At 74.1% G+C, this 57,280-nt stretch carries 47 protein-coding genes and 1 pseudogene (1 of these 48 only partly in view); 22 read left to right on the top strand and 26 right to left on the bottom strand.

All coding sequences use genetic code 11. The features are described from left to right. A protein-coding gene (locus NFX44_RS03240; protein ID WP_262281959.1) for a CdaR family transcriptional regulator crosses the window boundary here: on the bottom strand, positions 1-411 show its start. Its footprint begins 822 nt before the window's first position; the window shows 411 of its 1,233 coding nt (coding positions 1-411); it begins with the start codon at positions 409-411; its stop codon lies beyond the left edge, outside the window. Between the two features lie 229 nt (positions 412-640). Here NFX44_RS03240 and NFX44_RS03235 point away from each other — a divergent pair, with 229 nt between their 5' ends. The 4 genes from NFX44_RS03235 (at position 641) to NFX44_RS03220 (ending at position 4,855) form a co-directional block, all read left to right on the top strand. Then, positions 641-1,543 carry a dihydrodipicolinate synthase family protein gene (locus NFX44_RS03235; protein WP_262281958.1) on the top strand — a complete coding sequence of 301 codons (903 nt, stop codon included), beginning with the start codon at positions 641-643 and terminating at the stop codon, positions 1,541-1,543. A 161-nt stretch (positions 1,544-1,704) separates the two neighbouring features. Further along, the gene (locus NFX44_RS03230) at positions 1,705-3,762 is read left to right on the top strand and encodes a M6 family metalloprotease domain-containing protein (RefSeq protein ID WP_262281957.1); all 2,058 of its coding nucleotides are present in this window, start codon (positions 1,705-1,707) and stop codon (positions 3,760-3,762) included. Between the two features lie 71 nt (positions 3,763-3,833). Further along, positions 3,834-4,265 carry a hypothetical protein gene (locus tag NFX44_RS03225; RefSeq protein ID WP_262281956.1) on the top strand — a complete coding sequence of 144 codons (432 nt, stop codon included), beginning with the start codon at positions 3,834-3,836 and terminating at the stop codon, positions 4,263-4,265. Further along, on the top strand, positions 4,262-4,855 hold the full coding sequence (locus tag NFX44_RS03220; RefSeq protein WP_262281955.1) for a TlpA disulfide reductase family protein: 594 nt from the start codon (positions 4,262-4,264) through the stop codon (positions 4,853-4,855). The genes NFX44_RS03225 and NFX44_RS03220 overlap by 4 nt, the downstream gene beginning before the upstream one ends. Before the next feature lie 80 nt (positions 4,856-4,935). Here NFX44_RS03220 and NFX44_RS03215 read toward each other — a convergent pair whose 3' ends face one another. Further along, positions 4,936-6,345, bottom strand: a complete 1,410-nt coding sequence (locus NFX44_RS03215; protein WP_262281954.1) for a CoA transferase — start codon at positions 6,343-6,345, stop codon at positions 4,936-4,938. A gap of 36 nt (positions 6,346-6,381) precedes the next feature. Next, positions 6,382-8,697: a transglycosylase domain-containing protein gene (locus NFX44_RS03210; RefSeq protein ID WP_262281953.1), complete on the bottom strand. Its 2,316-nt coding sequence runs from the start codon at positions 8,695-8,697 to the stop codon at positions 6,382-6,384. A gap of 223 nt (positions 8,698-8,920) precedes the next feature. Between NFX44_RS03210 and NFX44_RS03205 the strand changes: the two genes are divergently transcribed. Continuing rightward, on the top strand, positions 8,921-10,180 hold the full coding sequence (locus NFX44_RS03205; protein ID WP_315974556.1) for a glycoside hydrolase family 6 protein: 1,260 nt from the start codon (positions 8,921-8,923) through the stop codon (positions 10,178-10,180). A gap of 45 nt (positions 10,181-10,225) precedes the next feature. Here NFX44_RS03205 and NFX44_RS03200 read toward each other — a convergent pair whose 3' ends face one another. Continuing rightward, complete coding sequence (locus NFX44_RS03200) at positions 10,226-10,903, bottom strand: hypothetical protein (RefSeq protein WP_262281952.1); 678 nt, start codon at positions 10,901-10,903, stop codon at positions 10,226-10,228. A 149-nt stretch (positions 10,904-11,052) separates the two neighbouring features. Further along, positions 11,053-12,327, bottom strand: coding sequence for a hypothetical protein (locus tag NFX44_RS03195; protein WP_262281951.1), 1,275 nt, complete (start codon positions 12,325-12,327; stop codon positions 11,053-11,055). Between the two features lie 157 nt (positions 12,328-12,484). Between NFX44_RS03195 and NFX44_RS03190 the strand changes: the two genes are divergently transcribed. The 3 genes from NFX44_RS03190 to NFX44_RS03180 are packed head-to-tail and all read left to right on the top strand — an operon-like array spanning position 12,485 to position 15,384. Next, positions 12,485-13,420 (top strand): diacylglycerol kinase family protein, encoded by a 936-nt coding sequence (locus tag NFX44_RS03190; protein ID WP_262281950.1) that lies wholly within the window; start codon positions 12,485-12,487, stop codon positions 13,418-13,420. 43 nt (positions 13,421-13,463) lie between these two features. Beyond that, complete coding sequence (locus NFX44_RS03185) at positions 13,464-14,237, top strand: nucleotidyltransferase domain-containing protein (protein ID WP_262281949.1); 774 nt, start codon at positions 13,464-13,466, stop codon at positions 14,235-14,237. A 55-nt stretch (positions 14,238-14,292) separates the two neighbouring features. After that, positions 14,293-15,384, top strand: coding sequence for a hypothetical protein (locus NFX44_RS03180; protein ID WP_262281948.1), 1,092 nt, complete (start codon positions 14,293-14,295; stop codon positions 15,382-15,384). 205 nt (positions 15,385-15,589) lie between these two features. Here the strand turns inward: NFX44_RS03180 and NFX44_RS03175 are convergent, their stop codons facing one another. After that, the gene (locus NFX44_RS03175; protein WP_262281947.1) at positions 15,590-16,444 is read right to left on the bottom strand and encodes a S1 family peptidase; all 855 of its coding nucleotides are present in this window, start codon (positions 16,442-16,444) and stop codon (positions 15,590-15,592) included. 187 nt (positions 16,445-16,631) lie between these two features. Here NFX44_RS03175 and NFX44_RS03170 point away from each other — a divergent pair, with 187 nt between their 5' ends. From NFX44_RS03170 to NFX44_RS03155, 4 genes are all read left to right on the top strand, one after another. Next, positions 16,632-19,424, top strand: coding sequence for an FAD-binding and (Fe-S)-binding domain-containing protein (locus NFX44_RS03170; protein ID WP_262281946.1), 2,793 nt, complete (start codon positions 16,632-16,634; stop codon positions 19,422-19,424). 24 nt (positions 19,425-19,448) lie between these two features. After that, positions 19,449-19,871, top strand: coding sequence for a glutaredoxin domain-containing protein (locus NFX44_RS03165; protein WP_262281945.1), 423 nt, complete (start codon positions 19,449-19,451; stop codon positions 19,869-19,871). Positions 19,872-19,956: 85 nt separating this feature from the next. Next, positions 19,957-20,979, top strand: a complete 1,023-nt coding sequence (locus tag NFX44_RS03160; RefSeq protein ID WP_262282004.1) for a nitronate monooxygenase — start codon at positions 19,957-19,959, stop codon at positions 20,977-20,979. Between the two features lie 205 nt (positions 20,980-21,184). After that, positions 21,185-22,063: an SDR family NAD(P)-dependent oxidoreductase gene (locus tag NFX44_RS03155; protein WP_262281944.1), complete on the top strand. Its 879-nt coding sequence runs from the start codon at positions 21,185-21,187 to the stop codon at positions 22,061-22,063. 52 nt (positions 22,064-22,115) lie between these two features. On the opposite strand, the gene NFX44_RS03150 is transcribed toward NFX44_RS03155, so the two are convergent. Genes NFX44_RS03150 through NFX44_RS03130 form a run of 5 tightly spaced genes read right to left on the bottom strand, consistent with a single transcriptional unit; the run spans position 22,116 to position 25,921 of the window. Continuing rightward, the gene (locus NFX44_RS03150) at positions 22,116-23,354 is read right to left on the bottom strand and encodes a styrene monooxygenase/indole monooxygenase family protein (RefSeq protein ID WP_262281943.1); all 1,239 of its coding nucleotides are present in this window, start codon (positions 23,352-23,354) and stop codon (positions 22,116-22,118) included. 19 nt (positions 23,355-23,373) lie between these two features. Further along, entirely contained in the window at positions 23,374-23,979 is a 606-nt protein-coding gene (locus NFX44_RS03145; protein ID WP_369015315.1) for an ATP/GTP-binding protein, read from the bottom strand. Next, positions 23,957-24,298, bottom strand: coding sequence for a DUF742 domain-containing protein (locus NFX44_RS03140; protein ID WP_262281941.1), 342 nt, complete (start codon positions 24,296-24,298; stop codon positions 23,957-23,959). The genes NFX44_RS03145 and NFX44_RS03140 overlap by 23 nt, the downstream gene beginning before the upstream one ends. Positions 24,299-24,317: 19 nt before the next feature. Continuing rightward, entirely contained in the window at positions 24,318-24,767 is a 450-nt protein-coding gene (locus tag NFX44_RS03135; protein ID WP_262281940.1) for a roadblock/LC7 domain-containing protein, read from the bottom strand. Beyond that, entirely contained in the window at positions 24,764-25,921 is a 1,158-nt protein-coding gene (locus NFX44_RS03130; RefSeq protein WP_262281939.1) for a sensor histidine kinase KdpD, read from the bottom strand. The genes NFX44_RS03135 and NFX44_RS03130 overlap by 4 nt, the downstream gene beginning before the upstream one ends. Before the next feature lie 265 nt (positions 25,922-26,186). On the opposite strand from NFX44_RS03130, the gene NFX44_RS03125 reads away from it, so the two are divergent. From NFX44_RS03125 to NFX44_RS03115, 3 genes are read left to right on the top strand one after another with little or no spacing between them, the layout of a single operon-like run. Beyond that, the gene (locus NFX44_RS03125) at positions 26,187-26,813 is read left to right on the top strand and encodes an SGNH/GDSL hydrolase family protein (protein ID WP_262281938.1); all 627 of its coding nucleotides are present in this window, start codon (positions 26,187-26,189) and stop codon (positions 26,811-26,813) included. 37 nt (positions 26,814-26,850) lie between these two features. Then, on the top strand, positions 26,851-27,231 hold the full coding sequence (locus NFX44_RS03120) for a VOC family protein (protein WP_262281937.1): 381 nt from the start codon (positions 26,851-26,853) through the stop codon (positions 27,229-27,231). A 50-nt stretch (positions 27,232-27,281) separates the two neighbouring features. Beyond that, positions 27,282-27,548 (top strand): YegP family protein, encoded by a 267-nt coding sequence (locus NFX44_RS03115; RefSeq protein ID WP_262281936.1) that lies wholly within the window; start codon positions 27,282-27,284, stop codon positions 27,546-27,548. 11 nt (positions 27,549-27,559) lie between these two features. Here NFX44_RS03115 and NFX44_RS03110 read toward each other — a convergent pair whose 3' ends face one another. Next, positions 27,560-28,669 (bottom strand): glutamate--cysteine ligase, encoded by a 1,110-nt coding sequence (locus NFX44_RS03110; RefSeq protein WP_262281935.1) that lies wholly within the window; start codon positions 28,667-28,669, stop codon positions 27,560-27,562. Between the two features lie 182 nt (positions 28,670-28,851). Continuing rightward, positions 28,852-29,172 (bottom strand): hypothetical protein, encoded by a 321-nt coding sequence (locus tag NFX44_RS03105; protein WP_262281934.1) that lies wholly within the window; start codon positions 29,170-29,172, stop codon positions 28,852-28,854. Positions 29,173-29,291: 119 nt separating this feature from the next. On the opposite strand from NFX44_RS03105, the gene NFX44_RS03100 reads away from it, so the two are divergent. Together NFX44_RS03100 and NFX44_RS03095 are read left to right on the top strand one after the other, a co-directional pair. After that, entirely contained in the window at positions 29,292-29,912 is a 621-nt protein-coding gene (locus NFX44_RS03100; RefSeq protein ID WP_262281933.1) for an L-threonylcarbamoyladenylate synthase, read from the top strand. Positions 29,913-29,988: 76 nt separating this feature from the next. Further along, positions 29,989-31,563, top strand: a complete 1,575-nt coding sequence (locus NFX44_RS03095) for a Na+/H+ antiporter (protein ID WP_262281932.1) — start codon at positions 29,989-29,991, stop codon at positions 31,561-31,563. Positions 31,564-31,624: 61 nt separating this feature from the next. On the opposite strand, the gene NFX44_RS03090 is transcribed toward NFX44_RS03095, so the two are convergent. Continuing rightward, the gene (locus NFX44_RS03090; protein WP_262281931.1) at positions 31,625-33,043 is read right to left on the bottom strand and encodes an endo-1,4-beta-xylanase; all 1,419 of its coding nucleotides are present in this window, start codon (positions 33,041-33,043) and stop codon (positions 31,625-31,627) included. 338 nt (positions 33,044-33,381) lie between these two features. Here NFX44_RS03090 and NFX44_RS03085 point away from each other — a divergent pair. Beyond that, positions 33,382-34,070: pseudogene (locus tag NFX44_RS03085) on the top strand (S1 family peptidase). Between the two features lie 47 nt (positions 34,071-34,117). Here NFX44_RS03085 and NFX44_RS03080 read toward each other — a convergent pair. From NFX44_RS03080 to NFX44_RS03060, 5 genes are all read right to left on the bottom strand, one after another. Beyond that, entirely contained in the window at positions 34,118-34,477 is a 360-nt protein-coding gene (locus tag NFX44_RS03080; RefSeq protein WP_262281930.1) for a hypothetical protein, read from the bottom strand. Positions 34,478-34,577: 100 nt separating this feature from the next. Then, positions 34,578-35,753, bottom strand: a complete 1,176-nt coding sequence (locus NFX44_RS03075) for a zinc-dependent alcohol dehydrogenase (protein ID WP_262281929.1) — start codon at positions 35,751-35,753, stop codon at positions 34,578-34,580. A gap of 10 nt (positions 35,754-35,763) precedes the next feature. After that, positions 35,764-36,744 (bottom strand): SRPBCC family protein, encoded by a 981-nt coding sequence (locus NFX44_RS03070; RefSeq protein WP_262281928.1) that lies wholly within the window; start codon positions 36,742-36,744, stop codon positions 35,764-35,766. Positions 36,745-36,858: 114 nt separating this feature from the next. Then, on the bottom strand, positions 36,859-37,191 hold the full coding sequence (locus tag NFX44_RS03065) for a putative quinol monooxygenase (protein WP_262281927.1): 333 nt from the start codon (positions 37,189-37,191) through the stop codon (positions 36,859-36,861). A gap of 46 nt (positions 37,192-37,237) precedes the next feature. Next, positions 37,238-38,191 (bottom strand): hypothetical protein, encoded by a 954-nt coding sequence (locus tag NFX44_RS03060; protein WP_262281926.1) that lies wholly within the window; start codon positions 38,189-38,191, stop codon positions 37,238-37,240. Between the two features lie 230 nt (positions 38,192-38,421). Here NFX44_RS03060 and NFX44_RS03055 point away from each other — a divergent pair, with 230 nt between their 5' ends. Next, positions 38,422-38,727 carry a DUF1330 domain-containing protein gene (locus NFX44_RS03055; RefSeq protein WP_262281925.1) on the top strand — a complete coding sequence of 102 codons (306 nt, stop codon included), beginning with the start codon at positions 38,422-38,424 and terminating at the stop codon, positions 38,725-38,727. 10 nt (positions 38,728-38,737) lie between these two features. Here the strand turns inward: NFX44_RS03055 and NFX44_RS03050 are convergent, their stop codons facing one another. The 3 genes from NFX44_RS03050 to NFX44_RS03040 form a co-directional block, all read right to left on the bottom strand. Further along, entirely contained in the window at positions 38,738-39,481 is a 744-nt protein-coding gene (locus NFX44_RS03050) for an N-acetyltransferase (protein ID WP_262281924.1), read from the bottom strand. 110 nt (positions 39,482-39,591) lie between these two features. Continuing rightward, positions 39,592-42,735 carry a GH92 family glycosyl hydrolase gene (locus NFX44_RS03045; RefSeq protein ID WP_262281923.1) on the bottom strand — a complete coding sequence of 1,048 codons (3,144 nt, stop codon included), beginning with the start codon at positions 42,733-42,735 and terminating at the stop codon, positions 39,592-39,594. Positions 42,736-42,839: 104 nt separating this feature from the next. After that, positions 42,840-43,877, bottom strand: coding sequence for a LacI family DNA-binding transcriptional regulator (locus tag NFX44_RS03040; RefSeq protein WP_262281922.1), 1,038 nt, complete (start codon positions 43,875-43,877; stop codon positions 42,840-42,842). A gap of 362 nt (positions 43,878-44,239) precedes the next feature. On the opposite strand from NFX44_RS03040, the gene mmsA reads away from it, so the two are divergent. The 3 genes from mmsA to NFX44_RS03025 are packed head-to-tail and all read left to right on the top strand — an operon-like array spanning position 44,240 to position 48,244. Further along, on the top strand, positions 44,240-45,787 hold the full coding sequence (gene mmsA, locus NFX44_RS03035) for a multiple monosaccharide ABC transporter ATP-binding protein (protein ID WP_262281921.1): 1,548 nt from the start codon (positions 44,240-44,242) through the stop codon (positions 45,785-45,787). Further along, positions 45,784-47,082, top strand: coding sequence for a multiple monosaccharide ABC transporter permease (gene mmsB / locus NFX44_RS03030; RefSeq protein WP_262281920.1), 1,299 nt, complete (start codon positions 45,784-45,786; stop codon positions 47,080-47,082). Before mmsA ends, mmsB begins: the two co-directional genes overlap by 4 nt. Before the next feature lie 55 nt (positions 47,083-47,137). After that, the gene (locus tag NFX44_RS03025; RefSeq protein WP_262281919.1) at positions 47,138-48,244 is read left to right on the top strand and encodes a sugar-binding protein; all 1,107 of its coding nucleotides are present in this window, start codon (positions 47,138-47,140) and stop codon (positions 48,242-48,244) included. Between the two features lie 94 nt (positions 48,245-48,338). Here NFX44_RS03025 and NFX44_RS03020 read toward each other — a convergent pair whose 3' ends face one another. The 4 genes from NFX44_RS03020 to NFX44_RS03005 all read right to left on the bottom strand — a co-directional run bounded on the left by NFX44_RS03020 (position 48,339) and on the right by NFX44_RS03005 (position 57,198). Beyond that, entirely contained in the window at positions 48,339-53,798 is a 5,460-nt protein-coding gene (locus tag NFX44_RS03020; protein WP_262281918.1) for a carboxyl transferase domain-containing protein, read from the bottom strand. Positions 53,799-53,954: 156 nt separating this feature from the next. Then, positions 53,955-54,755 carry an ABC transporter permease gene (locus NFX44_RS03015; RefSeq protein WP_262281917.1) on the bottom strand — a complete coding sequence of 267 codons (801 nt, stop codon included), beginning with the start codon at positions 54,753-54,755 and terminating at the stop codon, positions 53,955-53,957. Beyond that, on the bottom strand, positions 54,752-56,257 hold the full coding sequence (locus NFX44_RS03010) for a DUF1349 domain-containing protein (RefSeq protein ID WP_262281916.1): 1,506 nt from the start codon (positions 56,255-56,257) through the stop codon (positions 54,752-54,754). Before NFX44_RS03010 ends, NFX44_RS03015 begins: the two co-directional genes overlap by 4 nt. Further along, a complete protein-coding gene (locus NFX44_RS03005) occupies positions 56,254-57,198 on the bottom strand; it encodes an ATP-binding cassette domain-containing protein (RefSeq protein WP_262281915.1) in 945 nt (314 codons plus the stop codon). The genes NFX44_RS03010 and NFX44_RS03005 overlap by 4 nt, the downstream gene beginning before the upstream one ends. Positions 57,199-57,280: the final 82 nt, after the last annotated feature.

Genomic DNA, 57,280 nt, shown 5'->3' with positions numbered 1-57,280 from the left:
CAGCTCGCCGAGCAGGTTCTCCCGGTAGAGGGCGAGCGACAGGTCGGGCATCGCCTCGGTCACCACCGAGATGTCCTCGTCGCTCATCCCGTCGGCCGCGTCGATGAACCAGACGAAGCCCAGCAGCAGGTCCTGGTGCCGGATCGGCACGCAGACCCGGGGGAGCAGGTCCAGGTCGGGGCGGGCCGGGGTACGCACGGGCTGCCGGGCCTCCATGATGCCGATCTCCCGGGCCCAGGCGATCACCTCGGGCGTGGTGTGCCGGCGCAGGATCGAACTGCGGCGCACCCCGTCGATCACCCCGGTGTGTTCGCTGTAGACGACGACGCGCTGGCGCCGGTCCTCGATGAGGGCCGGACGCTTCACCCGCGCCGCGACCCGATCGACGATGCGTTGCAGCTCCATGCGCATGCGCTTCCCCCGGACCGGCCCGGGTCCCGGCGGGGTCCCCGCACGGCGCGGGCCGGACGTGTGCTGGTAGGACCCTCGGCCTACCTTCCGATGATGTTGGCGGGCGCGCAATACCCCGCGACAGCCGTACCTCCCGGGGCGGCGGGGTTCCGGCATCTGTCGGAAGACCGCCGGCCGACACGCCCCTAACGTGTGCGGGGCCGGGTCCCGCCGAGAAGGGAACACCGTCGTGGCCGCAACCAGGCCCTGGCAGGGTGTCGTCGTCGCCCTCCCCACGCCGTTCCGGAACGACCTCTCCGTCGACTACGACCGGCTCCAGGAGCACGTGCGCTGGCTCGGCGACGCCGGCTGCCGGGGCGTGACCCCGTGCGGCCCGCTGGGGGAGTACCCGGCACTGTCCGAGGGGGAGCGCGCCGACGCGGTCCGCGCCGCCGTGGAGGCCGCGCCGCCCGGCTGCGCGGTGCTGCCGGCCGTCGGGGGGTACGGCAGCCGGCAGGCGCGCCACTGGGCCGAGCAGGCGCGGGCCGCCGGGGCGCAGGCGGTGCTCGCCCCGCCGCCGGTCGGCTACCCGGGCGGCCCCGCCGAGGTGGTCGCCCACTACCGCGAGGTGGCCGCCGTCGGGCTGCCGGTGGTGGTGTGCCGCGATCCGGCCGAGACCACCCTGGACCTCACGCCGGACCTGCTGGCCCGGGTCGCCGAGACCGACGGCGTGGTGGCGGTACGGGAGGACGACGTCCGCCGGCTGCACCGGATCCGGGACCTCTGCCCGCACCTGGACGTGCTGGCCGGCGCCGACGACGTGCTGCTGGAGCTGACCGTGTGCGGCGCCACCGGGTGGCTCGCCCGCTGCCCCAACGCCCTGCCCCGGCTCTGCCTGCGCCTGCACCGGCTCTGCGCGGCCCGGGACCTGGCCGCCGCGCTGCCGCTCTACGCCCGGTTGCACCCCCTGCTCGGCTGGGGCGCCCGGACCGAGGCGGTGCAGGCGGTGAAGCTGGCCATGGGCCTGGCCGGCCGGTACGGCGGCCCGTGCCGGCCGCCGCGCGGCGCGCTGCCGCCCGAGCTGGAGGAGCGGCTGTGCCGCGACCTGCGGCGGGCCGAGCGGGCCGCCGCCGGTCCGGTGCCCGCGGCGTGACCGTCCTGCACGTGTCGGAAGTCGCCGGGCCACCTGCCGACATCTGCACGGTGACCGCCGCGCCGGCCGGCTCCTAGGGTCAGATCGGGCGTGATCAATGCGGACGGGTGAGCGCCCCCTGAGCACCCCGCCCCCTCCGCCCGGACCTGAGAGGTGACTCCATGCGCCTTCTGCTCACCAGGCGTGCGGCGTGGCGCTCGGTGCTGGCCGCCGCCGTCACGACCGTCCTGGTCGCGACCGGCTCCGCCGGCCCGGCCGCCGCCGCACCGGACGGCCCGCCGGGCGGGCCCGCCCCGTTCCAGCCGCTCGACCCCCAGCGCTGGCAGAACCCGGACACGATGACCTGGGACGACTACCGGCAGGTGCCGGGCCGCGACTGGTCCGACCCGACGGTGCGCGGGTCGGTCCGCAACTTCAAGATCGCGCTGGTCACGCTGGACTACGTGGACCAGCCGTTCGTCATCACCCAGCCGGCCGGCTCGACGGTCTTCGGCAACCCGCAGGCGACCGCCGCGAACGTGCCCCGCAACCAGGTCGCGTCGTTCTACACCGACTTCCTCAACAAGCCGGGCGACCTGAACCGGGGGCACACCCTGCACGAGTACTGGATGCAGGACTCCAACGGCCGGTACGGGGTGGACCTCAGCGGCTTCGGCCCGTACGAGATGCCGGCGAAGTCCTACCAGTACGGCATCGACAACGGCTTCAACCCCGGGGCCTGCCCGGCCGGGGAGACCTGCGCCAAGAACATCCGCACCGACGGGCTGGGCGCCTGGCGCGCGGCGGTCGGCGACGCCGTGGCCGACAGCTTCGAGCTGGTCTTCATCCTCTCGGCCGGCCAGGACGAGTCGTCCACCTGGCAGGAGTTCGGCCAGATGATGTTCCAGACCAAGGAGGACGTGCCGGACGCGTGGGGCCCGCCGGACCCCGCCCTGCCCAACTACGCGAAGACCCGGTACGTCGAGTGGACGTCCTGGAAGGCGGCCGCCACCATCTGGCCGAACGCCGGCGGCGGCTCGTCCACCCAGGCGGAGAGCTCCGGCCAGGGCGTGTACGCCCACGAGCTGAGCCACCTGCTGAGCATCGGCGACAACTACAACAACCCGTACGGCACACCGTTGCGCCGCGCGTACACCGGCATCTGGAGCATGATGTCGCGCGGGTCGTTCAACGGGCCGGGCGGGCCGCACACCCGCTGGCAGATCCCGCCGGTCAACGGCGGCTCGATGGGGTCGCTGCACATGCTGAGGGACAAGCTGAAGATCGGGCTGCTCGGTGAGGAGCACGTGCTGCGGCTGTCCCGGGAGGGCCTGGCCACGTCGGGGATGGTGGTCGCCGACGTGACCGCCCGCGCCGTGGACGCCGGCCCGGGCGGGCTGACCGGTCTCAACATCGCGATGAACGCCGACCGCGCGCCGGCGTGCAGCGTCACCACCGACCCGCTCTGCGACGGCGGCCGGTACAACAACTACACCGTCGAGGTCGTCGACCGGCTGGGCGCGGACTCGTTCACCCCGGACAACGGCGTGCTGATCAGCAAGACCAAGAACACCGACAGCGCGCCGTTCGTGTGGGTGGTCGACGCCAACCCGCAGGACATCGACATGGTCGACTTCTACCAGCCGAACGGCACCCCGCAGAAGATCACCATGGGTGACTACCGGCAGCTGTCCGACGCGCTGTTCCACGCCGGGGCCAACTCGGGCAGCGAGTACGAGTACGTGGACGAGGCCAACCGGCTGCACTTCTACGTGCTCAACCTGCGCCGGGACGACGACGGGGTGCTGTCGTACACGGTGGCCGTGCGGTCGCTGGACGGCGCCGGGCCGAGCGTGCACGGGGTGGCGCTGTCCAAGGGCCACCTGGTGACCCACGGCAAGCCCACCGGCAAGGGCGCCACCTGCACGTTCGACCTGACCAACACCGGGACGTACGTGGCCGGCGGGCAGCCGCACCCGGAGGACGCCGGGGCGTACCTGCGCTCCGACGTCTACCGGCTCTCGGCGACGGTCGCGGGCCAGGGCTGGCGGGTGGAGCTGCCGAACGAGCTGGCCACGGCCGAGTTCGGGGCCAGCACCCCGGTGGCCGTCTCGGTCGGCGCCGGCTCCGGCGCGGCCGCGACCACCCTGGTGACGCTCACCGCCACCTCGGAGAGCGACCCGAGCAGGACGGTGACCAGCCAGTGCCGGGTCGAGCGGCCCCGCGCGCAGCTCGGCTGACCCCGTCCGGGGCGGTGCGGCCCGCGTGCCGCACCGCCCCGGGCACCACCCCCGAACGCCCAGGAGGACAGATGCGGCGCCTGCTGGCAGCGCTCGTGCTGCCGTCGCTGCTCACCGGCGCGCTGGCCGCGTGCGGTGACGCCGAGGAGGCCCGGAAGGCGATGACCGTGCGGGTGCTCGTCCGGGACATCAACATCCGGCCGGCGGGCGTCGAGTGCGCCGGCACCGGCCCCTACACGCACTTCCACAACCGGGCCCCGTTCCAGGTGGTCGACATCGGCGGCCGGACGCTCGCCGAGGGGTCGCTGTCCCCGGGCCGGTCGGTGGCGACCTTCGCCGAGGACCTGGAGGTGACGCGCGTGCCGACGTACTGCGAGTTCGCCGTGCCGGTCGACCTGGCCGCGCGGGACGCCTACCGGCTGGTCGTGGACGGCCACCCGCCGGTCGACCTCACCCCGAACGACAGCGAGGGACCGGCGCTGGTCGCGGTGGTGCCGTCGTGACCCGGGGGTACGCCGTCCGGCTGGCCGCCGTCGCGCTGGCGGCGGCGCTCGCGGCGACCGGCTGCTCCGGCGGTGACGAGGCGCACGCCCCGCCCGCGCCGGTGGCCGGTGGGGCCGCGGCGCTGCCCGGCCCGGCGCCGGCGGACCTGGCGCTGCGGCCGGCGCCGTCCGGGGCGCCCGGCGCGCCGGCCGTCACCGGCGCGCTCACCGACGGCAGCCCGGTCGCCCTCGCCGAGCTGTGGGCCGACCGTCCGGTCGTGCTGGTCTTCTTCGCCTCCTGGTGCACGCTCTGCGCCGACCGGCAGGCCGCCCTGAGCGAGCTGGCCCGCCGCCACTCCGACGAGGTCGTCCTCGTCGGGGTGGCCGCCGAGGACAAGCCCGAGGACGTCCAGCGCTACCTGCGGGAGCACCGGGTCGGGTACCCGGTCGTGCTCGACGCCGACGGCACGATCTGGCGGTCGTACGCGGTCCGCGAACCTCCGGCCGTGGTGGTCGTCGCCAAGGGCGGCGCGCTGCTGCGCGGCTGGCCGGGCGGGGTGGACGCGGCCACCCTCGACACCGAGCTGCGGAGGCTCGTGCTGGCGCGCTGACCGGCGGGTCAGTCCCGCCCGCCGTCCGCGTGGGGCACCACCAGCTCGGGCGGTTCCTGCGCCATCGGTTCCTCCTCCGCTCAGCGGGCCAGCCAGGCCGCCGCGTCGGCGCCCCACCGCGTCGGCGGGCTCGCCCAGTCCGGCCGGCCGCCGGGCAGCGTGACCGGCGGCAGCGCGTACCGGAGGCGGCCCGCGGGGGCGTCCCGCTCGGCGCACCAGGGGTCGGGGTCCGGCGGGGCGGCGGCGGTGACCGGCCCGGCCGGCAGGTCGTGTCGCAGCCACCGGGCGGTACCCGCCAGCGACAGGTCGGCGGTCCAGGCGCCCCCCTCGTGGGCGCGCCGCGCCAGCGCCCGGAGCACCGCCGCGGCGAGCAGGTAGCCGGTGCCGTGGTCGAGCGCCTGGGCGGGCAGCACACCCGGTGCGCCGTCCGGCCGCCGCTCGAGCACGGCGATGCCGGCGGCGGCCTGCACGAGGCTGTCGAAGCCGCGCCGCCCGGCCCACGGACCCGTGCCGCCCCACGCGGACAGCCGCGCCACCACCAGGTCGGGGCGGTGCCGGCGCAGCGCCTCCGGCGAGAGGCCCCACCGCTCCAGTGCCCCCGGCCGGTAGCCGGTGACCACCACGTCGGCGTCGGCCAGCAGCCCCGCGAAGCGGGCCTGGTCGGCGTCCCGGCCCAGGTCGAGCAGGGTGGAGCGCTTGCCGGCGTCGGTGTCCAGGTGCTGGGGCTCCAGCTCCGGCAGGCCGGGGGAGTCGACGCGCAGCACGTCGGCGCCGAGCAGGGCGAGGAACCGGGTGGCCACCGGGCCGGCGATCACCCGGGTCAGGTCGAGCACGCGTACCCCGGCGGCCGGGAGCCCGGGCGGCGCGGGTGGCGCCGGTCGGGCCGCCGCCGGAGCGTCGGCGCGCAGCCGGACCAGGGGCTCCGCCGCGACGGCCGCGGCCTGCGGGTGGGCGTCCCACTCCGCCGGTGTGCGGGCGGCGACGGCGAGCCCGCCGGCCGCGGTGACGCGCTCCTCGACCTCGACGGCCGGCCGGGCGCCGAGCCGGTCGCCCACCGCCGCCGCCAGGGCCTCGTCGTCGGGGCGCTCCGGGTTCAGGTCGAGCGCGGCCAGCAGCCGCCGCCGGTGGTGCGGGTAGTTCGCGTGGGTACGCACCCAGCCGTCGGCGGTGGGCCAGTACCGGGACAGCGGGGCGAAGCCGTCGAACGACCGCCCGTCCACCCGCAGGTGCCGCTCGCTGGTGAAGGAGACCGCCACGGCGCGGCTGTCCACGGCCAGCGGGTCGGCGGACGAGGCCCCCCGGGCGCGGGCCAGCTCCAGCGCGGCCAGCCCGGCCGCGGCGACGCACGCGACGGCCAGGTCGGTCACCGGCAGCCGGGCCGGCAGCACCCCGTCCGGGCCGGCCGGCCGCACCGCCGCCACGGCGGCCGGGTCCCCGCCCAGCGCCGCCCAGGCCGACCGGATCGCCGCCGTCGTCGTCGGGTTCACCACCGGTCGATCATCGCACCGCCGGCGGCGGCCCGACGCTCACCGGGGTTTCCGGGTCTTCGACGGCGTCAGGCTCGGCAGCGGGCTGAGCGAGGGGGAGATGGTCGGCAGCGAGGTCGGCCGCCGGCTGGGGCTGGGGCTCGGGCGCGACGGCGTGGCGCTCGGCGTCGGCCGGGCGGACGGGGTGGGCGAGGACGTGGCCGGCGGCGGCGTCGGGGTGGTGGTCTCCGGGGCGTCGTCCGGGAACGCCGGTTCGGCGAACCGGTACTTGTCCGGGTCGAGCTTCAACGCCGCCGTGGCGTCGGCCATGAACTGCCGCCAGATCGGCCCCGGCCCGGTGGAGCCGTAGACCTCGTAGCTGCCGCCGGTCGTCCGGAGCGGCTTGCCGTCGGTGGTGCCCAGCCAGACCGCGGAGGCGAGCGCCCCGGTCCAGCCGACCATCCACGTGTGCACGTTCTGGGTGGTGCTCTGCCCGGCCTGCCAGGTGCCGGTCTTGCCGGCGGTGTCCCAGCCGTTGTCGAGCTTGGCCGCCCGGACCCGGCGCAGCGTCCAGTCGAGCTGGTTGATCGCCTCCTGGTCGAGGCCCAGGTCGGTCTGCTTGAGCTGCTCGCCCCACACCTTCTCGTCGCCCTTGGTGACCGACCGGACGAAGTGCGCCTCGGCGCGCTTGCCGCCGGCCGCGAAGGTGGCCATCCCGTTGGCGTGGTCCTGCACGCTGATGCCGTACTGGCCGATGCCGACCTCGGTGGAGAACCGCCGGGCCACCTCGTCGGCCGGCTCGGTGCGCAGGTCCACCCGCTGGGGCTGCGGGTTGCCCTTGACGGTCTCCCACATCGACTCGACGCCGGCCCGCTTCGCCATGTCGATGACCTTGGCGGTGCCGAGCTTCTCGGTCAGCTCGAAGTAGGTGACGTTCAGCGACGCGACGGTCGCCTCCCAGAGCGCGCAGTTCGGCTGGCAGGGCGCGTGCTCGGCGTTGCGGATGGGGCCGGCCGGGTTGCCCTTGGTCCGCCCCGACTCGGGGAACTCCTTGGTGTCCGGCGAGTCGAACCGCTGCTTCACCGAGATGCCGTCCTCGACGGCGGCGGCCAGGTCGTACACCTTGAACGAGGAGCCCGGCGGGTGCTGGCCGAAACCGCGGGCCTGGCCGTTCTCGTCGGTGTACCAGCCGGCGTAGTCGGCGCCGGAGCCCTTGTCGCCGCCGTAGTAGCCGAGCACCCGGCCGGTGCCCGGCTCCACCGCGACGAGCGCGGCCTGCCAGTTCTTCGGCTGGCCGCGGACCGCCTCCGGTGCGGTGTCCCGGCGGATGTCGGCGGCGGCCTCCGCGGCGTCCTGCACCCGCTTGTCGATGGTGGTGACGATCTTGTAGCCGCCGTCCCGGATCACCTCGTCGGGCTGGCCGCGGAACGGCTCGGTCTGCCGCAGCTCGCTGAGCACGTGGTTGACCACCAGGCCGGTGGGGCGGTCCAGCCCGGAGCGGCCCGCGTTGGGGTCGATGGGCCGCACCGAGTCCGGGTACGCCAGGTTCGCCGCCTGCTCCGAGGTGAGGTACCCGAGCTTCACCATGCCGTCGCGGATGTAGTTCCAGCGGTCGATCGAGTTCTGCTTCGCCGTGGCATTTCGTTGCGGGTCGTAGCCGGGGGAGCCCTCGGGGTCGGCCGGGTCCGCCTCCGGCTGCTTCACCATCGCGCACAGCACCATGGCCTCGGCCTGGGTGAGCTGCTGCTGCGGCGGGGCGTCCCGGCGCACCGTCTTGCCGAAGAAGGTCTGCGCGGCCGCCTCGATCCCGTACGCGCCCCGCCCGAACGGGACGGTGTTCAGGTAGAAGCCGAGGATCTCCTCCTTGCTGTACGTGTCGTCCAGCTTCCACGCGATGACCGCCTCGCGCAGCTTCCGCGAGTAGGTGACCCCGCGCAGGTCGGCGGCGACCCGCGCGTACTGCTGGGTGAGGGTGGAGGCGCCCTGCCGCTGCCCGCCGGTGACGTTCGCCCAGGCCGCCCGGAGCACGCCCTTGAAGTCGACGCCCTTGTTCCTCCAGAAGGTCCGGTCCTCGGCCGCCACGATGGCCTGCTTGGCCGAGTCGTTCATCTGGTCGTACGGGACGATGGTGCGGTTCTCCGCGCCCAGCTTCGCCATCGGCGTGCGCCCGTCGGCGTAGTAGACGGTGGTCGACTCCGGGAGCTTGAGGTCGGTGGGGGTCGGCACGCTGTCGAAGTAGTAGCCGCCGGCCATCAGGCCGGAGCCCGCCAGCAGCGCGAACACCGCCAGGAAGATCAGCAGGCGGTTCCGCCGGCGCCGCCGACCCGGAGTGGGGGTCGTGGAGCCGTCGGCGTCGTGGTCACCGGTTGGACGCATCCGCACCCGATACCCTCCGTCTGCTCGGCCGAATCGTGTTCCTGCCCGGCTCGCAGGCTAGCCGAGCTGCGACGACGGCACCGGCCTCCGGCGTTCTTTCCCGCGGCGGCTGCCGCGCCGCACCACCGGGAGACATTGACAGCCGCGGCTGCGCCGGGCAGGCTCTGACGAGCTGCGGGAACGCTCCCATCACCCGTTCCCCCGTCCCTTCAGGAGCAATGACGTGGCCCTGACTCCCTTCCGGCGGCGCGCCCTGACGGCTGTCGCCGCCGTTGCCGCGACCCTCGCCGCCGCGGTGCCCTTCTCACCCGCGCCCGCCGGCGCCGAAATCCGCGACGGCGTGCGGTTCTACACGCCCCGACCGGACCACGGGGCGGTGGCCCAGATCGCCCGGCTGACCGCCGCCGGGCATTACCAGCAGGCCGCCGCGCTGCGCACCATGATCCGTACGCCCCAGGCGGTCTGGGTGACCGGCGGTTCCGCCGCCACGGTCACCCGGACGGTCAACGCCGAGGTGCGCCGGGCGGCCGGCAAGAAATCCGTGCCCGTGCTCGTGGCGTACAACATCCCGTTCCGCGACTGCGCGCAGTACTCGGCCGGCGGCGCCACCTCGGTGACCGAGTACGAGCAGTGGATCGACGCGTTCGCCCGGGGCATCGGCGGCCACGAGGTGGCCGTCATGCTGGAGCCGGACGGCCTGGGCATCATCCCCTGGTACACCACGATCAACGGCAGCCAGGACTGGTGCCGCCCCGCCGAGGCGGACCCGGCGACGGCCGCCGCCGACCGGTTCGCCATGCTCAACTACGCCGTCGACAAGCTCGGCGCCCTGCCCCGCACCAGCGTCTACCTCGACGGCACGCACAGCGCCTGGCTCGGCGTCGGCGACGCCGCCGACCGGCTGGTCAAGGCCGGCGTCGGCCGGGCCGACGGCTTCTTCCTCAACGTCTCCAACTACGAGACCACCGAGCGTCAGCTCAAGTACGGCAACTGGATCGCCAAGTGCGTCCACTACGGCACGGCGGGTCCCGAGTGGGCGCGCGGCCACTTCGAGTGGTGCGCCAGCCAGTACTTCCCGGCCGACCCGGCCGACTTCAGCACCTGGGTCCGCACCGACGAGTGGTACGCCGAGAACGTCGGCGACGTGCCGGCCGACCGGCTCGCCCACTTCGTGGTGGACACCAGCCGCAACGGACAGGGGCCGTGGACCGCGCCGGCCGGGGTGACCTGGCCGGACCCGCAGACCTGGTGCAACCCGCCGGACCGGGGGCTGGGCCTGCGCCCCACCACGGCCACCGGTGACCCGCTCGCGGACGCGTTCCTCTGGGTGAAGACGCCCGGCCAGTCCGACGGGCAGTGCGACCGGGGCACCGGCACCGGACGGGACCCGGCGCGCGGCGGCATGGCCGACCCGCCCGCCGGCGCCTGGTTCGCCGAGCAGGCCCTCGAACTGGTGCGGTACGCCAACCCGCCGCTGCGCTGAACCGACCCGGGCCGGGGTGGTCGACCGCCCCGGCCCGGATCCTGCTCAGCGCAGGGCCCACCCGGCGGCCCGGCCGTTGCGGGTCCTGCTGATCCGGCGCGTCGGCCAGCGGCCGTTACCGCCGGACCGGTCGGCCGAGAACGGCGAGAGCCGCCACATCGGGTGGGTGGTGGTGTCGCCCGGTCCCGTGAAGGCCTCCCGGTCGGCGTAGCCGTGCTGCCGGAACAGGTCCCGGTCGGTCTCGGTGAACACCTCCGCGTACGTCGGCAGGCTCAGCGTGTCCATCCAGCGCTGCGCCCCGACGAGCACCGCGGCGGCCCGGCGGGCGGCCGTCGGGCCGGGCGCGGCCAGCAACGCGAGGTGGTTGTGCGCCTCGGCCGGTCGCCGGACGGCGAGCGCCTCGTCGAGCTGGAGGAAGCGCTCCTCGTCCGGGCCGGCGGCCGCGGCGAGGCGGTCTGCGTACCGGTTCGGCGCCGGGATCGGCCGGTAGCGGTGGAACCAGACGGTCGCCGCCGAGCCGTCCCGGAGCAGGAACGCGTCGCCGAAGAGCATCGCGTGTTCGGTCCAGATCCGGGCCACGGCGGCCAGGACGGCGGTGCGGCGTTGCGTGTCGGGGACGAGCCACGCGGCGAGAGCGGTCGGGGAGAGGGCCTCGGCGACGAGATCGGCGATGCGGCCGATGTCGCACCACCGGGCCCGGACGACGGGTGTGGCTGTGCTCATGAAGGACTCCTGGTCACCATGGGTGATCGGGTATGTGGGAGGGCGCCGGGAGCGGTCGTCGTCCGGCGCCGTGGCCGTGAGCGGCCGTGCAGCGTGTGGCAGGAGGAAGCCGGTTGCGGTGCGCGGCGGCGGCCGCCACCGCGGGCCGGTCAGGCGGGCCGGGTGCCCGGGCGGGGCGAGCGCGACGCCGGCGGCGGGCCGTCGGACGGGCCGCCGCGGTGCCCGACCAGGGCCGGCGGGGCCCAGGGGTTGGGGTCGGTGACGGCCGGCGCACCGTGGGCGCCGCCCGACGATCCGACCGCACCGCTGCCCGCCGGTGTGGCCGGTGCGGCCGGCGTGGCCGGGACCGGGTCCCGGTCGGAGCGACCGGGCTGCGGCCGGGAGGACGGGCCGGAACCGCCGTCGTGGGGCCGCGCGGCACCGACGGTGTCCGACGGTCGGTCGCTGGTGGTCGCCGGGCGCGCGTCCGGCCCCGCGGTGTGGCCGGTGGCGTCGGACGGAGCCCTCGGGGCGTCGGCGGGCCGGTCCGGCGCCGGGCGGTCGGCGGGGCCGCCGGTGGGCGGTGGCGACGTGCCGGGCGGGGTCGTCGCGGGTGGCGGCGTGGTCTCCGGGCCGGTGGGCGGGTCCAGCAGGTCGGTCACCGGGGTCAGTGGCCTCAGGGCCGGGCCCAGAGGCCGGCGCACCGGCTCCAGGGCGCGCCACACCGGGGAGAGGACCGGGGCGAGCGGCCGGGTCACCGGCGCGAGCACGCCGGCCACCGGGGCGAGCACGCCGTGACGCAGCGGGTCGGTGACCGGCCGCAGCGTGCCGGCGACGGGCGCGAGCACGGAGTCCCGCAGCGGGTCGGTGACCGGCCGCAGCGCCCCGGTCAGCGGGTCGAGCACCCCCGCGCGGACCGGACCGAGGGCCGTGTCGAGCCGACCCCCGCCGCCCGCCCGCCGGTCCGGCCCGCTCGGGCCGCGCCGGGGGTCCGCCGGTCGCCGCGCGTCGTCGCGGGCCGCCGGAGCGGGGTGCCGGCCGGCCGGGCGGGCGCCCGGGGCGGGCCGGCGGTCGGTGTCCGACGCGGGCCGGGTGGCGGGAGCGGGGCGGCGGCCCTCCGGCCGGGTGGCCGCCCCCTGGCCGGCCGTCCCGTCGGCCCGGTCGCCGGACGCGGCCCGGCCGGCCGGATCGGGTCGGTCGCCGGTCACGGGCGCCGGCTCGGCGGTGGCGTCGTCGGAGGGCGGCGTCACCACGTCGAGGACCGGGCTCAGCGTGTCGGTGAGCAGGTCGACGACGGCGGTGAGCGGAGCCGCGGGCGGGCGTTCGGCAGCCTGCGCGGCGGTGCCCGTGGCGACCTCGTGGACGCCCCAGGCCGCCGCGACCCCGCCGAGCAGCAGGCCGACGCGCAGCACCACCCGCGTCAGCCGTCCGCCGCGTCGAGTCATCCCGGGCATCCCTCCGACCACCGGTCGGCGCCGGCGATCACCGCCCGCACTCTACCGAACGAGGTCGGTCGATCACAGCATGCTGCTGATCGAAATCGGGCGCGTCGCAACGGCCGGCAGGAGTGGGAGATCGGCCGGCGGGGTACCGAGGGCTGTCATGACCACGCGCGCCGCTGACCACCCCGCCACCGACACCGGCACGCCGCCCACCGGCGTCGTCGCGGTCGTCGCCCACCGGAAGAAGACCTTCGGTGGCGGCCTCGACGAGCTGCGCGCCGGGCTGGTCGCCGCCGGGGTCGGGCGGCTCCTCTGGTACGAGGTGCCGAAGAGCCGCAAGGCGCCGAAGAAGGTCCGCAAGGCGCTCGACAAGGGCGCCGAGCTGATCCTGGTCTGGGGCGGCGACGGCATGGTGCAGCGGTGCGCCGACAGCCTCGCCGGATCGGACGTGCCGATGGGCATCCTGCCCGCCGGCACCGCCAACCTCTTCGCCACCAACCTCGGCATCCCCGCCGACCTGCCCGAGGCGCTCCGCGTCGCCCTGCACGGCCGGCGGCGCGAGCTGGACCTGGGCCGGCTCAACGGGGAGCACTTCGCGGTGATGGCCGGCGCCGGTTTCGACGGCGACCTGATCCGCGACGCCGACCGCCAGCTCAAGGGCCGGCTCGGGCGGATCGCGTACGTCTGGACCGGGCTGCGGCACGTCCGCGGCGAGTGCGTCCGGACGCGGATCACGGTCGACGGCGCCGACTGGTTCGACGGCGACGCGAGCTGCGTGCTCTTCGGCAACGTCGGCACGATCACCGGCGGCATCCCCGCCTTCGACGACGCCCGGCCCGACGACGGCGCGCTGGAGATCGGCGTCTCCACCGCCAGCGGTGCCGTGGACTGGGCCCGCACGCTCGGCCGGATGGCCGCCGGCCGGTCCGACGAGTCGCCGTTCCTGCGCATCACCCGGGGGCGGAAGGTGCGCGTCCGGTTCGCCGAGCCGAAGACGTACGAGCTGGACGGGGGTGCGCGGGGCACGGCGAAGCGGTTGAAGGTGAAGGTGGTCCCGGGCGCGCTGACCGTCTGCTGCCCCGACCCGCCCGCCTGACCCCGCCCCGCGTCGCCACGACGCCCACCGGCAGGATGCGGGCATGGACGACGACGTGCGCCGCTACCTCGACGAGCTGGTCGGGCGGGCCCGGGCCGTGCTCGGTGACGACCTGGTCGGCGCGTACGCGGCCGGCTCGGTGGGGCTGGGCGTCTACCAGCCGGGACGCAGCGACGTGGACGTGGCCCTCGTGGTCGCCCGGCCGGTCGACGGGCCGGCGAAGCGGGCGCTGGTGGACCGGCTGCGGCACGAGGCGGTGCCCTGCCCGGCGCGGGGCCTGGAGCTGGTGGTCTACCGGCGGGACGTGGCCGGTTCCGGCACCCCCGAGCCGGGCTTCGAGGTCGAGCTGAACACCGGCGCCACCATGCCCTTCCGCGCCACCTACGACCCGGCCGACCGGCCCGCCGCCGACGGGCGGTTCTGGTACGCGCTGGACCGCAGCATCCTGCGCCAGTCGGGGCTGGCCCTGTTCGGCCCGCCCGCCGCCGAGGTCTTCGCCGACCCGGGCCCGGCCGAGCTGCGGGGGCTGCTGGTCGAGGCGCTGCGCTGGTGGCTGGCACTGCCCACCCCGCCCGGCGACGCCCCCGCCCCCGGCGCCGAGGACGCGGTGCTCGGTGCCTGCCGCGCGCTGGTCCGCTGCCGCGACGGTGTCTGGCTGGGCAAGGTGGACGCCGGGCGGCGGGTCGCGGCCGACGACGCGGACGCCGAGCTGATCCGCCGGTCGATCGCGGCCCGCCGGAATGGGCCCCCGCCGGCCGGACCCGAGGCCCGCGCCTTCCAGCAACGGATGCTGGACCGGATCGCCGCTACGCATTGACGCAGGTCGTCGGCTTACTGTAAACAAGGCGTACTGATCAGTCGGGGAGGTCCCCATGCGACGCTCGGTACTCCTGGCCGCGTTCCTGCTCGTCCTCACCGCCACGGGCCCGGCCGTGGCCGCGCCGCCGCCCGCGCCGCTGGCCGCCACGCCGGTCCAGGTCTACGGCGCCTGGCACTGCGGCAACGACTTCTGCACCTGGGGCACCGCCCGCACGGTCGCCCAGTTCGACAGCCAGAACCACTGGCTCATCGACCGCGGCGACGGCCGTCCCTCGGTCAACCTGGTGGTGCTGAGCTTCGTCAACCCGCTCGACCTGCTGCGCCAGACCACCGACGCCACCACCCTGGACGGGGTGCCGCGTGGCATGACCAGCGAGATCGTGCAGTACTTCACGGCCCGCGGCATCCGGGTGATGCTCTCGATCGGTGGCATCACCTACACCGACGACTGGGACGCCGCGCTCGCCGAGAACCCCACCCTGCTCGGGCAGCGGGCCGCCGCGGCGGCCACCCGGCTCGGCGTCGGCATCGAGATCGACTACGAGCAGAACACCGGCCCCGACCTGGCCGGCCTCCAGTCCTTCATCGACGCCTACCGGGCGGTCCACCCCTACGACGCCACCGGCGCCCGCCCGCCGGCCCGGCTCACCATCGACGTGGCCGCCGGCGACCGCTGGCTGATCGACCTCAACCGCAAGGCCACCACCGACTGGCTGCGCACCGACGTCCCGGTGCTCGACTACGCCAACGCCATGGTCACCGCCCGGCCCGCCTCGGCCGGCACCGCCCAGGCGGACTGGCAGGAGCACGTCGACGGCAAGTCGCAGTACAGCCCACCGGTGCCCCCGCTCGCCCCGGCCAAGTTCACCGGCGCGGTCTACCTGGCCTACGGCGGCAAGCCGCTGCCCGAGTGCGTCAACTACGCCAACTCGGTGCAGAAGGCCGCCGCCCCGTACGTGCAGAGCGTCGCCCCGCACGGCGCGGGGAGCACGGCCGGGATGCTCGGTTTCATGTTCTGGGCGGCCGAGCGGCCCGCCACCCGGGGTATCGGCACCGTCCCGCCGAACACCTGCGAGGGCGGCGCGGGCGCCGGGGCGACCGCGCTCGCCGTGCCGGTGCCGATGCCGGCGCTGCGGCAGAGCTGACCGGACCCGTCACCAGCGCCCGGGGCGCGCCAGGACCGCCGTCGGACCGGGCGTACGTGCCGTGGCGCGTGCGCACCGTCCGCGGGTCGCGCAGGTGCGTGAACGGGATGCGAGTGCGGCACTCTCCCACCGGACACGCGAAGACCCGCACCGGCCGGGTGCCGGTGCGGGTCTTCCCGGGCCGGCCGACGGCCGGCGGGTGGACTCAGTAGACGGTCACGCCGTACGCGCTCGCCGCCTCGGTGACCGGCTGGAAGAAGGTGGTGCCGCCGCTGCGGCAGTCACCGCTGCCGCCGGAGGTGATGCCCAGCGCCTTGGTGCCGTCGTAGAGCGGGCCGCCCGAGTCGCCCGGCTCGGCGCAGACGGTGGTCTGGATCATGCCCCGGACCGTGCCGCCGCCCTGGTAGCGGACGGTCACGTTCAACGCGGTCACCGTGCCGCTGTGGGTGCCGGTGGTCGAGCCGGTGCGCTTGACCGACTCGCCGACGAAGGCGTTCGCGGCGGTGTAGCCGCCCGGGTGGCTGAGCGCGGTGTTGTCGTAGCGGACCAGGGCGTAGTCGTTGCCGGGGAAGCTGGAGCTGATGGTCGGGCCGATGAGCGTCTTGAGGCCGGAGTCGGTGTACCAGGTCTTCGCGACGTTGCCGCAGTGCCCGGCGGTGAGGAAGTAGTAGACGTTCGACTTCACCACGTTGAAGCCGAGCGAGCAGCGGTAGCCGCCGCCGTAGATGGCGTTGCCCGCGGACAGCAGCGGGCGGAAGGTGCCCCGGGCCCGGTCGACCCGGATCGCGCCCGCCGCGGCCCCGGCGCTCTTCTTGACCGCCGCGACCTCGGCGGCGGACACGCTGTCGTCGGCGGTCACCACGACGCGGCCCGCTTCCAGGCGCCAGGCGATGCCCTGCACGCCGGAGGCGGTGACGGCGGCGTCGACCCGGGCCAGCTGGTCGGCGGTGAAGCTCGGCGCGGCGGCCGAGGCGGCGCCCGGTACGGCGAAGGCGCTGGCGGCCACGAGGCCGACGGTCGCGGCGAGCAGGGGGGTGAATCGGCTTCGGCGGATTCTCACGGTCTTCTCCCTGACGGTGAAGGCCGCCGGTTGCGTCGGCGTCCATGCCGTGTCGACGGGGTCTGCTCGGGGTGTGACCTCGACGAACGCTGTGCGGCGAGTATCTACCTGGGTCGATGGGGACGCAAGGGGTCGGCGGCGCGTCGTCCGATGCTGACTAGGGTGGGCTCGGGGAGGTGCGGCGAGCATGGTGGAGCTGAGCGGCGACGCGCGGGCCGGACTGGAGGCGGTGGTGCCCGGCGGGGTGGCCACCCGGGCGGCGGACCGGCTCCGGCTGGCCCACGACGCGTCGCACTACCTGCTGCACCCGAGCGCGGTGGTCACGCCGGCCGACGCCGACCAGGTCGCCGCCCTGCTGCGGCACAGCCGCCGCACCGGCACCCCGCTGACGTTCCGTTCCGGCGGCACCAGCCTCAGCGGCCAGGCGGTCACCGACCGGCTGCTCGTCGACACCCGGCGGCACTTCCGCGACCTCGACGTCCTCGACGACGGCCGGCGGGTGCGGGTGCAGCCCGGGGTGGTGCTGCGGCAGGTCAACGCCCGCCTCGCCCCGTACGGCCGCAAGCTCGGCCCGGACCCGGCCAGCGAGTCCGCCTGCACCGTCGGCGGGGTGGTCGCCAACAACTCCAGCGGGATGACCTGCGGCACCGAGTTCAACACCTACCGGACGCTGGAGTCGCTGCTGCTGGTGCTGCCCAGCGGCACCGTGCTCGACACCGGCGCCGCGGACGCCGACGCCCGGCTGCGCGCCGCCGAACCGGACCTGCACGCCGGCCTGCTGCGGCTGCGCGACCGGGTCCGCGGCAACCCCGACTCGGTGCGCCGGATCCGCGCCCAGTACGCCATGAAGAACACCATGGGGTACGGGGTGAACGCCTTCCTCGACCACGACGACCCCGCGGACCTGCTCACCCGGCTGGTGGTGGGCAGCGAGGGCACCCTCGCCTTCGTGGCGGCGGCGACCTTCCGCACCGTACCCGTGCACCGGCACGCCGCGACCGGCCTGCTGGTCTTCGACACCCTGGCCGCGGCGATGGCCGCCATGCCGGCGCTGGTGGCCGCCGGGCCGGCGGCGATCGAGCTGCTCGACGCGGCCGCCCTGCGCGTCGCCCAGGGCGACCCGAGGGCGGACGCCGCGCTGCGCGGCCTGGCCGTGCGCGACCACGCGGCGCTGCTTGTCGAGTGGCAGGAGTCCGACCCGGAGGCGCTGGCCGAGCGCGTCGCCGCCGCCCGGCCCGTGCTGGCCGACCTGCCGCTGACCACCCCGGCCCGGCTCAGCGGCGAGGCCGCCGCCCGCGCCGCGCTCTGGCACATCCGCAAGGGCCTGTACGCGGCGGTGGCCGGCGCCCGCCCGTCCGGCACCACCGCGCTGCTGGAGGACATCGCCGTCCCGGTCGAGGCCCTCGCCGACACCTGCGCCGCGCTCGCCGGCCTCTTCGACCGGCACCGGTACGAGGAGAGCGTCATCTTCGGCCACGCCAAGGACGGCAACCTGCACTTCATGCTGAACGAGCGGTTCGCGGTCGGGGTGGCCCCGGACCGCTACGCCGACTTCACCGAGGAGATGGTCGACCTGGTGCTCGGCCACGGCGGCACGCTCAAGGCCGAGCACGGCACCGGCCGGGTGATGGCCCCCTACGTGCGCCGCCAGTTCGGCGACGAGCTGTACGCGGTGATGCGCGAGGTCAAGACGCTCTGCGACCCGGACGGCGTGCTGAACCCGGGTGTGCTGCTCAGCGACGACCCGCAGATCCACATGCGGCACCTGAAGACCGTGCCGACCGTGGAGGAGGAGGTGGACCGCTGCGTCGAGTGCGGCTACTGCGAGCCGGTCTGCCCGAGCCGCGACCTCACCACCACCCCCCGGCAGCGGATCGTGCTGCGCCGGGAGATCGCCGCCGCCCGCGCCGCCGGCGACCCGGCCCTGGCCGGGGAACTGGAGGACGCCTACGACTACGACGCGGTGGACACCTGCGCCGTGGACGGCATGTGCGCCACCGCCTGCCCGGTCCTCATCAACACCGGCGACCTCGTGAAGCGGCTGCGGGCCGACCGCAACGGCGGGGCCGCGCAGGCCGGCTGGCGGGGCGCCGCTCGCCGCTGGGGCGCCACCACCCGGGGCATGGCCCGCGGGCTGGACCTGGCCGGCGCGCTGCCGCCCGCGCTGCCCGAGGCGGCCACCCGGGCCGCCCGCGCGGTCCTCGGCGCCGAACGGGTCCCGCAGTGGCAGCGTGACCTGCCCCGGGGTGGCCGGACGCGCCGGCCCCACCCGGTCGGCGAGCCGGACGCCGTCTTCGTGCCGTCCTGCCTCGGCACGCTGTTCGCCCCGGCCGAGGGCGGCTCCGGCGTGGCCGCCGCCCTGCTCACCCTCGCCGACCGGGCCGGCGTACGCCTGCTCGTGCCCGACGGGATCGCGAGCATGTGCTGCGGCACCCCCTGGTCGTCCAAGGGCCTCACGGCCGGCTACGAGGCGGTACGCGACCGGGTGCCGCCGGCGCTGCGCGCGGCCAGCCGCGACGGCGCGCTGCCGGTGGTCAGCGACGCCGCCTCCTGCACCGAGGGCTTCACGAAGCTGCTCGCCGGGGCCGGCGACCTGCGGGTGGTCGACGCCGTCGGGTACGCGGCCGGCGAGCTGCTGCCCCGGCTCACCGTGCGCCGCCGGCTCGGCTCCCTGGCGCTGCACCCGACCTGCTCGTCGACCCGGCTCGGGCTGGACGACGCGCTGCTCACCGTGGCGTCGGCGATCGCCGACGAGGTGGTGGTGCCGGAGGGTTGGCAGTGCTGCGGCTTCGCGGGTGACCGGGGGCTGCTGCACCCGGAGCTGACCGCGTCGGCCACCCGCGCCGAGGCCGCCGCCGTCACCACCCGCGCGTTCGACGGGTACGCCTCGGTGAACCGCACCTGCGAGATCGGCATGGCCCGGGCCACCGGGCAGCCCTACCGCCACCTGCTCGAACTGCTGGCCGACGCGACCGCCTGACCGGGGCGGGTAGCATCCCGCGACGTGCTGCGTAGTTGGTGGATGGCCGGCGTGATGCTGGTGGTCGGGGTGCTCGTCGCGGTCGGCGCGGAGACCCGGGCGCTGGCCGTCGTCGAGTTCCTGGTCTTCGCTGTGCTGACGGTGCTCTTCTCGCCGCTGGCGTTCCCGCGGTCGCTGACCGCCGCCGAGGCGCGGGAGCGCAGCGCGCGCGACGGGCGGCCGGTGGTCTACTGGCGGCCCGGCTGCCGCTACTGCCTGCGCCTGCGCCTGCGGCTGGGTCACCGCGCCGGGCGGGCGTACTGGGTGAACATCTGGCGCGACCCCGACGGGGCGGCGGCGGTCCGGGCGGTCACCGGCGGAGATGAGACGGTCCCGACCGTGGTGCTGCCCGGCGAGGCCGTGGTGAACCCGGAGCCGGCCTGGCTGCGCGAACGCCTGCCGGCCTGACGGAGGGCCGCGTCCAGGTGGTGTGACCTCGCCGGGCGGGCGGAGACGACCCGCGGCCGGAGGGCAGACTGGTGCCGTGGACGGGATGCGGGAACTGCTCGGGGTGGACGTGCCGGTGGTGGCGGCGCCGATGGCCGGTGGGCCGACCACCACGGGGCTGGCGACGGCGGTGGGCGCGGCCGGAGCGTTCGCGTTCCTGGCCGCCGGCTACAAGACGCCCGAGGCGGTGGCGGCCGAGGTCACCGAGCTGCGCGCAGCCGGCCGGCCGTTCGGGCTGAACGTCTTCGCGCCCACCCCGGTGCCGGTGGCGGAGGCGGAGTTCCGCCGCTACGCGACCCGGATCGCCGCCGAGGGCACGCCCTACGGCCTCGACCTGGCGGCCGCCGCGCGCACCGAGGACGATGACCACTGGGCGGCGAAACTCGACCTGCTGCGCGCCGAGCCGGTGCCGGTGGTCAGCTTCACCTTCGGCCTGCCGCCGGCGCCCGTGGTCCGGGACCTGCGGCGGGCCGGCACCCGGGTGCTGGTCACGGTGACCGACCCGGCCGAGGCGGCGGCCGCGGCCGACCTCGGGGTGGACGGGCTGGTCGCGCAGAGCGGCGCCGCCGGCGGGCACCTGGGCACCTTCACCCCGGACGCCCCACCGCCGCCGCGCCCGCTGCCCGAGCTGGTCGCACTGGTCGCCGGCCGGACCGGGTTGCCCGTGCTCGGCGCGGGCGGGATCGGCGGTCCCGGTGACGTCCGGGCCGCCCTCGCCGCCGGCGCCACCGGCGTGCTGGCCGGCACGCTGCTGCTGCGGGCCGACGAGGCCGGCACCGGCCGGACCCACCGGGACGCGCTGGCCGACCCGCTGCGGGACCGGACGGTGGTCACCCGCGCCTTCACCGGCCGCCCGGCCCGCGGGCTGCGCAACGACTTCATCGACCGGCACGAGGCGGCCGCCCCGCTCGGCTACCCGGCGCTGCATCACCTCACCCGGCCGCTGCGCGTCGCCGCCGCCGGGGCGGGGGACGCCGACCGGCTGCACCTATGGGCCGGCACGGGCTGGCGCGGCGCCCGGGACGCCCCGGTCGCCGACATCCTCGCGGACCTGACCCGCACCCGCTGACCAGCCCGCCCGTCACCCGCCCCGCCCGCGGCCTGCGCCGCGCTGCTTCGCCGCCTCCCGCCGCGCCCGACACCGGCGGTCCCGCGTCCGCCGGGTCCGGGACGGGTGGTGGTGGCGGCGTCGATCTCCGGGCGGGGAGGGTGCGGACGGGTCTACGGTGCGAGAGAGAGGGGGCCGGGTGCCGTCGGCGGGGGAGGTGGGTGCGATGTCCGCAGCGCCGTCGGCGCGACCGCTGTCCGGTCGGGTCGCCGTGGTCACCGGCGCGGCGCGCGGCATCGGCCGGGCCGCCGCCGTGGCGCTCGCCGAGGCCGGCGCGGAGGTCGCCGGGGTCGACGTGGCCGGGCCCGTGAGCCCGATCCTCGACTTCCCGCCGGCGAGCCCCGAGGACCTGGCCGAGACCGGCCGGCGGGTCACCGCAGCCGGGGCGCGCTGGTCCGCGCACGTCGCCGACCAGCGGGACATCGGGGCGGTACGCACGGCGGCCGCGGCGGTCGAGCGCGAGCACGGCGGCGTCGACGTGCTGTTCGCCAACGCCGGCATCCAGGCGTTCAAGCCCCTGCTGAACATGGCCGACCCGGACTGGCACGACCAGATCGACGTCAACCTCACCGGCACCGCCAACGTGCTGCGGGTCTTCGCCCCGCTGTTGGTCCGCCGCGGCGGCGGGCGGATCGTCGTCACGTCCTCCACCCAGGGGCACCACGGCACGACGAACGGTGCGGCCTACTCGGCGTCGAAGTGGGGGCTCATCGGGCTGGTCAAGTCGGCGGCGCTGGAACTGGGAGCACACGGGATCACGGTGAACGCGGTGATCCCCGGCCTGGTCGACACCGCCCTGACCCGCCACCCGGACCGTTACGCGCAGGCCATCGTCGAGGGCGGGAAGACGCCGTCCGGGGACCCGGCCACCGACGAGCGGAGCGCGGTCGAGGCGCTGCGGGCGAAGACCCCGCTGGGCGTGCCGTGGGTGCAGCCGGAGGACGTCGCGCCGCTGGTGGTGTTCCTCGCCTCGGACGGCGCGCGGATGGTCAGCGGCACCTCGTTCGCCGCCACGGCCGGCGACAGCGCCCACGTGACGGCCTGACCGGCCGGCGCGGCCGGGAGCCGCCGGGCAGCGGCTCCCGACCACGATGCGGTCAGCCGGCGACGAGGGCCAGGTAGCGCTCGGCGGCGTCCGGGGTCAGGAACCAGTCCCGGAAGTCGTTCGGGTCGCCGAAGCCGTTGGCGAACCGCCGGGCCACCACCGGGTTGCCGGCGGCGGCCCCGAGCACCTGCTGCACGTGCGGCGGCAACGGTTGCAGCATGGCGTTCGTCCAGCCCGTGACGGCCTCGCCGGTCCCGGCCCAGAAACGTTCGAAGGTCCGCGTCATCCAGTCCCGGTCGAAGGGCCGGTCGCCGTGCTCCAGGATCGACCCCAGGTACGCGTACGCGCACTTGGCGGCCGTGTTGCTGCCCTGGCCGGTGATCGGGTCGTTGGCCACCACCACGTCGGCCATGCCCAGCACCAGCCCGCCCGAGGGCAGCTCCGCCACCGGGTGGCGCACGGTCGGCGTGTAGCGCCCGGACAGGGTGGCCCGCCCGTCGGTCAGCTCCACGTCGGCGCACCGCTCGTAGATCCACGGCGTGTAGCGGCGGGCCAGGTCCAGGGTGAGCTTCAGGTGCTCGGCCGGGTCGCGCCGCTCGGTCCACAGGTCCAGCGGCCCGCCGGGCACCGCCTCCCAGAACAGGATCTCGCAGGGTCCGGAGTGGGTCAGGGCGGGGATGACGAACAGCTCACCCAGCCCGGGCACGGCGTTGAAGCTGACGTGCGGCACCGGCAGCAGCGGGTCGGGGGTCATCCCGTGCACGTACGCCACGGCCAGCCCACGCTGCGGCGCGTCGTACACCGAGCGGGCCGGGTCGCGGTCGAAGACGCCGACCAGGTCGCCCTTGCCGGCGGCCACCACGGTCAGGTCGTAGCGGCCGAGCCGGGCCAGGCCGTCCAGGTCGCTGGTGGTCACCGTCTGGTAGAGCACCGTCCCGCCGCGCTGCTCGAACAGCCCCAGCCAGTCGGCCATCTTGATCCGCTGGTCGGTGCTCTGCGCCGGCTCGTCGAGCGGGCCGACGATGCGCAGCGCCCGCTCGCCGGGCGGCGCGGAGAGCGACACGTGCAGCCCCTCGATCCGCGGCGCGCGGTCCTGCCACAGATCCAGCCCGTAGCGGCGTTCGGTGGCGAGCGCGGGACCGAACATGGCCTGGGTGCTCATCACCCAACCCCGCCGGATCTCGTCGGGCGTCCGGGCCGACATCACCGTGACGTCGTACCCCTCGGCCTGCAGGCTCAGGGCGAGCTGGAGCCCGGACTGTCCGGCCCCGACGATCAGGATTCTGCGCATGGTTCCTCCAGGGGTTGGGCTATCGCGCCGCGAGCGCGCCGGCGGCGGGCCGGGGGGTGCGGGACATGGCGTGTTCCACGACCGTGAGCAGCGCCCGCGCCACCGACGACGGGTCGCGGGCGTCGCAGGCGGTCAGGGGTACGTGGGCCGGCAGCGCGAGCGCGGCGCGGACGTCCTCGAGCGGGTGGTGCAGCACCCCGTCGAAAAGGTTCACGCAGACCACGAAGGGCACGTCGCTGTCCTGCTCGAAGTAGTTGACCGCCGGGAACGAGGCACCCAGGTCGCGGGTGTCGGCGAGCACCAGCGCGCCGACCGCGCCGCGGCACAGGTCGTCCCACATGGGCCAGAACCGGGGCTGGCCGGGTGTGCCGAACAGGTAGAGCACCAGGTCGGGTCCGATGGTGAGCCGCCCGAAGTCCATGGCCACGGTGGTGGTCGTCTTGTCGATGCCGGGGTCCAGCCGGTCGACGGTCTCGCTGGCCGCCGTCATCCACGCCTCGGTGTTGATCGGCGGGATCTCCGAGATGGACCCGACGCAGGTGGTCTTGCCGACCCCGAAGCCGCCGGCGATGACGATCTTCGCCGAGGTCAGCAGCGGGCTGTCAGGCAAGTTCGCGGAGGCCATCGCGCAGTCTCTCCAGGAGGCGGAAGTCGACGTTGTGGTGGTCGTTGTGCACCAGCAGCCGGTCGGTGGCGGCCAGGTCGTCGACGACGACCCGGGTGACCCCCAGCGAGATGCCGCACACCGCGGAGAGTTCGGCCACCGAGCGGGCCGCCCGGCGGGCCTGCTCGTAGAGCGAGCGGGCCTCGGGCAGCAGCCCGGCGGCGAACACGGCGTCGTAGTAGGGCACCGACACCAGGGTGTGCACCAGCAGCGGCTGCCGGGTGCGGGTGCGGCCGGCGGTCAGCACGTACGGCCGGACCTTCCAGTACCTCATCTGCATGGTCGTCGTCCTCCGGCCGTCAGCGGGCCTGCGCGGCGGTCATCCGGTGCAGCTCGTGCCGGACGGCCGGCGTGAGGGCGTGCCACACGGCGCCGACGAACTGCGTCATCCGGTACGAGACGACCCGCAGGTCGCAGCCGGGCGCGGCGGCCACCGCCAGGCCCGCGGACTCGCCCACCCGCATGAAGAGCAGGTGCCCGCGGGGCAGCCGGACGGTCAGGTACTCGGCGGAACCCAGCTCCAGCAGGGCGGCGCTGCGGTCGGCCATGCTGAGCAGGCCGGCGGTCAGCGCGGCGAGCTGGTCGCCCAGGTCGCGGCCGACGCCGCGCGAGGCGGCGAGCTGCAGGCCGTCCAGCGACACCAGCATGGCGTGGTTGACCCCGGGCACGTCGTCGACGAACTGCCGGATCAGCCAGGCGCAGTCGGGCAGCCCGTTGCCCGTGCCGGTTCCCGGGTACGCGTGGTTCATGGCTGCCGTCCTTCGTGGTCGGTGGGGGTCCGGGCGTCGCTGACGCCGGCCGCGAAGGCGGCCGTCTCGTCCGGCCACGCCTCGGGCGGGGAGCTCCCCGCGTCGGGGTCGGCGGGGGGTCGGGGCGCCGGAACCTGGTCGCGGACGCTCTCGGGCACCCGTCGGGGCAGTCCGGCGGTGGCCGGCCGGTCGCCGCCGGGTCCGTCGAGGGTGGTGAGCCGGACGGTCGGCCCGTTGGTGCCGTCGTGGGTCGCGGCCATCGGCGTACTCCAGGGTTCGGTCCCGCGCCGGCCGGGTGGCCAGGCCGGCGGTGGCGCGGGCGCGGCGGTGGCCGGCTCCGGGGCGGGGATCTCGCAGAGCAGCGCGCCGGGGACGGCCACGGAGGCCGTGGTCCCGCCGGCGGGCCGGGTGGTGAGGGTGACCCGCAGCTGGTGGGCGACGGCCAGGTGGGCCACCACGGCGAGCCCGAGGTGGGCCGTGGGGTCGAGGGTGACCGGGGTGGCCGGCCGGCCGCTGAGCAGCGCGTTGAGCTGGCCGAGGTGGTCGGGGTGCAGCCCCACGCCGGCGTCCTCGACCCGCAGCAGGACGCCGCCGTCCTCCGTGACGAACGCCGACACGGTCACGGCCGCGGTGGGCGGGGAGAACCGGGTGGCGTTGTCGAGCAGCTCGGTGAGGACGCGGATCACGTCGTCGGCGGCGAACTCGACCACCGCCAGCTCGACGACGTGCCCCACCCGGATGCGCGGGTAGTGCTCGACCGCGGAGGCGGCGGCGCGGACCACGTCGACGAGCGGGACGGTCTGGGGATCGGCGTCCTCGACCCGGCGGCCCAGCAGCACCTGGAGGTTCTCCGCGTGCCGCCGGATCCGGGTGTTCGCGTGGTCGATGCGGTAGAGACGTTCCAGGCGTTCCGGGTCCTGCTCGTCGGCCTCGACGGCCTCCAGGTGGGCGCCCATCTGGTACGCCGCGGCGAGGATCCGCAGGGCGAACTGGTCGCAGATGGCGGGCCAAGGTCCGGGCCCCGGGGCCTCCCGGGGTGGCGGTTCGGGTGTCTTTGGTGGCGCGACGTCCCACCGGGCGACGGTGGGATCGAGCCAGCGGGCCGCCCGTTGCCGCCAGGTGGCCCGCGGTGGGGTGGTGTCCGCGCTTCTCACGAAAGAACCGACCTGTCCATGATTTTCGGCTCTGGCATGGTGCAGCAGTCAATCACCCGGTGTGCGCCAATTGCAACGTTGGAGGGCAGATTGGTGAGCTTGTCACACTCCGGTCGCCGCGCTGTCACGGTGGTGTGATCGGTCCCGGGTCACAAAACGCAACAGCCGGACGGCGGATTTCTCCCGGCGGGTCGGCCGGCCGTGGGGCGGCGGGCGGCGTACGGCATGATCATGGAAACGGCGTGACGCGGGAGGGGACGGGCGGATGACGGTGGAGGTGCCGCGCGGCGGCCGGGTGCTCTTCATCGGCGACAGCATCACCGACGCCGGCCGGGACCGGTCCTGCGGCGACGACCTCGGCACCGGGTACGCCATGATGGCCTCCGCCTGGTTCACCGCCCGCCACCCCGGCCACCGGGCCACCTTCCTCAACCGCGGGATCAGCGGCGACCGGGTACGTGACCTGCGGGCCCGCTGGGAGGACGACTGCCTGGCCCTCGCCCCGCAGGTGGTGTCGGTGCTGATCGGCATCAACGACACCTGGCGGCGCTACACCCGCGACGACCCGACCAGCGCCGCCGACTTCGCCCGCGACTACCGGCACCTGCTCGAGGCCACCCGGCCGCTGGACGCCCGGCTGGTCCTCGTCGAGCCCTTCCTGGTCCCGCTGGACGACGCCCAGCGCGCGTGGCGGGAGGACCTGGACCCGAAGGTGGAGGTGGTCCGCACGCTCGCCGCCGAGTTCGGCGCGACCCTGGTGGCGGTGGACGAGCTGTTCCAGGGCGCCGGCGTGGACGGTCGCGTCTGGACCCGCGACGGGGTGCACCCGACCCCGTTCGGTCACGCGCTGATCGCCCAGGCCTGGCTGCGGGCGGTCAGCCCGCCGGCCTGAACCGCTCATCGACGCCGATCGTGGTTAGGCTCGGCGGATGCATCGCTCCCGGCTGTACGCCCTGATCCTCGACGCGCCCCGCGACGCCGCCGCCCCGGCGGTCGACTTCTGGTCCGCGGCGCTCGGCGCGCCGACCCGTACCGACCCGGCCGAACCGCAGTTCACCGGCCTCGCCGGGGTGGTGCCCGGACTGGTCACCGCCGTCCAGTCGGTGGACGACGCGCCCCGGCACCACCTGGACATCGAGACCGACGACGTGACCGCCGAGGTGGACCGGCTGGTCCGCCTCGGCGCCACCCCGGTCTCCCGCTGGCTCGACTGCCACGTGCTGCGGGCGCCGGGCGGTCACCTGCTCTGCGTGATTCCGGTGGCCAGCGACCCGGAGCTGTTCGCCGCGACGGCCACCCGGTGGGACTGACGGCCGGGCCCCGGGGGTGTCGCCGCCCGTCCTCCGGGTAAGCGCCCGGGATGAAGTTCCTCATCGCCGCGGCCGACACCGGCACCTACGGGTTCACCCTGCTCGGCGACGACGGCCAGGTCATCGCCACCGGCCGGCAGTACCCCGACAAGGCCGCCGCCCTCGGGGTCGTCGCGGACATGATGCGCGAGATCGGTGACGCCGAGATCGAGGAGCGGACCGAGCCGGCGGAGCGGGCCGCGACGCCGCCCAGCCGGACGGTCGACGGGGAACCCGACCTGGCCCGGATCGGGCGGTCCGGCATCCCGCCCGTCTGACCGCCGGGCGCTCAGGCGTCCAGGGTCCGGGCGGCCAACTCGTCCAGGACCGCCCGGACGTCCCCGTCGGTGTCGGCCAGGATCCGCCGCTGCCGGGTCGCCCCGTTGCCCTCGCGGCGCAGCCGGTCGAGCTGCCGGGTCACCAGGTCCAGGTCCCCGTACCCGGCCAGCGCGGGAGTCACGGTGGCGACCAGGTCGTCGATCAGCTCCCAGGCCGGCCGGGACCCGCCGGCGCGCAGGTCCACCAGGTCTCCGTCCACCCCGTCGTGCGCGGCGCGCCAGTGCGCGGCGGCCACCAGGCAGTCCCGGATCCGCGGCGCGGGCCGGCCAGCCCGCACGTCCTCGACCGTCGTGGCGACCAGCGCCCGCAGCAGGGCGGCGACCAGCACGGTGTCGTCGACCGTCGGGCAGACGTCGCCCACCCGGACCTCCACCGTGGGGTAGGCGACGGACGGGCGGGCGTACCAGTAGACCATCTGGGGGTCCAGCATGATGCCGGCGTCGACGAGGTCCCGCACCGTCCGGTCGTAGTCGGCGGCGGACTCGAAGTGCGGCGTCGGCCCGACGCTCGGCCAGCGGTCGAACTGGATGGCGCGCCAGCTCGCGTGCCCGGTGTCCCGCCCGTCGTGCAGGGGCGAGTTGGCGGTCAGCGCCTGCACCACGGGCAGCCAGGGCCGCAGATGGTTGCAGACCTGCACGGCGAGTTCCCGGTCCGGCACCCCGACGTGGACGTGGCACCCGCAGACCGCCGGGTCGTGCGCCACCGGCCCGAACCGGTGCGACATGGCCCGGTAGCGGTCCTTGTCCGGCACCGAGCGGTGCGGTTCGCACACCGGCGTCGCGGCGACCGCCACCAGCCGGGCCCCCGCCGCCTCGGCCGCCCGGGCCGCGGCCCGGCGGAGCACCACCAGGTGCTCCCGCAGCTCGGCCAGGTCGGTGCAGACCGGCGTCACCATCTCGACCATGCTGTGCCGGAACTCCTGCCGGCTCTGCTCCCGGCTCGGGCCGGAGAGCGTGGCGAGCACCCGGTCCGCCACCGGCAGGCTCTGCCCGGTCACCCGGTCCAGGAGAAGGTACTCCTCCTCCACGCCAAGCGTGCAGACCGCCGGGACGGGGGCCACAGGCTCACCTCCGGTTGCGGCGGGCACGCGGCGCGGCGGACGCGTGCCGGCGTGCCGCGCGGGGCAGGGCACGACCGGCGCACCGGAGGGTGCACCTGTCGCCTCACCTCACGGTACGTTCCGTCCCCGGAACCCGGCGGCTGTTCGCCCTGATCACCGCCACGGCCGACGCGGCGGTCCGGTCAGGCGGCGCGGACGGCGAGCCGCTCGGCGCCGCCGGCCGGCGCCTCGTCGGTGGACCACCCGGTCGACGGGTCCGGGCCCGGCTCGGTGGTCGTGCCGGCGGGCGCCGGCGCGGGACGCGGCATCCGGGCGGCGCGCAGCCCCTCCTGCGCGTTCTCCCAGGCGGCGCACGGCCAGGCGGCGCCGACGCAGCTCGGGCTGACGCAGACCTGCTCGTCGTCGGGCTGGTGGGCGTCGGCCACCGCCGCGGAGAGACCCCACAGCAGCGGATCGGTGACCTCGGCCGGACGTTCGGCGCGGTCGGTACTGGTTTCGGACATGGTCAGGTCCCCCCTCGTTGAGCCGCCCCACTGTTTCCAGAACTCCCGCACGGCAAACCTGGTCACGCCGGATCTTCTCCGCTGGCCCGCGCCCGGTCCGGCGGCATAGGGTGACGGACGTGGCGAGGTACTACGACCTGCACCCCGACAATCCCCAGCCCCGGGTGCTCCGGCAGGTCGTGGACCTGCTGCGCGGCGACGGCCTGATCGCCTACCCGACGGACTCCTGCTACGCCCTCGGCTGCCAGCTGGGCAACCGTGGCGGCGTCGAGCGGATCCGTGAGATCCGCCGACTCGACGAGCGGCACCCGTTCACCCTGGTGTGCCGCGACTTCGCGCAGCTCGGCCAGTTCGTCAAGCTCAGCAACGCGGTCTTCCGCCAGGTCAAGGCGGCCATCCCGGGCAGTTACACGTTCATCCTGCCGGCCACCTCCGAGGTGCCCCGGCGCCTTCAGGACCCGCGGCGGCGGGCCGTCGGGGTCCGCGTACCGAAGCACACGGTGACCCAGGCGCTGCTGGCCGAGCTCGGCGAGCCGCTGCTCTCCAGCACCCTGCTGCTCCCCGGCGAGGAGGAGCCGCTGACCCAGGGCTGGGAGATCAAGGAGCGGCTCGACCACCTGGTCGACGCCGTGGTCGACGCGGGGGACTGCGGCCTGGAGCCGACCACCGTGGTCGACCTGACCGGGCCGGAGCCGGAGATCCTGCGCCGCGGGGCCGGGGACCCGTCCCGCTTCGAGTAGCGATCGGCCGTTCCAGCCCGTCGCGGCCCGGCGGTGCGGCACCGTGGGATCCGGCGGACGGTGACGGGGGTACGGCGTGAGCGCACTCGTGCTGATCACGGTGCTCGGCGCCACCGTGCTCGTCGGCACCACCATCGGCGGCCGGTACAGCGTCGCGCCGCCCGTGCTGCTCATCGCGATGGGCGCAGGGCTGGGCCTGCTGCCGATGTTCGACAACGTGATCCTCGAACCCGAGGTGGTGCTGCTGCTCTTCCTCCCGGCGATCCTCTACCGGGAGAGCCTGGTCATCAGCCTCCGCGAGATCCGGGCCAATCTCGTGGTGATCGCCCTGCTCGCTGTCGCGCTGGTGATCCTCACGATGGTCGCCGTCGCGTACGTGGCCCAGGCCCTCGGCGTCGAGCCGGCGGCCGCCTGGGTGCTCGGCGCGGTGCTCGCGCCCACCGACGCCGCCGCCGTGGCCGGCCTGGCCAAGCGGATGCCCCGCGGCATCCTGACCACGCTGCGCACGGAGAGCCTTGTCAACGACGGCACGGCGCTGGTGCTCTTCTCGGTGGCCGTCGGGGTGATCGCCGGTGGGAGAGTGCCCAACGCGCTGGAGCTGAGCGGCCAGTTCATCGGCAAGGCGCTCGGGGGGATCCTCGCGGGTCTGCTCGTCGGCGGCGTGGTCGTCCTGATCCGCAAGCACGTCGACGACCCGATGCGCGAGGGTGGGCTGAGCATCCTCACCCCCTTCGTCGCCTTCCTGCTCGCCGACGCGGTGCACGCCAGCGGGGTGCTCGGGGTCGTGGTGGCCGGCCTGCTGCTCTCGTACGCGGGACCCCGGGTGATCCGGGCCCGCTCCCGGCTCACCGCGTACGCGTTCTGGGACCTCTCCACCTTCATGATCAACGGCAGCCTCTTCGTGCTGCTCGGCACGCAGGTGCCCCGGTCGCTGCGCAGCATCACGAGCCACTCGCCGCTGGAGTCGTTCGGCATCGCGGTGGTGGTCGTCCTGGTCGTGGTGGCCACCCGGATGATCTGGGTGCAGGTGGCGGTGGCCGGGTTGCAGGGCATCGACCGCCGGGAGTCCCGCCGGGCCCGCCGCTTCGACGCCCGGGTGCGCGCCGCGGCCGGCTGGGCCGGGTTCCGCGGCGCGGTCTCACTCGCCGCCGCCCTCGCCGTGCCGGTCACCGCGCACGACGGGTCCCCGGTGCACGAGCGCGACCTGATCATCTTCGTCACCGTGGTGGTGATCGTGCTGATCATGCTGGTGCAGGGCACCACCCTGCCGGCCGTGGTCTCCTGGGCCCGCCTCATGGGCGACCGGGAGAGGGAGCACGAGGTGCGCTGGGCCCGGATCCGGGCCACCGAGGCCGCCCTGGCGGCGCTGCCCCAGGTCGCCGCGGAACTCGGCGCCGACTCGGACACCGTGGACCGGCTCCGCGCCGACTACCAGGGCCACCTCGCGGACGTCCGCTCCCCGCGCAGCGACGAGGCCGACGAGGAGCGGGAGATGACCCGGCGGTTGCGCCTCGGCGTGCTGGACCGCAAGCGGCAGGAGGTCACCCGGCTGCGCAACAGCAATCAGATCGACGACGTGGTCCTGCGGGAGATCCAGTCGGCCATCGACATCGAGGAGATCCGGCTGCTGGGCCCGGAACCGGAGGACTGAGCGCCGGCCGCCGGACGGCGGGGTGGCCCGGCGCGGCGGCGCCGCGCCGGGCCCCGGACGGTCAGCCCGCGGTGCAGGTCGGGGCGCCGGAGGGGGCGGTGCCCGTGCCCTGGAAACCGAACTCGGTGCTGCCGCCCGCGCCGACCTGGCCGTTGTAGGCCACGTTGCGGAAGGTCAGCGCGCCGCTGGTGCCGCTCGGCTGCGCGTTCCAGGTGTTGGTCAGGCTCGCGCCGGCCGGCAGCGTCAGCCCGACGGCCCACCCGTTGAGCGCGGTGGCGCCGGCGGTGATCCGGACGGTGGTGACGAAGCCGCCCTGCCACTGGTTCGTGGTGAGCGACGCGGTGCAGCCGTTGCCCGACGGCGGCGGGGTGGTCGGCGGGTTGCTGGTGGGCGGCGGCGTCGTCGGGGTGGTGGGCGGCGGGGTGGTGCCGCCCGCGTTCAGCGCGTCGAGCACCGCCGTGTACGCCGGCTTCTTGTTGCCGCTGCCGTCGAAGAGCAGCGGGGTGCCGCTGGCCCGCCACGAGTCGCTGTCCCGGATGCCCCACACCGTGATGCCGGTGCAGCGGGACACGGCCAGACAGTCCCGGACGACGTTGCCGTAGGTGGTGGCCTGGATGCTGCCGGAGCCCTCGATGTCCAGCTCGGTGATCTGCACGTCCACGCCGAGGGCGGCGAAGTTCTGCAGGGTGGTGCGGTAGTTGCTCGGGTACGGCGAGCCGCTGTTGAAGTGCGACTGCAGGCCGACGCAGTCGATCGGCACGCCACGTGCCTTGAAGTCCTTGACCATGTTGTACACGGCCTGCGTCTTTTCCCAGGTCCAGTTGTCGGTGTTGTAGTCGTTGTAGCAGAGCTTCGCGGCCGGGTCGGCGGCCCGGGCGGTGCGGAACGCCACCTCGATCCAGTCGTTGCCGGTGCGCTGGAGGTTGGAGTCCCGGCGGCCGCCGCCGCTGTCGGCGAACGCCTCGTTCACCACGTCCCAGGCGTAGATCTTGCCCTGGTAGTGGGTGGCGACCTGGGTGATGTGGTTGACCATCGCCTGCCGCAGGGCGGTGCCGGACAGATTCTGCGCCCAGCCCGGCTGCTGGGAGTGCCAGGCCAGGGCGTGGCCGCGGACCCGCATGCCGTTGGCCTGGGCGTGGCTGACGATCCGGTCGGCGTTGGTGTAGTTGAACTGGCCCTGGGACGGCTCGGTGGCGTCCCACTTCATCTCGTTCTCGGGGGTCACCATGTTGAACTCGCGGTTCAGGATGCCGACGTACGTGGCGTCCGACAGCTTGTTCGCGGCGACCGCGGTGCCGAAGTAACGGCCCTTCTCGGCGGCCGACGCGCCGAGGGTGGTTCCGGCGCTGGCGCTGGTCGCCACCGCCACCGTCGCGGCGATCATCGCGGCGCCGGCCATCATCGACACCACCGCGGTCCGCGGGCGCGACCGGGCTGCCGCGCTCATGCTCCCGCTGCCGCGGGCGAGCACCTTGTCCATCTGGAAGCCTCTCCTAGCCGTATCGGTGTGGACAGCCCGCCCCGACCACTGCCCGCCACGGTGGTCGGCTCGGTGCGCGGCCGCCCGGAGGCCGCGCGGGTGGGGAGGGGTCTCCCCGCCACCGTGAGTTGATCGAAGCGAATCTCTGGAGCGAGACTACCGGAACGGTTCCGAAAACTTAACAACGTCGATGGGGATGTGTTCTCCAGTGCGGGCTCGGTGGCGTGCGGACCTGACGCGCACGGAGGTTCCGAAAGTTCCAGACCCGGTTGAACCGGGGGTCGCCGGGGTGGATGCTGGACAGGCATCGACATCCGACGATGGATGAGGCATCCCGCATGCGCCGATCGCTCGCCGTCCTCGCCGTGGCCACGCTGCTCGCCGGCGCCCCGACCGCCGCCCGGGCCGGCGCCGCCCCGGAATCCACGCCCACCGGGCTCGCCGCGGTGCGTACCGCCGGCACCGCGTAGGGGATCGACCCGGCCAGTGGCCGGATGACGCTCACCGTCGATGACACCGTCACCGGCGTCGACCTCGCCGCGCTGCGGCGCACCGCGGCACGGGCCGGCGCGGTGCTCCGCCACGAACCCGGCCGGTTGCGCACCCTGATCGCGGGCGGGCAGGCGATCTACGGCGGGGGAGGCCGCTGCTCGTGGTCCGCTACACCGGCACGGTCGCCCACCCCAGCGCCGTGTACACCTATCCCGGCCAGGTGACCATCAGCGGCGCCGGCACCGCGTACGTGGGCCAGGCGGTCTGCCGCAGCGGCGCCACCACGGGCGTGCGGTGCGGCTCCGTCACCGGCCTGAACCAGACCGTCAACTACGCCGAGGGCGCGGTGTCCGGGCTGATCCGCACCAACATCTGCGCGGAACCGGGGGACAGCGGCGGCCCGCTCTACGTGGCGTCGACCGGCACGGTCATCGGGATCCTCTCCGGCGGCAGCGGCAACTGCACCTCCGGGGGCACCAGCTACTACCAGCCGATCACGGAGATCCTCGCCGCGTACGGCCTCACCATTCCCTGAGCGCGCCGGGCGGGGCGCCGAGAGCGTTCCCCGCCCGGCCCGTCCGGTCAGCCGGCGCAGTTGTTGTTGCGCGCCGGCTGGGTGAGCTTCTCCTGCGTGCCGAACTTCGCGTACAGCCGCAGGTAGCACGGCAGCTCGACGTCGCCGTAGTAGCTGACGACCTGGTTGTCGTAGTGCGTCGTGCCGCTCTCGGTGACCTGCCAGCCGCCGCCGTCGCCGGACTGGATCTCCCAGTAGACGTCGCCGGAGCAGCCCTCCAGGCCCCGGGCCCAGGCGATGATGTTGGCCCCGTTGTAGATCTCGGACTGCACCAGGGTGCAGGCCGCCGCCTGCGCCGGTGCGGCACCGACGAACAGTCCCGCCGCCAGCAACGCCCCCGCACCGACCGCCGACATCAGCTTGCGCATGGTCCGACCCCTCCACGGTGGATAGTCGATCACTTCCTTCGGAGGGTAGCCGCCCACGCAAAGAAGCTTCAATATCGAAGGCGCTGATTGTTGGAAATTTTCAGGGCTTGAGCACCACCTTCAGGCAGTCGTCCTGCTTGTTCTTGAAGATGTCGTAGCCGTGCGGCGCGTCGCCGAGGCCCATGGTGTGGGTGATGATGAAGCTCGGGTCGATCTCGCCCTTGCGGATGCGCTCCAGCAGCGGGCGCATGTAGCGCTGCACGTGGGCCTGCCCGGAGCGCAGGGTCAGCGACCGGTTCATGAACGAGCCCATCGGGAACTTGTCGATGAACCCGCCGTACGCCCCGATCGCCGAGACGGTGCCGCCGTTGCGGCACGCCAGGATCGCCTCGCGCAGCGCGTGCGGCCGGTCGGTCTCCGCCTTCACCGCCTGCTTCGCCCGGTCGTACGCGTGCAGCGCCGCCGAGGGGTGGTGCCCCTCCATGCCGACGGCGTCGATGCAGACATCCGGCCCGCGGCCGGCGGTCATCTCGCGCAGCGTGTCCAGGACGTCGGTCTCCTCGTAGTTGATCGTGTCCGCGCCGGCCCGGTCCCGCGCGATCCGCAACCGGTACGGGAACCGGTCGATGACCACCACCTGCTCGGCGCCGAGCAGGAAGGCGCTCACCGCGGCGAACTGGCCGACCGGCCCCGCGCCCCAGACCGCCACCACGTCGCCGGGCTTGACGTCGCCCATCTCGGCGGCCATGTAACCGGTGGGCAGCACGTCGGACAGGAACAGCACCTGCTCGTCCGGCAGGTCGTCGTCGACCTTGAGCGCGCCGACGTCGGCGTACGGGACCCGGACGTACTCGGCCTGCCCGCCCGCGTACCCGCCCATCAGGTGCGAGTAGCCGAAGATCCCGGCCGGGGTGTGGCCCATGGCGGTCTCCGCGATCGCCGCGTTCGGGTTGGAGTTCTCGCAGACCGAGTAGAGGCCCCGTTGACACGAGGCGCAGTCTCCGCAGGCGATGGGGAAGCCGACGACCACCCGGTCGCCGACGCGCAGCCCGTCCCGCGCCCCCGGGCCCAGCTCGACGACCTCGCCCATGAACTCATGGCCGAGCACGTCGCCGCGCTTCATGGCCGGGATGAACCCGTCGAGCAGGTGCAGGTCGGATCCGCAGATCGCCGTCGAGGTGACCTTGACGACCGCGTCGCGCGGGTTGAGGACCGTCGGGTCCGGTACCTCCTCCACGGCCACCCGGTTCGGCGCCATCCAGCAGTTGGCCTTCATGGTGCCTCCCTCACGCGGTCCGGTGGGTCGCCAGCGGGCGCGCCGGACGCTGCTTCGCCTGGTTCTGGATGCTCGTGCCGTCGGGTGTCCCGTCCGACCGGGTCAGCTCGCCGGTCTCGATGACCTGCTTGAACCGCCGCAGGTCGTCGCAGATCTGCTGCTGCGGGTTCTCGCCGAACGCCCTCGCCACCAGCGTGCCCACCCGGCGGCCGGGCACCGCGTACTCCAGTTCCACCCGCACCTCGGTGCCGTTGCCGCCGGCGGCCTGGGTGAACCGGACGGTGCCGGAGTTGGGCACGCGGGCGCCGTCGACGGAGCGCCATCGGATGAACTCGCCGGGGCGCTCGTCGACGATCTCCGCCTCCCACGCGACGGCCCGGCCGGCCGGCGCCTTCGCCGACCAGCGGGAACGCCGCGGGCCGGTGCTGGTCACCGACTGCAGGTGGTACATGAACCGCGGCAGGTTCTCGAAGTCGTGCCAGAAGCGGTACGCCTCCTCGCGGGTGCGGTTGATCGTCACGGAGCCGTGCGCGAAGCCCTCCGGACTGACCCGCCGGTTGCGGGTGGCGCGCAGCGAGGCGTACAGGTCGACGGCGGTGATCCCGCCGAGGACGGCGAGGGTGAGACCGGCCCGCCGGCGCCGCTCGCCGCACCGGTTGCGGTACGCCTGGCCGGTCGCGGCCAGGTCCAGCACGTCACCCGCCACCCGGGTCCAGGGCCCCAGCCCCGCCCGGCGCGGCACCAGCAGCACCGCGGCGTGGCCGATCTCCCGGATCCCGGCGGCCCGCAGCATCGTCCGGGCCGTGCGCGAGTCGTCCACGCCGGCCGCCCGGGCCACCCGTGACCCGGCCGCGAGCGCGGTCACGCCGAGGCCCAGGCTGAACCAGCCCAGGAGGCGGGCCAGTCCCTCCGACCCCTGGTCCCCGGTCGCCCGCTGGATCCCGAGACCGTCGGTCACCGAGCGGGCCCCCATGGTCGTCTCTCGTGTCATCCGTCGTCACCCCGTGTCCGAGAAGGTGTCGGTGACCGGTCGAGTGGGCGGCCGGGTACCGACAGGCCGGCGTGCCTTTCCCGCTGATCCCGCCCGTACACCCCTCGGCGCCGGTCAGTCGCTCTCGGGGACGGCCATCTCGCCGAGCCGCGACCAGTCCTGCTGCGGCACGGTCGTGTTGACGATCCGGGGCGTCTCGGCCAGGTGCGGCGGAAGGGTGCGCTGGGCCTCGCGGAAGTGCGCGGACCGCACGTGCGCCGCGCCGGCGTCGTCGTCGCGGAAGGCCTCGACCAGCACGTACTCCGTCGGGTCGTCCAGGCTGCGGGACCAGTCGAACCAGAGGCAGCCCGGCTCGGCCCGGGTGGCCTCGGTGAACTCGGCGGCGATCTGCGGCCAGCGGTCGGCGTCCTCGGGCCGGACCCGGAACTTCGCGGTAATGAAGATCATGCGCTTCAGGCTACCCAGGCCGTCACCGGCTCGCGGCCGTCGCCGGTCAGCCCTTCGTGACCGGGGTGAGCAGCTCCGAGGCCCGGCGGTCGGCGAACGCGGTGACCGCCTGCTGCCCGGCGCCGAAGACGATGGCGACGCCCAGCAGGGCGGCGGTGCTGTTCACCGTGGTCTCCACCAGACCGCCGATCACCAGCATGATCCCGACGACCGCGACGAGTGGACCGATGGCCAGCTTCAGCAGGCCCTGCTGGAAGGGCAGCTTGTAGGGCAGGCCGCCGGAGCGCGAGGTGATCATCGAGGGCAGGGCGCTGATGAACGCGCCGAGCGCCCCGGCGATGAGCACGAAGAACAGCAGCCGCCAGGCCGGCACGCCGGGCGCGTCGGTCGGCGGCTTGAGCAGCTGCACGTCCCGGCTGCGCCACTGCACCAGCACCATGAGCACCTCGGCGACCAGCGCGAAGACCGACAGCCCCAGCATCCGGTTGCGCAACCGGCGCACCGACTCGTGGAACTCGTCCGACGCCGCGTGGTAGCGCAGCAGCAACGCCTGCACCTTGGCCTGGAACCGGGCCGGCGCCGCCGCGTCCGCCGACGCGTCGAAGTCGGTAAGCACCTTGTCGTCGGCCTTCAGGAACTGCGCGGCCGCGCCCTGGTACGCCGGCAGCAGGCCGAGCAGCTCCTCCGGCGTCCGCAGCCCCACCATGGCGCGTTCCACCGAGTGGATGGTCTGCCAGGCGTATTCCAGGTTGCCGCCGCGCAGCCACTCGACCACCCCGCTGCGGCCCAGCACGGACTCCACACCGGACAGCTGGACGCGCAGTGTGGCGACCCGCTCGGGGCTCGCGCCGCCGGCCTCCAGGCCGCTCAGCTGCTGGTACAGGTCGTCCAGCTTGGTGCGTACCCGCACCTGCCAGACCGCGGTGGGCACCGTGGACCCGGGCGGCGCCGGCGGTGGTGTCTCCGGTGTGGTCCCGGGTTGGGTCTCCTGGTCGATCATGGTGACTGCCCCCCAACCGGCGCAGCTCGGCGGCTGGCCTCGGGTCCAGTATCCGCAGGTCAGCGGCGATCTGGCCAGGGTGATTCGGGCAGTTGACAGCTTCCGTGCCGCAGGGGTTCCCGAGCCGTCCGGCTCGGCGGGCCGCGCCGGGCGGTGGATGCCGGAAAGGCGGCTCCGCGCCGCCGGACCGGGGGACACCGACGGCGCGTACCGGTGAGTAGCCTGGGCCGGTGACCGTCTACGCCCTCGCGCAGATCACCGTCCACGACCGGCAGCGCTACGACCGGTACGTCGCCGCCTTCCTGCCCGTCCTGGCCCGGCACGGCGGCCGGTTGCTCGCGGCCGACCCGTCCCCGCGGGTGGTCGAGGGGAGCTGGCCCCACGAGAAGGTCGTGCTCATGTCCTTCGACAACCGGGAGGACTTCGAGCGGTGGTCCACCTCGCCGGAATACCGGGAGATCTCCCGGGACCGGGAGGCCGCCACCGAGGGAGTCGTCCTCCTGCTCGACGGGATCGGTCACGCCTGGCCGGCCTGACCACCGCCCGTCACAGCCGGTGCCGCACCCACACGTTCGGCTCGACGTAGGCGGCGTGGTCGTGCGCCACGTCGACCAGCACGGGCGCCAGCGCGCCCGGCACGTGCACCGGCCCGCTGGTGTCGAACGGCAGACCGGTCCACCGCCGCCAGTCGGCGAGGGTGCCGGTGACCGCCATCGACCGGGGCGCCACCCGCTCGATCACCCCGCCGGCCCGCACGTGCACCCGCAGCCACGGGTCGACCGGCAGGCCGTCGGGGCGCACCCGCGCCGCGTACCCGCTCATCGGGAGGTCGGGGACGGCGGCCTTGCCGTTCGGGCGCACCGGCGCCACCAGGGTGTCGAAGCCCAGCCGGGCGACCGCCGCGCGCATCGCCGCCAGCATCAGGCCGGACACGCCGCCGCCGCGCCGGTCCGGCCGCACGCAGATCTCCAGCGCCGAGACCAGGTTCGGGGTGGCGCCGGTGAGCCGGCCGACGGCCGCCCGCTGGATCATCCGGTCCCAGCCGCCGTCGGGCAGCTCGTCCTCCGTCCAGCGCAACGGCACGGCGTACGCCCGGGCGACGGCGCGGCCCGGCTCGGCCGGGTCGACGGCGGCGAAGACGAACTCCGGGTAGAGGTCGTGGGCCACGCTGTAGTACACCGAGCCCATCGGGTCCCAGAGCATGAACGGTGGCCAGGCGCCGTCGAAATCCTTGTCGAGCAGCGGCGCCAGATCGGGGCGTTCGGCCAGGCTCACGATGTCCAGGGTCACGCCGGGCACGGTAGAGCGGTCACCGCCTGATCCGCACGCGCTTTTCCGCTCCGGCGGCGGCCGGTGCCCGTGGGCGCCGGCCGCCGTCCGAGCGGGGTGTCGGCCCGGGGTCAGGTGCCGAAGACCTCGACCTCGTAGAGGCGGGCGGCCGCGTCGCTGGTCTGGGTGGGGGTGAGCACCCGGACCTGCACGTACCTGCCGTCGACCGACATCGGGTGGCTGCTCACGCCCGCCGTGTTGCCGCGGACCTGCGCCACCGTCGTCCACGTCGACCCGTCGGGGGAGACCTGCAGGTCGAAGTCCCGGGTGTTCCAGGCGGGATCCTCGCCGCCGGCGGCGGCGTGGTGGACGGTGACGGACTGGATGTGGTGGCCGGCGCCCAGGTCGATGCGGAGGGACTTCGTGGCGCCGGTCGAGCACCACTTGTCGGAGTTGCCGCCGGTGGTGCTGCCGTTGACGGCCTTCTCGGGCCCCTCCGTGCTCGCGCACTGCGAGTCGGCGGTGGCGGGCCGGTTCAGCGCCAGGTTCGTCGCACCGGCGCCGCCGTACACCTCGAACTCGTCGATGCGGGCGGCGGTGTTGCCGTTGTTGGTCGGCGTGGTGATGGTGAGCCGGACGTACCGGGCCGTGACGGCCGGGACGGGGTGGTAGGTGCGGCTCGCGCGGTTTCCGGTGCCGGTGGCCCGGGTCGTCCAGGCGCTGCCGTCGGTGCTGGTCTGGATGGTGAAGGCACCGGTGTTCCAGCCGGTGTTCTCCCCGCCCAGCCCGGCGTGCTTGACGACGAAGGAGCGGACGGTCTGGTTCGCGCCGAGGTCGACCTGGAGGAACTTCGTCCCGGAGGCGAGCGAGCACCACTTGCTGGCGCTGCCCAGGCGGCCGTCGAACGCCTTCTCCGGGCCCTCCGCGGTGTTGCACGCGGCCGAGCCGCTGGCCGGCTTGCCGGCGGCCAGGTTGGCGCCCAGCTCCGGCGCGGCGGCCGGTGGGGTGGCGCCGTCGGTGAACGACGGCGGTGCGTCGGCGGGGTTGGTGCCCCAGGAGGACGGCCCGCCGCCCATCGTGTACGCCAGCGTGGCGCCGCCCGCGAGGTCGCCGTAGCGCAGCCAGGTGCGCTGGGTGGTGGCCCCGTTGACGGCGAGGCTCTGCACGTACTGGTTGCCCTGGCCGGCGTTGGCGGCGGTGATCTGGACGTCACCGGCCGGCCGGTCGACGAGGATCGACGGGAAGATCGGGCCGTGCAGCGCGAGGGTGTCGGCCCCCGGCGTGGGCGGATACATGCCCAGGGCGGACCAGACATACCAGGCGGAGGTCGCCCCGAGGTCGTCGTTGCCGGGCAGGCCGCCGGGGCCGGTGGTGAACGACTCGTTCATGATCCGCCGGACCGCGGCGCTGGTGCCGGCCGGCGCCGAGGCGAAGTGGTAGGCCCAGGGGACGCCGTGCTCCGGCTCGTTGCCGATGTAGAAGTACGGCTGCGACTGGCCGCCGTTGGTCTGGGTGAAGTGGTGGTCGAGGCGCTGGACGGCGGTCTGCCGCCCGCCCATGAGGTCGATCATCGCACCGAGGTTGTAGGGGACCATCCAGGTGTACTGGGACGCGTTGCCCTCGACGAAGTTCGACTGGCTGGCCGGGTCGAGCGGCCACGGCCAGGTGCCGTCGGCGTTGCGCGGGTGGACGTAGCCCGACTCGGGGTTGAACGTGTTGCGCCACCACTGGGCCCGCGCCATGTGCGTGTCGTAGGTGGCGGTGTCGCCCAGGGCCCGGGCGAACTGGGCCACCGCGAAGTCGCTGGCGGAGTACTCCAGCGAGTCCGACGGGTCCCCGTCGATGTACTGGCGTTGGACGTAGCCGCTCTGCCGGCCGCGGATCGGGCTGCCCTGGGTGGTGCCGCCGGCGGAACTCTTCTTCATCAGGGCCAGCGCCGCCGCGGTGTCGAACCCGCGTACGCCGAACTGGTACATGCTGTCCACGATGATCGGGCCGGGGTCGCCGGTCATGACGAAGGTCTCGTTGGTGTTGTGCGACCACTTCGGCAGCAGGCCGCCCTGCTGGCCGTCGAGCACCATGGACCGGGCGATGTCGGCCGCCTCCGCGGGCGCGAGGAAGGCGATCAGCGCGGCCCAGGACCGGTAGATGTCCCAACCGGAGTAGTTCTGGTAGACCGGGTGGCCGGCGGTGTGGACGGCGTTGTCGAAGCCGCGGTACTGCCCGTCGACGTCGCTGGCCAGGTTCGGGTTGATGAACACCCGGTACAGCGCGGTGTAGAACTTCTGCAGGTCGGCGGCGGCGCCGCCGGTGACCTGCACGCGGTTGAGGATCGCGTTCCACTGGGCGTCGGCGTTGGCGCGGACGGTGTCGAAGGCGAAGCCGGACTGCTCGGCGGCCAGGTTGGCCTGCGCGCCCGCCGCGCTGACGAAGGAGATGCCGACCTTGACCTGCACCACCGGGTTGCCGGAGGTGTCGAAGGTCAGGTACCCGCCGGAGTTGGTGCCGCTGGCGCTCGTGGAGCCGGCCGTCACCGTGCCGCCGAGCCAGGTGCCGACGCCGCTGGGGGCGCGGTCGAACTCCATCCGGTAGAAGATCTGGTACGTCCTGCTGTTGCCGCAGAAGCCGCCGCCGGTGACGCTGCCGGTCACGGTGGAGCCGCTGATCTGGATCGAGCCGGCGCGGCTGCCGGTGGCGCTGCGACTGGTGTTGACCAGCACCCGCGCGGTGCTGGTGGCGGGATAGGTCAGGCGCAGGACGGCGCTGCGCTGGGTGGCCGACGCCTCGACCCGGGTGTTGCCGTAGTTGCTGAGCACGGCCCGGTAGAAGCCGGGTCGGGCCTGTTCCTGCGCCTTGTCCTGGGTGGCGCGGTAGGAGGTCCACGAGGTGCCCGGCGAGGCGCCGAGCGCGCCGGTCACGGGCAGGATCCCGAGGTCCTCGTTGTTGGCGCAGCCGGCGCCGTTGAAGTGGGTGAGGCTGAACTCCTCGATCTGGGTGTCGCTGAACCGGTAGCCCGACGGTGAGGCGGTGGGGGTGTCCGGGCTCAGCTGCACCATGCCGAAGGGCTGCACCGGGCCGGGGACGGTGCTGCCGCCGGCGCCGCCGCCGACGGGGTTCGGCGCGTTGCTGTCGTCGGTGCCGATGAACGGGTTGACGTACGGGGTGAGGGTGAGCGGTGCCGCCGCGGCGGGCGAGGCGACCGCGACGAGTGTGGACGCTCCGGTGACGGCGGTGGCCACCAGGGTGAGCAGACGGGACGGGCCTGATCGGAGCATGAGGCGATCCTCCTTGAGGCGCGGACGACACTCAGTGACATCGTTGTCATCGAGAGGTGTCATTGTCCTGTGTAGAGCCCAAGGGGATGCCTGTCAATGGGGAACTAGGAGCCGCTGGTCCCCGCCGGGGCCGGCGGCCGTTCGCCGGAACCGCGGGCCAGCAGCCGGGTCGGGATCACCACCTGCCGGGCCGGGCCGCGATGGCCGTCGATCCGGTCGAGCAGCAGTCCCGCCGCGCGCCGCCCCATGTCCTCCGGGTCGTGCGCCACGACGCTCACGCCCAGCACGTCACCGACGTCCACCTCGTCGAAGCCCACCAGCGCGGGCGGGGCGGGGTGGTCCCGCAGGGCACGCAGGGCGCCCAGCGTGATCCGGTTGTTCATGGTGAACAGGGCGGTCGGCGGGGCGGCGCGGTCCAGCAGCCCGCGTACGGCCTCCTCGGCGGCGTCGACGTCGTGCGCGTTCTCCACCAGGTAGTCCGCCCAGTTCGCCACGCCCACGGAGCGCATGGCCTCGGCGAAGCCGTCCAGCCGGTCCCGGTGGGTGCTCAGGCGGGCCAGGTCGCCCACCACCCCGATGCGGCGGTGGCCCGCCGCGGTCAGGTGGACGCCGGCCTGCCGGGCGCCGTGGTGGTTGTCCAGCAGCACGGTGTCCGCGCTCAGCTCGACCGGCGGCCGGTCCACGAAGACGAACGGGATGCCGTGGCGGTGTTCGGCCGCGAAGTGGGCGTGCTCGGTCGCGGTCGAGGCGATCACCAGCCCCCGGACCCGCCGCTCCAGCAGGGCGTCGGCGAGCCGCCGCTCCCACTCCGGATCCTCGTCGGTGCTCGCGGTGATCAACTGGAGGCCGCGCATGCGCAGGTCGCGCTCCAGGCCCCCGGCCAGCCGCGAGTAGAACGGGTTCGCGAGGTCGCCGATGAGCAGGCCGACCAGCGTCGACGTGCTCGCGCCGCGGCGGAGCTCGCGGGCCACCCCGTTCAGCCGGTAGCCGAGCTGGTCGGCGGCGTCGCGCACCCGTGACCGGGTCTCCGGTGCCACCCGGGGCTCGCCCCCGAGGGCCCGGGAGGCCGTCTTCACCGACACGCCGGACAGCGCCGCGACCTGCGCGAGGCTCGGTCGACCAGCCTTCCGGTCAGCGGTCATGGCGGGAATTATGACACCGGCGTGTCGGGGGACCGCCGGCTCGGGCCGGCGCTGGGGCCTCCCCGTCCCCCACCAGGGCCGCCCCGGGTCGTGAGGGCCGCTCGGGAACCGCGGTATACGATTCGCGTCAACGATGTCATGGGCTGGTCGCTAGCACCCCGGCCGCGCTTGTCCGCAAGCCGAGGGGGCGTCGCGAACGTCACTGAGCGTGGCGGTCGATATTACCGACTTGTTACGCAAAAGAGCGACTTGGGCACTTGCGGAAGCGCCTCTGGCGAGATTTCCTTGCCCACGACAACGAAAAGTGAGCGAAGGTCATAACCCGCGGAGGCGGCCATGGCGTTGGCAAGGCGGTGGGAGCGATGAGCGATTTGCCCGTCCTCCTGGAGATGCGCTCCATCACCAAGGAGTTCCCCGGCGTCAAGGCCCTGGCCGACGTCAACCTGGTGGTCCGCGCGGGCGAGATCCACGCGATCTGCGGCGAGAACGGTGCGGGCAAGTCGACGCTGATGAAGGTCCTCAGCGGCGTCTACCCGTACGGCAGCTACGACGGGCAGATCATCTACCAGGGTGCCGAGACCCGCTTCGCCGACATCCGGGCGAGCGAGAACGCCGGCATCGTGATCATCCACCAGGAGCTGGCGCTCATCCCGGGCATGTCGATCGCCGAGAACATCTTCCTCGGCAACGAGCCGCGCAAGCACGGTGCGATCGACTGGAAGGCCGCCAACCGGATGGCGCTGGACCTGATGGCCCGGGTCGGCCTGCGGGAGGACCCGGACACCCTGGTCAAGGACATCGGCGTCGGCAAGCAGCAACTCGTGGAGATCGCCAAGGCGTTCGCCAAGGACGTCAAGCTGCTCATCCTGGACGAGCCGACCGCCGCGCTCAACGAGGCCGACTCCCGGCACCTGCTGGACCTGCTGCGCGGATTCCGCTCGCGGGGCATCACCTCGATCATGATCTCGCACAAGCTCAACGAGATCGAGGCGATCGCCGACGAGATCACCATCCTGCGCGACGGCCGGACCGTCGAGACGCTGGACGTCCGGGCGGACGGCGTCGACGAGGACCGGATCGTGCGGGGCATGGTCGGCCGCGAGCTGCACAGCCGGTTCCCCGACCACACCCCGAAAATCGGTGAGGTCTTCTTCGAGGTCCGGAACTGGAACGTCCGGCACCCGATCTCGGCGGAGCGGCAGGTCTGCAAGAACGAGAGCTTCGTCGTACGCCGCGGCGAGATCGTCGGCTTCGCCGGCCTGATGGGCGCCGGCCGCACTGAGCTCGCGATGAGCGTCTTCGGCCGCTCCTACGGCGTGTACGAGTCGGGCACGATCATCAAGGACGGCAAGGAGATCGTCCTGAAGTCGGTGGCCGACGCGATCGACCACGGGCTCGCGTACGTCAGCGAGGACCGCAAGGCGATCGGCCTGAACCTGCTCGACGACATCAAGGCGTCGACGGTCGCCGCCAAGCTGTCGAAGATCTCCCGCCACGGCGTCCTCGACGAGGTCGCGGAGTACAAGGCGGCCGAGTCCTACCGGCGGGAGCTGCGCACCAAGGCGCCGTCGGTCGACGAGAGCGTCTCCAAGCTCTCGGGCGGCAACCAGCAGAAGGTCGTCCTGGCGAAGTGGATGTTCACGGACCCGGACCTCCTGATCCTCGACGAGCCCACCCGCGGCATCGACGTGGGCGCGAAGTACGAGATCTACGGCATCATCCAGCGGCTCGCCGACCAGGGGAAGGGCGTCGTCGTCATCTCCTCGGAGCTCCCCGAGTTGATCGGGCTCTGCGACCGCATCTACACCGTGTTCGAAGGCGCCATCACCGGCGAGATCGCCCGGCAGGACGCAGACCCGGAAACCCTCATGAAGCAGATGACCTCGACGAAGAAGATGCAGACACGATGAGCCGAATCAAGGACCTGCAGAAGAACCTCTTCGGAGGGACCACGTCCAACGCCCGCCAGTTCGGGATGATCTTCACCCTGGTGGCGATCGTCGTCCTGTTCCAGATCCTCACGGACGGCCTGACCCTGCGGTCGGACAACCTGATCGCGTTGTTCAACCAGAACTCGTACATCCTCATCCTGGCCATCGGCATGCTGATGGTGATCGTCGCGGGGCACATCGACCTCTCGGTCGGCTCGATCGCGGCCTTCACCGGCATCCTGGTCGCCAAGTCGATGGCCGAATGGTCGCTGCCCTGGCCCGTCGCCATCCTGTTCGGCCTGGTGATCGGCGCGATCATCGGCGCCTGGCAGGGCTTCTGGGTCGCCTACATCGGGGTGCCGGCGTTCATCGTCACCCTGGCCGGCATGCTGCTCTTCCGGGGCGGCAACCAGTTCATCGGCAACGCGAACACGATCTCCGTGCCGGAGGGCTTCCGGGTGATCGGCTCCGGCTTCCTGCCCGAGGTCGGCCCGAACACCGGCTACAACAACCTGACGCTCCTGCTCGGCCTCGCCGCCTGTGTGGCGGTGGTCTGGCGGGAGTTGCAGGCCCGCAGGACCCGCCGGGACATGGACGCCGAGCCGGCGCCGATGTGGATCTCGGTGCTCCGGATGGCCGTCATGGTCGGCGTGATTGTCTTCGCCTCGCTCCGCTTCGCCAGCGGCCGGGTCGGCACGAGCTTCCCGGTCTCCGGCATCATCCTGGTGGCGCTGGTGCTCGCCTACTCCTTCTACACCCGGAACACCGCGGGCGGCCGGCACATCTACGCCGTCGGTGGCAACTCCCGGGCCGCGGAGCTCTCCGGTGTGAAGCTTCAGCGGGTCAACTTCTTCGTCATGATGAACATGGCCGTCCTGGCCTCCCTGGCCGGCATGATCTTCGTGGCCCGCTCGGCCGCCTCCGGCCCGCAGGACGGCAACGGCTGGGAGCTGGACGCGATCGCGGCGGTCTTCATCGGTGGCGCGGCCGTCTCGGGCGGCATCGGCACCATCAGCGGCTCGATCGTCGGCGGTCTGGTCATGGCCGTGCTGAACAACGGCCTGCAACTGCTCGGCGTCGGCACCGACCGGGTCCAGATCATCAAGGGCCTCGTGCTGCTGCTGGCCGTCGCGCTCGACGTCTACAACAAGAAGCAGGGCAAGTTCTCGGTCATCGGCAGCCTCACGCGCTCGTTCCGCCGGGACACTTCCGCCCCGCCCACGGCGCCACCGGACGCGGACCGGGAGACCGCCCGCACGGCCGTGCCGAGCTGACGTTTCACCCCGCCTCACACCCCGTATCACCTCTCCAGAAGGGCACCATCCAGCCATGCGTAAACTGATCGGCAAATCGATGGCCATCGGCGCCATCGCCGCGCTGGCCCTGACCGCCACCGCCTGCGGCAACGGCCGCGAGGGCGACGGCGGCGGCGCCAAGGGCGACACCAAGGGCTTCGCGGCCGACTCCCTGATCGGCGTCGCGCTGCCGTCGAAGACCTCGGAGAACTGGGTCCTCGCCGGTGACCTGTTCACCAACGGCCTCAAGGAGGCCGGCTTCAAGAGCGACGTGCAGTACGCCGGCGCGTCGACCACCGTCGCCGACCAGCAGGCCCAGATCACCGCCATGGTGACCAAGGGCGCCAAGGTCATCGTCATCGGCGCGACCGACGCCGCGCAGCTGTCCACCCAGGTGGCCGCCGCGCACGCCGCCGGCGCGAAGGTCATCGCGTACGACCGCCTGATCACCAACACCCCGGACCTCGACTACTACGTCGCGTTCGACAACTTCAAGGTCGGCCAGCTCCAGGGCCAGGCCCTGCTGGACGGTATGAAGGCCAAGAAGCCGAACGGCCCGTACAACATCGAGCTGTTCTCCGGCTCGCCGGACGACAACAACGCCGGTGTCTTCTTCAACGGCGCCATGAGCGTGCTCAAGCCGGAGATCGACAAGGGCAACGTGGTCGTGGCCTCGAAGCAGACCGACGTCAAGCAGACCGCCATCCAGGGCTGGAAGGCCGAGGGCGCCCAGGCCCGCATGGACCAGCTGCTGACCTCGACCTACGGCAACAAGGAGCTGGACGGCGTCCTCTCCCCGAACGACACCCTGGCCCGCGCGATCATCACCTCGATCAAGGGTGCCGGCAAGAAGATCCCGGTCGTCACCGGTCAGGACTCCGAGGTCGAGTCGGTCAAGTCGATCATGGCTGGCGAGCAGTACATGACGATCAACAAGGACACCCGGAACCTGGTCAAGCAGACCATCGCGATGGTGAAGTCCCTGCAGGCCGGTAACACCCCCGAGGTGAACGACACCAAGTCGTACAACAACGGCTCCAAGGTCGTCGACACCTACCTGCTGCCGCCGGTGGCCGTCACCAAGGCCAACGCGGCCGAGGCGTACGCCAACGACCCGAAGCTCTCCCCGCTCACCAAGTAATCCCGCTCGCACGACGAGGGCCCCGGAGTTCGCTCCGGGGCCCTTCGTCGTGCGCGGCGCGGTCGGGGCGTCGGCCGCCGACCGCGCCGGGCGGTCACCGCAGGTGGGCCTCGATGGCCTCGATGACGCGCGGGCGGAGTTCCGCCGCGCGGACGACGGCGTCGACCGAGCCGACCTCGACGGCGCGCTGGATGCTGTGCACCCGGTCGAACTCCGTGGCCACCTCGCCGAGCTTCTCCGCGCGGACCGACGAGCGGAGCTCGTCCAGTTCCGCGGTCAGCGCGGCGCGGTCGGCGCCGGTGGCGGCCGCCACGCGGGCCTCCAGGTCCCGCACCCGCGGGTCGGCGGCCGTGCGGGCGTTGACGTCGCCGGAGAAGACCACCGCGGCGGCCGGGGCGCCGCCCAGCACCGAGGCGAACGAGCCCTCCAGTGCCAGCACGGTCATCTTCGGGTTCAACGCCTTCGAGAACACCACGAACGCGCCGCCGTGGTAGCGCGAGATCACGCAGAACACGATGGGCCCGCGGAAGTTCACGATGGCGCGGCCGATCTCGGCGCCGTACTCCAGCTGCAGCTTGCGCATCGACTCGGGCGAGCCGTCGAAGCCCGACAGGTTCGCCAGCACCACCAGCGGCCGGTTGCCGCTGGCCGAGTTGATCGCCCGCGCGGCTTTCTTCGACGAGCGCGGGAACAGGGTGCCGGCCGTGTAGGTGTCCGGACCGTCGGTGGGTGGGAAGCCGCGGCGCGGCACCGACCGGGACTCGATGCCGAGCAGGCACACCGGGATGCCGCCGAGGTGCACGTCCTGCACCACCGCGGTCTCCGCGTCGGCCATGCCCGCCCAGCGTTCGAGCACCGGGTGGTCCTGGTCGGCGAGCGCCCGCATCACGGTCCGGATGTCGAACGGCTTCTTCCGGTCCGGGTTGGCCGCGGTGGAGAAGATCTCGCCGACGGTGGTGAAGTCGCTGCCGGCCACGGTGTGCGGGAAGTTCGAGATGTCCCGGTCGGCGGGGTCGGTGGTCGTCGCCCGGCGCGGCGCCGACTCACCCGGCGCCACGTACGTGTGCTCGTAGTGCGCCATCAGCACGTCCCGGGCGGCCGGGAGGTCCGGCGCCCAGTACTGCGCCTGCCCGTTCGGGCCCATCACCCGGTCGTAGCCGCCGATGCCGAAGTTGTCCTCGGCCGACACGCCGCCGGAGAAGTCGAGCGACTGCTTGCCGGTGAGCACCATGGCCGAGTCCGGCGTCATCACCAGGACGCCCCGGGTGTGCATGAGCATCGTGGCCTCGGCGTTCCAGTACGGCTGCGCGCCGACGTTGATGCCCGCCACCACGATGTTGATCTCACCGCCGTCCTGGGTGAACTCGACGATCCGCTTGAGCGCGGCCGCCACCCAGTCCATGTTCTCCGTACCGGACGTCATGGAGATCCGGGCGCCCGCGGACAGCGCGTACCACTCCAGCGGCACCCCCATCCGCTCGGCCAGGTCCAGCGCCGCGATCACGCGGCGGCACTCCGGCTCGGACAGCGCACCGAGCGCCTTCGTGGGGTCGCCGAGCAGCACGACCCGGGTGACGCCCTGCGGATGCCGCGGGGTCGGCGTGGTGACCACGCCCGCGACGATCGCCGCGGTGTTGCGCCCCCGGGGCCGGTCGACCGGCACCAGCGCGTGCCGGTCGTCCAGGTCGTGCTCGACGAAGTCGCCGAGCAGGCCGGTCAGCTCGTACGGGTACACGGTGTTGCGGCTGCTGGCACGCAGCACCTTCAGCCGGTAGTCGTCCAGCGGCTCGACCGGCTCGACCGGCGGCTCGCCGACGCTCAGTTCGGCGCCGCCGGTGGCGTTGAACGAGATCCGTACGGCGATCTTGGTCAGCTCGCCGGTCCTCCGGTCGCGCTGCCGCGCGATGAACAGGATCTCCTCCAGCCCGGCGCCCGCCGTCGTCGGGCGGACCCGCCCGGCGATCATCTCCATCTCCTCGCGGGTCAGCTCGCTCGGCGGCCAGACGTAGATCACGATGCGGTTGGTCTGGAAGCGCGTCTTCGCCGGTCGCTGCGACTGCGCCCGCCGGATCGAGTCCAGGCAGGCGGCGACGGTGTCCTCGGTCGTCGGCAGGGCGACCAGCCGCCCGTCGTGCTCGCGCAGCGCGGTCAGGTCGCGCACCTGCGCGAACGCCACCAGGCGCTGGTCCGACGGGTTCTCCCGCGCCACGCACTGGAAGAGGTAGACCTCCTCGTCGGACGACGGCAGGCGGGTCAGGTCGAACTTGTGCAGCCGCTCCAGCTGCATCCGCTGGGCGATGTACGGGTGCAGGCCGCGGATCAGCCGCTCCTCGGCCATCCCGCCGCCGGACGGCCGGAAGGTGAAGTGGTGGTGCATGACCGCGCCGGCCCGGCCCGCCACGGTGGTGGTGACCCGGCGGACCTGCGGGGGCAGCGGGTGCGCCTCGATGACCTCGTGCAGCGCGGCGGCCATCCCGTCGAAGTCCTCGGGCTGGTCCTCCCACGCGAGGTAGATGTCGGCGTCGATCGGGTCCGGTCCGTCCGCCAGCTCGGCGAGCCCGCGCAGGGCGCCGCCGAGGGCGTCGAAGCGCACCGCGGCGGAGACCACGCGCGAGTCCGCGCGCTCGGCCACCACGAAGGTGCAACCCGCGACCTCGCGGGTGCCGACGCCGGTCAGCCCCTTGTTCCCGTAGTACCGCCGGGTCAGCACCTCCAGCATCACCGCGTTGTCGAGGTGGTCGCGCACCAGCCGCTGGCCGAGCAGCCGCACCAGCGGCTCGGTGCTGCGCACCATCTCGGCGACGCGGTCACCGCGGTCCGGGGCGTCCGGGTGCGCGTCCAGGTGGCGCAGGTGCCTGCGGACCTCGGCGTAGACGCGGGCGCGGTTGCGGCGCAGCAGCGGCTGGGCGAACCAGGCGAACACCACGCCCCGGGCGAGGTCGGCGACCACCGGGAAGCGGACCTGCGTGGCGGCCACCAGCCGCTCCAGCGCCAGGCCGGCGGGCTCGCGCAGCGAGTCGTCCGGTGGCGGCTCCCGCAGCCACGACCGCAGCAGCGTCGCGATGACCGTGGCGTCGGCCGACGCCCGCTGCTGGGCGAGGAAGATCCGGAACACGGCGGCCTCGAGCGCGGGGGAGCGCTCCAGGTCGCCGACCCCGTAGTGGCCGAGCGCCTTGGCGAGCTTGGCCTGGAACGCGTTCGGCACCCCGGCCCGCTCGATGTCGAGGCTCTGCAGGTAGGTGTGGAAGTACTCGCGGGCGCTCGGGACGTGGCCGTCGCCGTCCTCGCCGGTCGGCCGGTTGCGGCTCAGCTCGGCCAGGTCGGCGAACACGTTGACGAGGTCGAGCTCCTCGGCCAGCGGCCGGTGGCCCTCCTCGGTGGCCGTCCGGCGGGCGGCGAGGTAGTCGTCGATCACCCGGCGGTCGTTGTGCGGGTCGACGTCGAAGCCCAGCAGCAGGGCGCGCAGGTCCTCCTGGCCGCGGGCGGCCCGCGTACGGGCCGGGACCTCGGCGGGCTCGACGGGCAGGTCCAGCTCGACGGCGGCCGCGGCCGGGGCGTCGGCGGCCTCGGCGTCCTCGTCGGCGACCGGCTCCAGCCGCAGCAGCGGGGCGCCGGCCTCCACCTGGCTGCCCACGGAGACGGCGCACTCCTTCAGTCGCGCCCGGAACGGCGCCCGCAGCACCGTCTCCATCTTCATGGCCTCCAGCACCAGCACCGGCGCGCCCGCCTCGACCTCGGCGCCGACGGCCAGCGGGGTGGCCACGACCAGCGCCGGCATGGGGGAGCGGAGCACGCCGCCCTCGTCCCGGCTGACCCGGTGGGTGACGCCGTCCACCTCGACCAGGTGGATCGGGCCGTGCGTGTCGGTGAGCAGGCGGTACCGGGCGCCGTTGACGACGATCTGCCCGGTGTGCCGGTCGAAGCGGTCCAGCTCGACGTCGGCGGTGCGGACGCCGCCGGCCGTCTCGATGCCGACCCGGAACCGGTGCGCCCCCACGCGGGCCACGCGCATCCGGTAGCCGACGCCGCGCAGCTTGAGGTCCAGCGGCCCGCCGCTGGAGTGCTGCACCTGCGGGCGGCCGCCGGCCGCCGTCGACAGCAGCCGCTGCCGCTCGACGCGCTCCTCCTCCTCGTACGCCTCGATGGCGGCGGCGGCCAGCGCGACGGCGGAGTGCCGGTGCGCGACGAGGCGGCCCTCGCCGCGGACCCGGTCGATCCAGCCGGTGTCCGCGCTGGCGTCGATGACCTCGGGCTGGTCGAGCAGGTCGAGCACGAAGCTCTTGTTCGTCGCGCCGCCCTCGATGATCACCGTGGTGTTCGCCATGGCCCGGCGCAGCCGGCCGAGCGCCTCGTCGCGGTCGCGGCCGTAGGCGATGATCTTCGCGATCATCGAGTCGAAGTCGGCGGGGATGGTGTCGCCCTCGCTGACGCCGGTGTCCACCCGGATGCCCGGCCCGGCGGGCAGGTCCAGGCGGGCGATGCGACCGGGGGAGGGCGCGAAGTCGCGGTCCGGGTCCTCGGCGTTCAGCCGGGCCTCGATGGCGTGACCCCGCTCCGCGGGCGGCTCGCCGTCGAGGCGCCCGCCCGCGGCCACGTGCAGCTGCGCCTTGACCAGGTCGAACCCGGTGGTGGACTCGGTGATCGGGTGCTCCACCTGCAGGCGGGTGTTGACCTCCAGGAACGCGAACAGCCGGTCGCCGGGGTGGTAGAGGAACTCGACGGTCGCCGCGCCCCGGTAACCCACCGCCACGGCCAGCCGTTCGGCCGACGCCTTGAGCTCCGCGGCCTGCGCCGGGCTGAGCACCGGCGACGCCGACTCCTCGATGACCTTCTGGTTGCGCCGCTGCACCGAGCAGTCCCGGACCCCCAGCGCCCAGGCGGTGCCCTGGCCGTCGGCGATCACCTGGACCTCGACGTGCCGGGCGCCGGTGACCAGGCGCTCCAGGAACACGATGCCGCTGCCGAACGCCCGCGCCGCCTCCTGGCTGGTCCGCTCGTACGCGTCGACCAGCTCGGCCTCGTTCGTGACCACGCGGATGCCGCGCCCGCCGCCGCCGGCGGTGGCCTTCAGCATCAGCGGGTAGCCGATCTCGGCCGCCGCCGTCCGGGCGGCGTCCAGGGTCTCCACCGCGCCGCGGCTCCACGGCGCGACCGGCACGCCGACCTCCTCGGCGATCAGCTTCGCGCCGATCTTGTCGCCGAGCTGGCGCATGGCCTCCGGGCTCGGCCCGATGAAGGTGACACCGACCTTCTCGCACAGCTCGGCGAACGCCGGGTCCTCGGCGACGAAGCCCCAGCCGACCCAGGCGGCGTCCGCCCGGGTCTCCACCAGCGCGCGCTCCAGCACGGTCAGGTTCAGGTACGGGCGCGCGGACGCGGGACCGAGATCGTAGGCGACGTCCGCCTCCCGCACGAACGTGGCGTCGCGGTCGACGTCGGTGTGCAGGGCGACGGTCTCGATCCGGGTCCCGGTCTCCGCGGCCAGCTCCCGGACGGCGTGGATGAGCCGCATCGCGGCCTCCCCACGGTTGACGATGGCGATACGGCTGAACACCCGACCGACCCCTCCGTTGGACCCACGATGTACGCGCCGCGAGGCGACAGCCCCCGGCAGTGATCACCTTTCCGTCTGCGGGCGGGCGGCGCCATGTCGTAACCGCCGAAGCCTGGGCGGCGCCAGTTGTAGGAACCGAACAAAAGTTTTTGGCGGTCAGGGGGTGTCGCGGCGCTGGAACATCACCAACCCGGCGATGACCGCCGCGGCCGCGTACAGGGACAGGACGCCGAGGCCGGCCCAGGGGCCGATGTGCTCGGCGGCGAGGTCGCGCGTCGCCTGGATGCTCAGCCCGGCGTCCATGGGGGCGAACCGGTGGATGCGGTGCTGCCAGGTCGGGTCGGTGACGAACATGGCGACAACGGGCGAGCCGTAGAGCAGGGCCAGCGCCGCCGTCACCGCACCGGCGGTGTCGCGCAGGAGCAGCCCGAGCCCCGCCGCCAGCAGGGTGACGAGCCCGGTGTAGAGCACCGTGCCGATGGCCGCACGCCGGGTGAGGTCGTCGGCGAGCGACAGCGCGGGGAAGCCGTGCGCCGGGTCGAACCCGTTGCCGGGCAGCATCGTCCGGCCGGCCGCCAGCGACCCGGCGGCCAGCAGCGCCCCCGCGGTCGTCCCGAGGGCGGCCAGGGCGCCGACCTTGCCCAGCACCACCAGGAACCGGCGTGGCACGGCCGTGAGCGTCGGGTGGATCGTCCCCGTGCTGTACTCCGCCGTCACCGCCAGGACCGCGAGGACCACGATCCCGACCTGGCCGAGGCGGACGCCCCCCAGCGTGAGCTTCGTGAGGTCGGGGGCGCAGGGCGGACCGCAGTGCGCGCGGTCCAGCGACCCGGTGACCGCGAACCCGACGCCCACCGTGCCGGCGACGGTGAGCAGCGTCAGCCAGGCGGTGCTCGGCAGCGTCCTCAGCTTCGTCCACTCCGCCCGCAGGGCCCGGAGTGGCCGCCCCGCCGTCACGCGTCCCGCCGGCGCAGCTGCCACCAGGCGAGCCCGAGGGTGAGGGCGACCCACGCCGCGACCACGCCGATCCCGGCCCACGGCCCGATCAGGGCCCACGGCTCGGCGAGCGTGACCGTCGGCGGTTTCGCCCGTTGGGTGGCCATCCCGCCCGCCAGCGTGGTGTACATGAGCCATCGCGGTGAGGTGCCCGGCAGGATCATGCCGACGACCAGCGGCCCGAGCACGAGGAGGACCGTGATCGTGATCGCGGCCGCGCTGTGCCGCAGCAGCACGCCGACGGCGAGGCCGACCACGGCGACACCGGCCAGGAACGCGGCGGTCAGCAGCAGCGCCCGCAGCACCGTCGGGTCGGTGAGGGACGGCCGGGGGAAGGCCGGCGTCGTGAAGCCGCGCTCGCGCAGGGCCGGGACGGCGAGCAGGAACGAGCCGACCGCGCCCACCAGCCCCACGAGGAACGAGGTGGCGCCGAGGACGATCGCCTTCGCGGCGAGCACCCGGCCCCGGCGCGGGGTCGCGGCGAACGTCGTCCGGATCATGCCCCGCCGGTACTCCGACGTGGCGCAGAGGACTCCGATCGCGATGAGCGCCATGAGCCCGGCGATGACGCCGACCAGTGCGATCTCGACCATGTCGTCGTCCGGCGGCCGCGGGCCGACGGTGCCGGTGCCCACCACGGTGTAGCCGCCGCCGGTCTCGGTGACCTGGCCGCCGGCGCGGACGCCGCCCTTCCCGTCGAGCCGGTCCGCGCCGCCGATCGCCTCGCCGTGCCAGGTGCCCTCAGAGCTGAGCCGCACGTTGTCGAACGATGCCCGGGCGCTGGTCGGGCGCTCGCCGACGGACGAGCTGCCGCCGCCGCGCGACGTGTAGACGGCCGCCGGCGACGAGACGTAGAAGCCGATCTCGACCGTGGACGGGAGGTTCTTCGGCGTCGCCGTTCCGATCTTCTGCCACGTCGCGCCGTCGGCCGACTCGTACCCGGTGATCGCGGTGCCCGAGCGCACCAGCCGCAGCCACCGGGCCCCGCCGGCCGCGCTGCCCTTGCGGTCCGCGTCGAAGTCCCACTGCAGGTGTACGCCCCTGCCGGCGGTCAGCATCAGCGAGGCGTACGACGAGCCGGGCCGGGTGCCGTCCTTGATCATGATGCCGGCCGCGGGTTGGGCGAACGGGCTGGAATCCGCGAGCCTGGTCATCCCGTCCAGGCCCGTCGCCTCGCGCCCGAACGGTTCGGGCGCCAGCGACGCGACCCGCACGGTGAGCGTGGCGTCGCCCGTGACCTGCTGGTGCACGAAGTAGAAGTCGTCGGCGACCGGCGCACCGTGCGGCCCGCTCACGAACTCGGCGTGCTCGTTGATGTTCGTCCTGCTGCCCGACGCGGCCAGGTAGCTCAGGCCGACGGTCAACGCGGCCGCGCCGAGCAGCGTGACGACCCAGCGCCGCACCGAGCGCAGCTTGGTCCACTCGGCCAGCAGCAGGCCGGGGAAGGACTCGCGGGCGGTCACCGTACGCTCCCTTCGGCCGCCGGCGCCCCGGTCTCCGGCGCGAACTCGATGGCGCCACGCGTCAGGTCCATGTACGCCTCCTCCAGTGAGGCCCGGTGCCGGCGCAGCTCCGAGAACGGGACGGCGGCCCCGGTCAGCAGCGCCGCCACCCGGTCGCCGGCCAGGCCGTTGACGACGACGGTGTCCGGGCCGGCCACGGTGACGGTCGCGCCGCCGTTGGCCAGCACGGTCGTCGCCTCGGCCCGCTGCGTGGTGGTGACCTCGACGCGGTCCCCGGACGCCGCGGCCAGCAGCGCGGCCACGCTCGTGTCGGCGATCAGGCGGCCCCGGCCCACCGCGATCAGATGGTCGGCCGTGTCCTCCAGCTCGCTCATCAGGTGGCTGGATACCAGGACCGCCCGTCCCTCGGCGGCCAGGGACCGCATCAGGCCCCGGATCCACACGATGCCGTCCGGGTCGAGGCCGTTGACCGGCTCGTCGAACATCAGCACCGGCGGGTCGCCGAGCAGGGCGGCGGCGATGCCCAGCCGCTGCCGCATGCCCAGCGAGAAGCCCCCGGTCCTCCGGCGGGCGGCCGAGGCCAGGCCCACCTGGTCGAGCACCTCGGCGACCCGGCGCCGGCCGATGCCGTTGCTGTGGGCCAGCCAGAGCAGGTGGTCGCGGGCGCGCCGGCCGGGGTGCAGAGCCGAGGCGTCGAGGAGCGCGCCGACCTGGGTCAGCGGCGTCCGCAGCGACCGGTAGGGGCGGCCGTTGACCAGGGCCTCGCCCCCGTCCGGCGCGTCGAGTCCGAGGATCAGCCGCATGGTCGTCGACTTTCCGGCCCCGTTCGGCCCGACGAATCCGGTCACCTCGCCGGCCCGGACGGTGAACGACAGCCCGTCCACCGCGACGGCGGTGCGGTAGCGCTTGTGGAGCGCGCGTACCTCGATCGTGGGTTCCATGGCAGGGACGTTAGGCGGCGGTGGCCGCCCGGCGCGTCACGGCGCGGAGGGGTCTTCGGCCGGTGCCCGCCTCCCTCGTGCG

The sequence above is a fragment of the Micromonospora sp. MA102 genome, from assembly GCF_025460765.1.
GTDB lineage: Bacteria > Actinomycetota > Actinomycetes > Mycobacteriales > Micromonosporaceae > Micromonospora > Micromonospora halotolerans.
Note: the sequence above shows the minus strand (reverse complement) of the source record. Positions and strands in the feature narration are given on the sequence as shown.

Bases quoted from the DNA above. Each gene is read 5' to 3' on its own strand.
- NFX44_RS03210 (WP_262281953.1), bottom strand. From the start codon at position 8,697: ATGCGTCCAACCGGTGACCACGACGCCGACGGCTCCACGACCCCCACT.
- NFX44_RS03200 (WP_262281952.1), bottom strand. From the start codon at position 10,903: ATGAGCACAGCCACACCCGTCGTCCGGGCCCGGTGGTGCGACATCGGC.
- NFX44_RS03225 (WP_262281956.1), top strand. From the start codon at position 3,834: ATGCGGCGCCTGCTGGCAGCGCTCGTGCTGCCGTCGCTGCTCACCGGC.
- NFX44_RS03155 (WP_262281944.1), top strand. From the start codon at position 21,185: ATGTCCGCAGCGCCGTCGGCGCGACCGCTGTCCGGTCGGGTCGCCGTG.
- NFX44_RS03185 (WP_262281949.1), top strand. From the start codon at position 13,464: ATGGACGACGACGTGCGCCGCTACCTCGACGAGCTGGTCGGGCGGGCC.
- NFX44_RS03080 (WP_262281930.1), bottom strand. From the start codon at position 34,477: ATGCGCAAGCTGATGTCGGCGGTCGGTGCGGGGGCGTTGCTGGCGGCG.
- NFX44_RS03060 (WP_262281926.1), bottom strand. From the start codon at position 38,191: ATGATCGACCAGGAGACCCAACCCGGGACCACACCGGAGACACCACCG.
- NFX44_RS03025 (WP_262281919.1), top strand. From the start codon at position 47,138: ATGCGTAAACTGATCGGCAAATCGATGGCCATCGGCGCCATCGCCGCG.
- NFX44_RS03160 (WP_262282004.1), top strand. From the start codon at position 19,957: ATGCGGGAACTGCTCGGGGTGGACGTGCCGGTGGTGGCGGCGCCGATG.
- NFX44_RS03105 (WP_262281934.1), bottom strand. From the start codon at position 29,172: ATGTCCGAAACCAGTACCGACCGCGCCGAACGTCCGGCCGAGGTCACC.
- NFX44_RS03115 (WP_262281936.1), top strand. From the start codon at position 27,282: ATGAAGTTCCTCATCGCCGCGGCCGACACCGGCACCTACGGGTTCACC.
- NFX44_RS03135 (WP_262281940.1), bottom strand. From the start codon at position 24,767: ATGAACCACGCGTACCCGGGAACCGGCACGGGCAACGGGCTGCCCGAC.
- NFX44_RS03120 (WP_262281937.1), top strand. From the start codon at position 26,851: ATGCATCGCTCCCGGCTGTACGCCCTGATCCTCGACGCGCCCCGCGAC.
- NFX44_RS03125 (WP_262281938.1), top strand. From the start codon at position 26,187: ATGACGGTGGAGGTGCCGCGCGGCGGCCGGGTGCTCTTCATCGGCGAC.
- NFX44_RS03140 (WP_262281941.1), bottom strand. From the start codon at position 24,298: ATGCAGATGAGGTACTGGAAGGTCCGGCCGTACGTGCTGACCGCCGGC.
- NFX44_RS03180 (WP_262281948.1), top strand. From the start codon at position 14,293: ATGCGACGCTCGGTACTCCTGGCCGCGTTCCTGCTCGTCCTCACCGCC.
- mmsA (WP_262281921.1), top strand. From the start codon at position 44,240: ATGAGCGATTTGCCCGTCCTCCTGGAGATGCGCTCCATCACCAAGGAG.
- NFX44_RS03230 (WP_262281957.1), top strand. From the start codon at position 1,705: ATGCGCCTTCTGCTCACCAGGCGTGCGGCGTGGCGCTCGGTGCTGGCC.
- NFX44_RS03190 (WP_262281950.1), top strand. From the start codon at position 12,485: ATGACCACGCGCGCCGCTGACCACCCCGCCACCGACACCGGCACGCCG.
- NFX44_RS03070 (WP_262281928.1), bottom strand. From the start codon at position 36,744: ATGACACGAGAGACGACCATGGGGGCCCGCTCGGTGACCGACGGTCTC.
- NFX44_RS03045 (WP_262281923.1), bottom strand. From the start codon at position 42,735: ATGCTCCGATCAGGCCCGTCCCGTCTGCTCACCCTGGTGGCCACCGCC.
- mmsB (WP_262281920.1), top strand. From the start codon at position 45,784: ATGAGCCGAATCAAGGACCTGCAGAAGAACCTCTTCGGAGGGACCACG.
- NFX44_RS03170 (WP_262281946.1), top strand. From the start codon at position 16,632: ATGGTGGAGCTGAGCGGCGACGCGCGGGCCGGACTGGAGGCGGTGGTG.
- NFX44_RS03145 (WP_369015315.1), bottom strand. From the start codon at position 23,979: ATGGCCTCCGCGAACTTGCCTGACAGCCCGCTGCTGACCTCGGCGAAG.
- NFX44_RS03005 (WP_262281915.1), bottom strand. From the start codon at position 57,198: ATGGAACCCACGATCGAGGTACGCGCGCTCCACAAGCGCTACCGCACC.
- NFX44_RS03090 (WP_262281931.1), bottom strand. From the start codon at position 33,043: ATGGACAAGGTGCTCGCCCGCGGCAGCGGGAGCATGAGCGCGGCAGCC.
- NFX44_RS03195 (WP_262281951.1), bottom strand. From the start codon at position 12,327: ATGACTCGACGCGGCGGACGGCTGACGCGGGTGGTGCTGCGCGTCGGC.
- NFX44_RS03075 (WP_262281929.1), bottom strand. From the start codon at position 35,753: ATGAAGGCCAACTGCTGGATGGCGCCGAACCGGGTGGCCGTGGAGGAG.
- NFX44_RS03040 (WP_262281922.1), bottom strand. From the start codon at position 43,877: ATGACCGCTGACCGGAAGGCTGGTCGACCGAGCCTCGCGCAGGTCGCG.
- NFX44_RS03065 (WP_262281927.1), bottom strand. From the start codon at position 37,191: ATGATCTTCATTACCGCGAAGTTCCGGGTCCGGCCCGAGGACGCCGAC.
- NFX44_RS03150 (WP_262281943.1), bottom strand. From the start codon at position 23,354: ATGCGCAGAATCCTGATCGTCGGGGCCGGACAGTCCGGGCTCCAGCTC.